General features: G+C 67.5%; 52 protein-coding genes, 2 tRNA genes, 1 other RNA gene and 1 riboswitch (1 of these 56 cut by a window edge). Of the genes, 33 read left to right on the forward strand and 22 right to left on the reverse strand.

Annotated elements, in window-relative coordinates; translation table 11 throughout:
* The first annotated feature begins 245 nt into the window (after nt 1-245).
* The 3 genes from AC3WRN_RS09500 (at nt 246) to AC3WRN_RS09510 (ending at nt 4,293) form a co-directional block, all read left to right on the forward strand.
* A tRNA-Ser gene (locus AC3WRN_RS09500) sits at nt 246-335 on the forward strand.
* A gap of 403 nt (nt 336-738) precedes the next feature.
* Nucleotides 739-1,299 carry a BrnT family toxin gene (locus tag AC3WRN_RS09505; protein ID WP_492622786.1) on the forward strand — a complete coding sequence of 187 codons (561 nt, stop codon included), beginning with the start codon at nt 739-741 and terminating at the stop codon, nt 1,297-1,299.
* 330 nt (nt 1,300-1,629) lie between these two features.
* Complete coding sequence (locus tag AC3WRN_RS09510) at nt 1,630-4,293, forward strand: TonB-dependent receptor plug domain-containing protein (protein ID WP_492622787.1); 2,664 nt, start codon at nt 1,630-1,632, stop codon at nt 4,291-4,293.
* 179 nt (nt 4,294-4,472) lie between these two features.
* Here AC3WRN_RS09510 and AC3WRN_RS09515 read toward each other — a convergent pair whose 3' ends face one another.
* From AC3WRN_RS09515 to AC3WRN_RS09530, 4 genes are all read right to left on the reverse strand, one after another.
* On the reverse strand, nt 4,473-4,991 hold the full coding sequence (locus AC3WRN_RS09515) for a potassium channel family protein (protein ID WP_492622788.1): 519 nt from the start codon (nt 4,989-4,991) through the stop codon (nt 4,473-4,475).
* Nucleotides 4,992-5,242: 251 nt separating this feature from the next.
* Nucleotides 5,243-5,575, reverse strand: coding sequence for an MliC family protein (locus AC3WRN_RS09520; protein ID WP_492622789.1), 333 nt, complete (start codon nt 5,573-5,575; stop codon nt 5,243-5,245).
* A gap of 114 nt (nt 5,576-5,689) precedes the next feature.
* Nucleotides 5,690-6,889 carry a cation:proton antiporter gene (locus AC3WRN_RS09525; RefSeq protein WP_492622790.1) on the reverse strand — a complete coding sequence of 400 codons (1,200 nt, stop codon included), beginning with the start codon at nt 6,887-6,889 and terminating at the stop codon, nt 5,690-5,692.
* A 77-nt stretch (nt 6,890-6,966) separates the two neighbouring features.
* Nucleotides 6,967-8,361 (reverse strand): MFS transporter, encoded by a 1,395-nt coding sequence (locus tag AC3WRN_RS09530; RefSeq protein ID WP_492622791.1) that lies wholly within the window; start codon nt 8,359-8,361, stop codon nt 6,967-6,969.
* 251 nt (nt 8,362-8,612) lie between these two features.
* Between AC3WRN_RS09530 and rnk the strand changes: the two genes are divergently transcribed.
* Nucleotides 8,613-9,020, forward strand: a complete 408-nt coding sequence (rnk, locus tag AC3WRN_RS09535; RefSeq protein ID WP_492622792.1) for a nucleoside diphosphate kinase regulator — start codon at nt 8,613-8,615, stop codon at nt 9,018-9,020.
* A gap of 4 nt (nt 9,021-9,024) precedes the next feature.
* On the opposite strand, the gene AC3WRN_RS09540 is transcribed toward rnk, so the two are convergent.
* Nucleotides 9,025-9,651: a phosphatase PAP2 family protein gene (locus AC3WRN_RS09540; RefSeq protein WP_068094837.1), complete on the reverse strand. Its 627-nt coding sequence runs from the start codon at nt 9,649-9,651 to the stop codon at nt 9,025-9,027.
* 123 nt (nt 9,652-9,774) lie between these two features.
* Here AC3WRN_RS09540 and ligA point away from each other — a divergent pair, with 123 nt between their 5' ends.
* The 3 genes from ligA to gloA2 are packed head-to-tail and all read left to right on the forward strand — an operon-like array spanning nt 9,775 to nt 13,578.
* Nucleotides 9,775-12,201, forward strand: a complete 2,427-nt coding sequence (ligA, locus tag AC3WRN_RS09545; RefSeq protein WP_492622793.1) for an NAD-dependent DNA ligase LigA — start codon at nt 9,775-9,777, stop codon at nt 12,199-12,201.
* Entirely contained in the window at nt 12,201-13,157 is a 957-nt protein-coding gene (gene epmA, locus AC3WRN_RS09550) for an EF-P lysine aminoacylase EpmA (protein ID WP_492622794.1), read from the forward strand. The genes ligA and epmA overlap by 1 nt, the downstream gene beginning before the upstream one ends.
* A 1-nt stretch (nt 13,158) precedes the next feature.
* A complete protein-coding gene (gloA2, locus tag AC3WRN_RS09555; RefSeq protein WP_492622795.1) occupies nt 13,159-13,578 on the forward strand; it encodes an SMU1112c/YaeR family gloxylase I-like metalloprotein in 420 nt (139 codons plus the stop codon).
* Nucleotides 13,579-13,620: 42 nt separating this feature from the next.
* On the opposite strand, the gene aqpZ is transcribed toward gloA2, so the two are convergent.
* Nucleotides 13,621-14,322: an aquaporin Z gene (gene aqpZ / locus AC3WRN_RS09560; protein ID WP_492622796.1), complete on the reverse strand. Its 702-nt coding sequence runs from the start codon at nt 14,320-14,322 to the stop codon at nt 13,621-13,623.
* A 187-nt stretch (nt 14,323-14,509) separates the two neighbouring features.
* Between aqpZ and AC3WRN_RS09565 the strand changes: the two genes are divergently transcribed.
* Nucleotides 14,510-15,817 (forward strand): MFS transporter, encoded by a 1,308-nt coding sequence (locus tag AC3WRN_RS09565; protein WP_068090444.1) that lies wholly within the window; start codon nt 14,510-14,512, stop codon nt 15,815-15,817.
* Here the strand turns inward: AC3WRN_RS09565 and AC3WRN_RS09570 are convergent.
* Nucleotides 15,814-16,500 carry a DUF2461 domain-containing protein gene (locus AC3WRN_RS09570; protein ID WP_492622797.1) on the reverse strand — a complete coding sequence of 229 codons (687 nt, stop codon included), beginning with the start codon at nt 16,498-16,500 and terminating at the stop codon, nt 15,814-15,816. The genes AC3WRN_RS09565 and AC3WRN_RS09570 overlap by 4 nt on opposite strands.
* An 80-nt stretch (nt 16,501-16,580) precedes the next feature.
* Nucleotides 16,581-18,035, reverse strand: coding sequence for an exodeoxyribonuclease I (gene sbcB / locus AC3WRN_RS09575; protein WP_068090442.1), 1,455 nt, complete (start codon nt 18,033-18,035; stop codon nt 16,581-16,583).
* Nucleotides 18,036-18,092: 57 nt separating this feature from the next.
* On the opposite strand from sbcB, the gene orn reads away from it, so the two are divergent.
* The 4 genes from orn (at nt 18,093) to AC3WRN_RS09595 (ending at nt 22,038) form a co-directional block, all read left to right on the forward strand.
* Nucleotides 18,093-18,659 (forward strand): oligoribonuclease, encoded by a 567-nt coding sequence (orn, locus tag AC3WRN_RS09580; RefSeq protein ID WP_068090440.1) that lies wholly within the window; start codon nt 18,093-18,095, stop codon nt 18,657-18,659.
* Nucleotides 18,660-18,686: 27 nt separating this feature from the next.
* Nucleotides 18,687-19,601, forward strand: coding sequence for a dihydropteroate synthase (gene folP / locus AC3WRN_RS09585; protein ID WP_492622798.1), 915 nt, complete (start codon nt 18,687-18,689; stop codon nt 19,599-19,601).
* 49 nt (nt 19,602-19,650) lie between these two features.
* Complete coding sequence (gene glmM / locus AC3WRN_RS09590) at nt 19,651-21,003, forward strand: phosphoglucosamine mutase (protein ID WP_492622799.1); 1,353 nt, start codon at nt 19,651-19,653, stop codon at nt 21,001-21,003.
* A gap of 99 nt (nt 21,004-21,102) precedes the next feature.
* A complete protein-coding gene (locus AC3WRN_RS09595; protein ID WP_068090433.1) occupies nt 21,103-22,038 on the forward strand; it encodes an isopenicillin N synthase family dioxygenase in 936 nt (311 codons plus the stop codon).
* 4 nt (nt 22,039-22,042) lie between these two features.
* Here the strand turns inward: AC3WRN_RS09595 and AC3WRN_RS09600 are convergent, their stop codons facing one another.
* Together AC3WRN_RS09600 and AC3WRN_RS09605 are read right to left on the reverse strand one after the other, a co-directional pair.
* The gene (locus tag AC3WRN_RS09600; RefSeq protein ID WP_068090431.1) at nt 22,043-22,714 is read right to left on the reverse strand and encodes a DUF6445 family protein; all 672 of its coding nucleotides are present in this window, start codon (nt 22,712-22,714) and stop codon (nt 22,043-22,045) included.
* Nucleotides 22,715-22,773: 59 nt separating this feature from the next.
* A complete protein-coding gene (locus tag AC3WRN_RS09605; protein ID WP_492622800.1) occupies nt 22,774-23,577 on the reverse strand; it encodes an SDR family NAD(P)-dependent oxidoreductase in 804 nt (267 codons plus the stop codon).
* 125 nt (nt 23,578-23,702) lie between these two features.
* On the opposite strand from AC3WRN_RS09605, the gene tpiA reads away from it, so the two are divergent.
* The 5 genes from tpiA (at nt 23,703) to AC3WRN_RS09630 (ending at nt 26,312) form a co-directional block, all read left to right on the forward strand.
* Entirely contained in the window at nt 23,703-24,470 is a 768-nt protein-coding gene (gene tpiA, locus AC3WRN_RS09610; protein ID WP_492622801.1) for a triose-phosphate isomerase, read from the forward strand.
* A 7-nt stretch (nt 24,471-24,477) separates the two neighbouring features.
* Nucleotides 24,478-24,930: a preprotein translocase subunit SecG gene (gene secG, locus AC3WRN_RS09615; RefSeq protein ID WP_492622802.1), complete on the forward strand. Its 453-nt coding sequence runs from the start codon at nt 24,478-24,480 to the stop codon at nt 24,928-24,930.
* An 11-nt stretch (nt 24,931-24,941) separates the two neighbouring features.
* Nucleotides 24,942-25,026, forward strand: a tRNA-Leu gene (locus AC3WRN_RS09620).
* Nucleotides 25,027-25,242: 216 nt separating this feature from the next.
* Complete coding sequence (locus tag AC3WRN_RS09625; protein WP_492622803.1) at nt 25,243-25,479, forward strand: hypothetical protein; 237 nt, start codon at nt 25,243-25,245, stop codon at nt 25,477-25,479.
* A 179-nt stretch (nt 25,480-25,658) separates the two neighbouring features.
* Nucleotides 25,659-26,312, forward strand: coding sequence for a response regulator (locus AC3WRN_RS09630; protein WP_492622804.1), 654 nt, complete (start codon nt 25,659-25,661; stop codon nt 26,310-26,312).
* Between the two features lie 95 nt (nt 26,313-26,407).
* Here AC3WRN_RS09630 and AC3WRN_RS09635 read toward each other — a convergent pair whose 3' ends face one another.
* Nucleotides 26,408-29,557, reverse strand: a complete 3,150-nt coding sequence (locus tag AC3WRN_RS09635) for an Rne/Rng family ribonuclease (RefSeq protein WP_492622805.1) — start codon at nt 29,555-29,557, stop codon at nt 26,408-26,410.
* Nucleotides 29,558-29,892: 335 nt separating this feature from the next.
* On the opposite strand from AC3WRN_RS09635, the gene AC3WRN_RS09640 reads away from it, so the two are divergent.
* On the forward strand, nt 29,893-30,891 hold the full coding sequence (locus AC3WRN_RS09640; protein WP_492622806.1) for an RluA family pseudouridine synthase: 999 nt from the start codon (nt 29,893-29,895) through the stop codon (nt 30,889-30,891).
* Here the strand turns inward: AC3WRN_RS09640 and AC3WRN_RS09645 are convergent, their stop codons facing one another.
* Complete coding sequence (locus tag AC3WRN_RS09645) at nt 30,892-31,236, reverse strand: 4a-hydroxytetrahydrobiopterin dehydratase (protein ID WP_068090415.1); 345 nt, start codon at nt 31,234-31,236, stop codon at nt 30,892-30,894.
* A gap of 152 nt (nt 31,237-31,388) precedes the next feature.
* Here AC3WRN_RS09645 and AC3WRN_RS09650 point away from each other — a divergent pair, with 152 nt between their 5' ends.
* On the forward strand, nt 31,389-31,997 hold the full coding sequence (locus tag AC3WRN_RS09650; protein WP_492622807.1) for an NfuA family Fe-S biogenesis protein: 609 nt from the start codon (nt 31,389-31,391) through the stop codon (nt 31,995-31,997).
* A gap of 61 nt (nt 31,998-32,058) precedes the next feature.
* Here AC3WRN_RS09650 and AC3WRN_RS09655 read toward each other — a convergent pair whose 3' ends face one another.
* Together AC3WRN_RS09655 and AC3WRN_RS09660 are read right to left on the reverse strand one after the other, a co-directional pair.
* Entirely contained in the window at nt 32,059-32,412 is a 354-nt protein-coding gene (locus tag AC3WRN_RS09655) for a c-type cytochrome (protein ID WP_068090411.1), read from the reverse strand.
* A gap of 19 nt (nt 32,413-32,431) precedes the next feature.
* Nucleotides 32,432-32,755, reverse strand: coding sequence for a c-type cytochrome (locus tag AC3WRN_RS09660; protein WP_068090462.1), 324 nt, complete (start codon nt 32,753-32,755; stop codon nt 32,432-32,434).
* A 201-nt stretch (nt 32,756-32,956) separates the two neighbouring features.
* Between AC3WRN_RS09660 and ssrA the strand changes: the two genes are divergently transcribed.
* Nucleotides 32,957-33,310: a transfer-messenger RNA gene (gene ssrA, locus AC3WRN_RS09665) on the forward strand.
* A 56-nt stretch (nt 33,311-33,366) separates the two neighbouring features.
* On the opposite strand, the gene smpB is transcribed toward ssrA, so the two are convergent.
* On the reverse strand, nt 33,367-33,858 hold the full coding sequence (gene smpB, locus AC3WRN_RS09670) for an SsrA-binding protein SmpB (RefSeq protein WP_068090409.1): 492 nt from the start codon (nt 33,856-33,858) through the stop codon (nt 33,367-33,369).
* A gap of 265 nt (nt 33,859-34,123) precedes the next feature.
* Here smpB and AC3WRN_RS09675 point away from each other — a divergent pair, with 265 nt between their 5' ends.
* Nucleotides 34,124-34,555 (forward strand): type II toxin-antitoxin system RatA family toxin, encoded by a 432-nt coding sequence (locus tag AC3WRN_RS09675; RefSeq protein WP_492622808.1) that lies wholly within the window; start codon nt 34,124-34,126, stop codon nt 34,553-34,555.
* The gene (locus AC3WRN_RS09680) at nt 34,548-34,826 is read left to right on the forward strand and encodes an RnfH family protein (protein ID WP_068090406.1); all 279 of its coding nucleotides are present in this window, start codon (nt 34,548-34,550) and stop codon (nt 34,824-34,826) included. The genes AC3WRN_RS09675 and AC3WRN_RS09680 overlap by 8 nt, the downstream gene beginning before the upstream one ends.
* Nucleotides 34,827-34,857: 31 nt before the next feature.
* Here AC3WRN_RS09680 and AC3WRN_RS09685 read toward each other — a convergent pair whose 3' ends face one another.
* Nucleotides 34,858-35,316: an outer membrane protein assembly factor BamE gene (locus tag AC3WRN_RS09685; protein ID WP_068090405.1), complete on the reverse strand. Its 459-nt coding sequence runs from the start codon at nt 35,314-35,316 to the stop codon at nt 34,858-34,860.
* A 77-nt stretch (nt 35,317-35,393) separates the two neighbouring features.
* Between AC3WRN_RS09685 and fur the strand changes: the two genes are divergently transcribed.
* Nucleotides 35,394-35,816 carry a ferric iron uptake transcriptional regulator gene (fur, locus tag AC3WRN_RS09690; RefSeq protein ID WP_068090404.1) on the forward strand — a complete coding sequence of 141 codons (423 nt, stop codon included), beginning with the start codon at nt 35,394-35,396 and terminating at the stop codon, nt 35,814-35,816.
* Between the two features lie 324 nt (nt 35,817-36,140).
* On the opposite strand, the gene AC3WRN_RS09695 is transcribed toward fur, so the two are convergent.
* Nucleotides 36,141-37,736, reverse strand: coding sequence for an MASE1 domain-containing sensor histidine kinase (locus tag AC3WRN_RS09695; RefSeq protein ID WP_492622866.1), 1,596 nt, complete (start codon nt 37,734-37,736; stop codon nt 36,141-36,143).
* A gap of 95 nt (nt 37,737-37,831) precedes the next feature.
* On the opposite strand from AC3WRN_RS09695, the gene AC3WRN_RS09700 reads away from it, so the two are divergent.
* Nucleotides 37,832-38,467 carry a response regulator transcription factor gene (locus AC3WRN_RS09700; RefSeq protein ID WP_068090403.1) on the forward strand — a complete coding sequence of 212 codons (636 nt, stop codon included), beginning with the start codon at nt 37,832-37,834 and terminating at the stop codon, nt 38,465-38,467.
* 23 nt (nt 38,468-38,490) lie between these two features.
* Here the strand turns inward: AC3WRN_RS09700 and recN are convergent, their stop codons facing one another.
* Nucleotides 38,491-40,164, reverse strand: a complete 1,674-nt coding sequence (recN, locus tag AC3WRN_RS09705; RefSeq protein WP_492622809.1) for a DNA repair protein RecN — start codon at nt 40,162-40,164, stop codon at nt 38,491-38,493.
* Between the two features lie 128 nt (nt 40,165-40,292).
* Between recN and hrcA the strand changes: the two genes are divergently transcribed.
* From hrcA to AC3WRN_RS09735, 6 genes are all read left to right on the forward strand, one after another.
* Nucleotides 40,293-41,363 (forward strand): heat-inducible transcriptional repressor HrcA, encoded by a 1,071-nt coding sequence (hrcA, locus tag AC3WRN_RS09710; protein ID WP_492622810.1) that lies wholly within the window; start codon nt 40,293-40,295, stop codon nt 41,361-41,363.
* Nucleotides 41,364-41,443: 80 nt separating this feature from the next.
* Complete coding sequence (grpE, locus tag AC3WRN_RS09715) at nt 41,444-41,974, forward strand: nucleotide exchange factor GrpE (protein WP_492622811.1); 531 nt, start codon at nt 41,444-41,446, stop codon at nt 41,972-41,974.
* Between the two features lie 133 nt (nt 41,975-42,107).
* On the forward strand, nt 42,108-44,024 hold the full coding sequence (gene dnaK / locus AC3WRN_RS09720) for a molecular chaperone DnaK (protein WP_492622812.1): 1,917 nt from the start codon (nt 42,108-42,110) through the stop codon (nt 44,022-44,024).
* A gap of 109 nt (nt 44,025-44,133) precedes the next feature.
* Complete coding sequence (dnaJ, locus tag AC3WRN_RS09725) at nt 44,134-45,261, forward strand: molecular chaperone DnaJ (RefSeq protein WP_492622813.1); 1,128 nt, start codon at nt 44,134-44,136, stop codon at nt 45,259-45,261.
* 57 nt (nt 45,262-45,318) lie between these two features.
* The gene (gene dapB / locus AC3WRN_RS09730; RefSeq protein ID WP_492622814.1) at nt 45,319-46,119 is read left to right on the forward strand and encodes a 4-hydroxy-tetrahydrodipicolinate reductase; all 801 of its coding nucleotides are present in this window, start codon (nt 45,319-45,321) and stop codon (nt 46,117-46,119) included.
* Between the two features lie 55 nt (nt 46,120-46,174).
* A riboswitch (yybP-ykoY riboswitch) is annotated at nt 46,175-46,366 on the forward strand.
* Nucleotides 46,367-46,390: 24 nt separating this feature from the next.
* Complete coding sequence (locus AC3WRN_RS09735; RefSeq protein WP_492622815.1) at nt 46,391-47,395, forward strand: sodium:calcium antiporter; 1,005 nt, start codon at nt 46,391-46,393, stop codon at nt 47,393-47,395.
* Nucleotides 47,396-47,437: 42 nt separating this feature from the next.
* On the opposite strand, the gene AC3WRN_RS09740 is transcribed toward AC3WRN_RS09735, so the two are convergent.
* Entirely contained in the window at nt 47,438-48,133 is a 696-nt protein-coding gene (locus AC3WRN_RS09740; RefSeq protein ID WP_492622816.1) for a 2OG-Fe(II) oxygenase, read from the reverse strand.
* A gap of 213 nt (nt 48,134-48,346) precedes the next feature.
* On the opposite strand from AC3WRN_RS09740, the gene carA reads away from it, so the two are divergent.
* From carA to greA, 3 genes are read left to right on the forward strand one after another with little or no spacing between them, the layout of a single operon-like run.
* Nucleotides 48,347-49,474 (forward strand): glutamine-hydrolyzing carbamoyl-phosphate synthase small subunit, encoded by a 1,128-nt coding sequence (gene carA / locus AC3WRN_RS09745; protein ID WP_492622817.1) that lies wholly within the window; start codon nt 48,347-48,349, stop codon nt 49,472-49,474.
* Between the two features lies 1 nt (nt 49,475).
* The gene (gene carB, locus AC3WRN_RS09750; protein ID WP_068090387.1) at nt 49,476-52,703 is read left to right on the forward strand and encodes a carbamoyl-phosphate synthase large subunit; all 3,228 of its coding nucleotides are present in this window, start codon (nt 49,476-49,478) and stop codon (nt 52,701-52,703) included.
* Nucleotides 52,700-53,176: a transcription elongation factor GreA gene (greA, locus tag AC3WRN_RS09755; RefSeq protein ID WP_492622818.1), complete on the forward strand. Its 477-nt coding sequence runs from the start codon at nt 52,700-52,702 to the stop codon at nt 53,174-53,176. The genes carB and greA overlap by 4 nt, the downstream gene beginning before the upstream one ends.
* Nucleotides 53,177-53,278: 102 nt before the next feature.
* On the opposite strand, the gene ykgO is transcribed toward greA, so the two are convergent.
* The 3 genes from ykgO to AC3WRN_RS09770 all read right to left on the reverse strand — a co-directional run.
* Nucleotides 53,279-53,404 (reverse strand): type B 50S ribosomal protein L36, encoded by a 126-nt coding sequence (gene ykgO, locus AC3WRN_RS09760; RefSeq protein WP_007508267.1) that lies wholly within the window; start codon nt 53,402-53,404, stop codon nt 53,279-53,281.
* Nucleotides 53,405-53,468: 64 nt separating this feature from the next.
* Nucleotides 53,469-54,380 carry a LysR substrate-binding domain-containing protein gene (locus AC3WRN_RS09765; protein WP_068090380.1) on the reverse strand — a complete coding sequence of 304 codons (912 nt, stop codon included), beginning with the start codon at nt 54,378-54,380 and terminating at the stop codon, nt 53,469-53,471.
* Between the two features lie 548 nt (nt 54,381-54,928).
* A protein-coding gene (locus AC3WRN_RS09770; protein WP_492622819.1) for an oxidoreductase crosses the window boundary here: on the reverse strand, nt 54,929-55,123 show its 3' portion. 1,824 nt of this gene lie beyond the right edge of the window; 195 of the gene's 2,019 nt are visible here — the last part of the coding sequence; its start codon lies beyond the right edge, outside the window; the stop codon is at nt 54,929-54,931.

Genomic DNA, 55,123 nt, shown 5'->3' on the forward strand with positions numbered 1-55,123 from the left:
GGGGTGAAGGGCAGGATGCCCGGAACAAAACTGCCGTAGTGGCGCGCGACGCGCGCCTTGCCGCAGACGAAAGTTTATGGAGAGATGGCCGAGCGGTTTAAGGCAGCAGGAGCTTGACGCGTAGGCAGGATGCCGAAGCGGACAGCGGCGCAGCCGCTGGCCCCGAAGGGGTGAAGGGCAGGATGCCCGGAACAAAACTGCCGTAGTGGCGCGCGACGCGCGCCTTGCCGCAGACGAAAGTTTACGGAGAGATGGCCGAGTGGTTTAAGGCAGCAGTCTTGAAAACTGCCGTAGGTGCAAGCCTACCGTGGGTTCGAATCCCACTCTCTCCGCCAGAAAAGCAAAACGCCCCCGTGTGGGGCGTTTTGCTTTTCTGATGGTGATGACGGGGATGAGAACTCACCGGTTCGACGAATTCGTCGGGAGCGAATTCGGACAGCCGTAGGCTGGCCCCGTAACGCGTAGCGCGAAGGGGTGAGGCTCGGGATGAGCCGGACAATCCCACTCACCACGCCTCCGCACCCCGAAAAGTGGCTCTGAGGTGGCCCGGTTTTTTCGGACACGTTAATTAAGCACTCATGGCCTCGTCATCGACACTGGCCGTCGTGCGTGTGCCGCATGGATCGGTACCGGGCGTGGGCGAGGCAGTGCCGAGTGCGCCATTGCCTCCGACGCGACTTTGACAGCCGCGTTTGATGTAACTACATTTCGTAGCTACGGAACCTGGAATCCACGGATATGGACTTCGAGTGGGACGACGCCAAGGCGGCTTCAAACCTGCACAAGCATGGCGTCGCCTTTGAAGATGCGGCCCACGTGTTTCTGGATGGTGGGCGTGTCGACATGGTCGATGAGCGCGAGGACTACGGCGAGGTCCGATGGTTGACGATGGGTCGGGCGGGACCGGCGCTGCTGGTCGTTGCCTATGCCTTGCGCGGTGCCGATGAAGACGTCATCCGCATCATTTCGGCCCGCAAGGCCAATGCCAGCGAGCGTACTACTGTGAAAATGAAGCTTGATCCCAAGCATCCCAAGCCGTTGGCCGCCGCTCAGCGCAAGCGTCTGCAGGCGGTGGCAGACAAGCCGGATGCTGACATCGACTACAGCGATATTCCCGCGGTGTCGGCCGAGTTCTGGGCGAAGCACCGCCTGGCGCGAATCGAGCCGAAGGCACAGGTGACCTTGCGCATTGACCAGGACGTGCTCGATTACTTCAAGGAAGGCGGCAAGGGTTACCAGACACGGATCAACGACGTGTTGCGCAGCTTCGTGGTTGCGCACACACATGGTCAGCGTTGAGTGCCACCAGCTATCCGAGCCAGAGCCGCTTGCCCCCAGCCCAAGAACGGGGCCAAGCCCACTTCCATGCCTCCAACGTCCCAACTCCCGTCCCGCCAGCCAAGTCGCAAATACGTACGAAGAGACTGGCGCCGGCATGCCCAGGGTGCCAGCGGAGCGGGGCGCGACGTGGCGTCATGCTTCGTCACAGTGCCGGTGACGAGTACGGCGAAGCCGTCGCCAGATGGGTGGCTCCACGCTCGCAACTTCTTGACGGACCTTTTCCGGCAGTTCGGGCAGGAGTAGGTTGCGGCGCTGGGGCCAATGGGGCCAATTCGAGGGGGAGTGCAGATGCCCAACCAAACAGGTGTCAATGTGGTGCTTATGCGTGCGGTGCGCACGGCGCTTGCCGCCGCAGCGCTGGTGGCGTGGTCGGCGCAGGCGCAGGATCCGGGGGCGGCGGACAGTGGGCAGGCCACGGCCAGCCAGGCGGCCAAGGCGCAGGGACGGAATGACACGGCGAAGAAGAAATCGACCACCAACCTGCAGGAGGTGGTGGTAACCGGCACGCACCGGGCCGGCTTGTCGCCGACCGAATCGCTGTCGCCGATCGACGCCTTCAGCGGCAGCCAGATCGCGAACCAGCCATCGGCAGACCTGACCGACACGTTGACCAATATCGTGCCGTCGCTGACCACCCAGCGCTTTCCCATCGCCGACGGCACGGCGTTCGTGCGGCCGGTGTCGTTGCGCAACCTGTCGCCCGACCAGACCCTGGTGCTGGTCGACGGCGTGCGCTTCCATCGTTCGGCGCTGGTCAACCTGCAGATCGATCCGCTCGGCACCTTCAACCAGGGCGCGCAGGCGGTCGATTTCTCGGTGTTCCCGTCCAACGCGGTCGAGCGCGTCGAGGTGCTGCGCGACGGCGCCTCGGTGCTGTACGGATCGGATGCGATCGCCGGCGTGGTCAACGTCATCCTGAAGAAGGCCCCCAAGGGTGTGACGGTCAGCGCGGAATGGGGCAAGTACGGCAAGGGCGACGGCGACCTGCGGCGCTACGACGCCGACGCCGGGTTCCCGCTCGGGGCTGACGGCTTCGTGCACGTGAGCGCCGAGCGCGAGACCACCGATCCCACTTCACGCGGCATTCCACAGCACAACGCGGCGCTCGTCGCGGCGGCGGTGGGTGCGAACCTGGTGCCGTACGACGGCCTCGGCCAGCGCTGGGGCGATCCGCAGACCAAGTCGAACAAGCTCTTCGTCAACGCGGGCCTGCCGCTGGCGGGCGACGTGCAGCTGTACGGCTACGGCAATTTCATGGACAAGAAGGTCCTGTCCAGCTTCTTCTACCGCAACCCGGTATTGCCGGCGCAGTACGGCATCGCCGGCCGTTCGACGCTGGTCAGCTACGCCAGCGGCACCCTGACGCCGGCGAACGCGCCGCAGTCGCTGGTGGACAGCATCGTCGCCGGCGGCGGCAGCCCGGCGAACTATCTCACGGCCGCCGCCACGAGTCCGAGCGGCTGGGTGCTGCTCAACCCGATCTACAAGCAGTTTCCCGGCGGCTACAGCCCGATGTTCGGCGCCGACATCGCCGACCATCAGCTGGTCGGCGGCGTGCGCGGCGGCGGGCAGAGCAACTTCCAGTGGGATGCGCACTACCGCACCGGCAGCAACGAGGTCGACTACCGGCTGCAGGGTTCGATCAACCCGAGCCTGGGCAGCCTTTCGCCCACCAGCTTCCGCCCCGGCAAGCTGACCCAGCGCGAGCAGGGCGCCGGTGCGGATTTCGTCCGCTCGTTCGACAACTCGCCGCTCACGCTGGCCTTCGGTGCGCAGTGGCGCCAGGAAACCTACATCATCCATCAGGGCGATGCCGGTTCGATCCAGGTAGGGCCGACCGCGTCGGTGTTCGGCGTGGGTTCGGACGCCTTCCAGGGCTTTCCGACCAGCGCGGCCGGGCGGTTCACGCAGAACAGCGAATCCGCCTACTTCGACGCCGAGACGAACCTCACCGACAAGTGGTCGGGCGCCGCGGCAGTGCGCTACGAGCATGCGAACGGCTACGGTTCCAAGGTGGTCTACAAGCTTTCCAGCCGCTACGCGATCACCGACACGTTCGCCTTGCGCGGCACCTACAACACCGGCTTCCGCACGCCGACCCCGGGCCAGGCCAACACGCTGAACGTCACCACCACGGCGAATGCCCAGGGCGGCCTGATCCCCAGCGGCACCTATCCGGTGAACAACCCGGTGGCGCGTGCGCTCGGCTCGGCACCGCTGAGGACCGAGACGTCCAAGAGCCTGTCCGTCGGTGCCGTGTGGACGCCGACCGACAACGTCACCACCACCCTGGACTACTACCGGATCAGGATCGACAACCGCATCGGCCTGGTCAGCAAGACCATTACCCAGGCCACCGTCGACCAGCTCACCGCCGGCGGCTACCCGAACGCGCCACTGCTGCTCGGCAGCGACGCCAGCTATTTCGGCAACGCGTATGGCTCCCATGTCCACGGCATCGACTTCGTGCTCGACACGCGGCACCAGCTGGGTGACGGCAAGCTCAACATCGACTTCCGCTACAACCGCAACACGCAGAGCGTGGTCAAGGTGAAGCCGGACACGCTCAACAACGATTTCGTGTACGACCTCGAACACCAGGTGCCCAAGAGCCGGGCAGTGCTCAGTTTCGACTATGGGCTGAACCGGTTCGACGCCATCGCGCGGATCAACCGTTACGGCGGCTGGAGCACCACGGTCGGCCTGTTCGGCAGCAACAATCCGCCGACCGACGCGGATCATTACAGCGGCAAGACGCTGCTCGACCTGGAGGCGCGCTACAAAATCAACGACGTCTTCTCGGTGGCCGTCGGCGGCAACAACGTCTTCGACACCTACCCGGGCAAGGAGCGGAACCCCACGCTGCGGTTTCTTGGCGTCAAGTACGCGCTCACCTCGCCGTTCGGTTTCAACGGCGCCTTCTGGTACGCGCGCGTGACGGCCAGCTTCTGACCGGCCGTGGCCTGCAAGGCCATCTCCCCGGGCGCGCCCGGGGAGATGGCGGCCGGTGGACCTTGCGCGAGCCACCCGGCGCGGCTTGCCCGTCGGTCAGAAACATGGGCGATTTCTTCCCCGTCGAGCCGTCGCCGAAGTAGAACCACCTGCCTCCATTCCAGGACTTGGCAGTGCGCTCAATCGGCCTTGTTACCCGGCGGATAGATGCCAGCCAGCCGCGCGATCAGAATCGCGACGAACAGCGATCCGACGATCTGCTCCACCGTGCAGATACCGCGCGCCTGCCTGCCGAGTGGCGCCAGATCGCCGAATCCGGTGCTGGTGAGCACGGTGAAGCTGAAATAGACGAAATCGAAGAAACCAGGTGCCGTCGGCTGGCCGCCCAGCGTGAACGAGCCCGGATGGTAGGTGTCGATCAACGCATACAGGAACACCCAGAAGACGCCTATCAGCAAATACATGGAGGCGGCGCCGAACAGCTTGTCGGCGGTCATCACCTCACGCTGGAACACGTAGCCCATCAGGTAGCCAATCGCGGTGGCATACAACGCAACGGCAAACCACCGCGACGTGACCAGCGCGTGCGGATCGCCGAATCGCAGCGCGATCCATTGATAGACGAGTGCCGGGCCGGCGAGCACCAGCGCCAGGACAAACGAAAGTGTCGTGCGGCCGACCGAGGCGACCCTCGCCACGACCAGGAATGCATTCGCACTGGCGATGGCGATGCGCGACCCAGCGGCGTCGGTTCGATGAACGACACCGCGGCAATGAAGGACATCAGCATCAGGAACAGATAGAAGCAGCGCTGATAAAAGATGTCCCCCAACGCCCGGCCTACGCCTCTGATCAACATGGCTGCTCCGCATGAAAGTTCGTGATGACCGGATCAAGGCTGCTTGCACGCCTGCGGCCCATGGCCTTGGGGGAAGACGCATCCGGCTCCTCACCGCGCATGGCAGGCCACGCCGGCGGCCGACGCGTAGCTTTCCCCCGGCTGCAGCGGCGCGAGCAGGGCCTCGTGCATGCCTCTGGTCCACCACTGCAAGCCGTCACCCGCGTAGCGTGCACCGCTGGCGGAGACGGCCACGTGCAGATGATGGGTCTGCCGGTCGAGCGTGAGTACCGCAGTGTCCGTATCGGGATAGCTGGCCTGCACCGTGCGGCCGTCGTCGCAGGCATAGCGCGACGTGTTCGCGGCGGCGGGAGCCGGTGGCAGCGATGCGTGGCAGGCGGCCAGAAGCAACGCGGGAGCGATCAGCAGGAGGCGTCGGGTCATCTGCGGAAGCCCGTGGTCGAGTCGCCGACAGCATGGCAGTGAGCGGATTGTCTGCGCAATGGAACGCCTGTGCGCATGCTGCGTTCGGGTTGGCAAGGCCCATGCCAGCGAGTGTCAGCGCCGCACGTCGGGAACCTCGACCTGGCCGCCGCTGCGCTTCAGCAGCCACGCCAGCACCGGCGGCGTCACCATCGCGGTGAGCAGCGACATCGCCACGATGATCGCGTAGATGCGGTTGTCGAACACGCCGGCGGCCAGGCCGAGAGTGGCGACCACGATGCCCACCTCGCCGCGCGGCACCATGCCGAAGCCGATGATGGTGGCGCTGCGCCGGCCCAGCGACAGCGAGCCCAACCAGCCGCCGATGAACTTGGAGACGACCGCGATCGCGGTGACCACGGCGAGCATCCACAGCGCCTCGCCGCTGGCCAGCTCGCGCAGGTCGACCTTGCTGCCGGTGACCACGAAGAAGAACGGGGTGAGCAGGGCCAGCAGCGGCTGGGTCTGTTTTTCCAGGGTGTGCTGCTGGCGGGTTTCCGAGGCGATCATGCCGGCGAGGAACGCGCCGATGATAGCGGCCAGGCCGAACCGGGTGGACAGCCAGGCCAGCCCCAGGCACAGCGCCAGCACGATCATCAGCGGCGAATGCGGGCCCAGCGGCTTGTCCAGCCAGGCGGAGTTCCAGCGCATCACCCGCGCGCCGCCCCAGCCGATTACCGCGATGAAGCCGACCGCGCCGGCCAGCACCACCAGCAAGTGCGAGGCGTCGACGCTGCCGCCGCCCTGCAGCGATACCACGATGCCGAGCAGCAGCATGGCGAGGACGTCGTCGATCACCGCGGCGCCCAGGATCACCTTGCTCTCGATGCGCTGCAGTGCGTTCAGCTCCTGCAGCACGCGGGCGGTGATGCCGGCCGAGGTGGCCACGAAGGCGGCCGCCACGAACAGCGAGCGGCTCCAGTCGAAGCCGCTGCCGTGGGCCCACATGCTGCCCATGCCGAACGGCACCAGCACGCCGACCACGCCCACCGCGAACGCCACCTTGCCGACCTTCTTCAGGTCCCCCAGCCGCGTTTCCAGGCCCACCGCGAACAGCAGCAGGATCACGCCGATCTCGGCCAGCACGTCGAGCGGGGTGCCGGCGACGACCTGCCCGGGCGCGATCCAGCCCAGCAGGGAAGGGCCGATCGCGCAGCCGGCGGCGATCTCGCCGACCACGCCGGGCAGCTTCAGCCGCTGCGCGATCTCGCTGCCGACCTGGGCAGCGACGAAGACGACGAACAGGGTGAACAGGATGTCGCTGGCGTGGTGCATGCGTCGCGGGTCCGGGCTTGCGGCAAGGACTGCATGCTACACGCAGGCGTCCGCGCCCGCGCCGAGGGCGCGGGCAGTCAGGGCGGCGGCGCGACACCGGCGGGGGCGGCATGGTCGGGCCGCAGCCTGCCGAACACGCGGCTGGCCGCGGCGGTGATCAGCGCCAACAGCAGTACCGTCCAGCGGAACGCCGCCACGTAGTCCTCGTGCGCGTGGCCCTGCAGCAGCGCCTGCATCAGCAGCGTGGACAGCGCGATGCCGAAGCTCATCGCCAGGTACTGCGCGGTCGAGGCCATCGAGGAAACCATCGAGGCATGCTGGATGTCCACGTCGACGTAGATCAGCGTGTTCATGGTGGTGTACTGCAGGCCCGAGAACGCGCCGTAGGCGAAGGTCAGCGCGGTGATCACCCACACTGGCGAACCGGGTCCGAGCAGGGCGAACAGGGCCAGCAGCACGGCCACGGCCAGCGTGTTGCCGAGCAGCAGGCGGCGGTAGCCGTAGTGGACCAGCGCCCGGTGCACCACCCACTTGGCCGTGATTGAGCCCAGCGCCTGCGGCACCATCATCAGGCCGGCCATCAGCGGCGACCAGCCGCAGCCGATCTGCAGGAACAGCATCAGCAGCAGGAACATGCCGGAGATGCCGAGCCGGGTGAAGATGCCGCCGGCCAGCGACACCCACACGCTGCGCACCTTGAGCAGGCCGAGGTCCGCCACCGGGTGTTCGGTGCGCCGGCTGTGCCAGACATAGAGCGCGCCGAGCAGCACGGCCGCCAGCGTGTACAGGCCCATGCCCGACCACGGCACCGGGCTGCCGCCGGCCAGTTCCGAGGCGGTCAGCAGCAGGGCGGAGGCGGCGGCGAACAGCAGGAAGCCGGACAGGTCGAAGCGGTTGGCATGGTCGAGCCGGTAGTCGGGCATGTCGCGCTGGTTCATCCACACGCCGGCGATCGCCACCGGCACGTTGATCAGGAAGATCAGCCGCCACGAGGTGAACTCCACGATCGCGCCGCCCAGCAGCGGCCCCAGCACCGAGCCGAGCAGGCCGAACGTGGCCACCGTGCTCATCGCGCGCACGAACTCGCGCTTGTCGATGCTGCGCACCAGCACGTAGCGGCCCACCGGCATCAGCGAGGCGCCGCCGATGCCCTGCAGCACGCGGGCGGCGACCAGTTGCGGCAGCGTCTGCGCGATGCCGCACAGCAACGAGCCCAGGCCGAACACCACGATCGCCGCACCGAACACCCGGCGCGTGCCGAAACGGTCGCACAGCCACGGGCTGGCGGGGATCAGGATCGCCAGGGTCAGCACGTAGCTGGTCAGCGCGGTGCGCATGCCCAGCGGGGTCTCCTTCAGTGCCTCGGCCATCGCCGGCACCGCGGTGTTGACCACGGTGGAATCCAGCGCCTGCATGAAGAACGCGGCGGCGACCAGCCACAGCAGGCCGCGGTAACGCTCGCGCGAGGACATGTCGGAACCCGCCACGGGCGCGGCGGAGGCGGAGGCGGCTTCGGGAAGCACTGAGGCTTGGACAGGCATTGTCGGTTATGATACCGGCGCAAAGGCTTGATTTTCGGCGGCAGTATCCGCAGAGTTGGCCTTGTTTCATCCGCCGGTCATACCCATTTCGGGTGTCGCGGCCATCGACAACCACACGCCGGGGCGACTTCGTTCCGGCGTGTGCTTTTGTGCGGCAGGAGCCGCGAGTACCAGGAAAAGCCATGAGCAAGCCAACGATCACTGTTTCCCGCATCGACATGGAGCGCATCGAAGCGCTGCTGGAGCGTCTGCCGGCCGCCGATGCCGCCAAACTCGATGCGCTGCGCGCGGAACTGGATCGTGCCGACGTGGCCGAGCCGGCGGCGATGCCGGCGCATATCGTGACGATGAACTCCATCGTCACCTTCCAGGACGAGAGCAACGGCGAGCAGCTGACCCTCACCCTGGTCTACCCCGCGGCCGCGGGCGCGCCGGGCACCGTGTCCATCCTGGCGCCGGTGGGCAGCGCCTTGCTCGGGCTGGCGCGCGGCCAGCAGATCGACTGGCCCACGCCGGATGGCCGCAAGCGCCGCCTGAAGGTGCTGGAAATCGCCTACCAGCCGGAGGCGGCAGGGCACTACCACCGCTGAGCCGTCAGGGCTTGAAGTGGTGCACGAACCCCACCTGGAAACCGCCCGGCAGCCAGCTCACGATCAGCGGTGACTGGCGGTGCGCGGCCCACAGGCCGACCCCGGCGCCGATCGCCGCGCCGGCCAGCACGTCGCTCTGCCAGTGGCCACGGGTCTTGACCCGGGCCACGGCATCGTAGGCCGGCAGCAGGGCCAGCGCATAGACGGCCGGATGGTCGTTGCCATAGGCCACGATGAACGGCGTCACCGCGGCCGTGATGGCGGTCACCTCGCCGCTGGGAAAGCTTTGCGCGTGCCAGCCGCGGAAGAAGCGGTCGGGGTTGTCGGTCTGCGAGGGGCGTTCGCGCTGGAAGGTGTGTTTCAGCACCTCGGCGCCGGCGCTGGAGATCACCATGGCGTCGACCGAGCGCCAGAACGTGTTGCCGAGCTTGTCCTCGCTGCCGAACGCCAGGGCACCGATGCCGACGGTGGCAATCGTGCCGTACATCAGCGCGTTCTGGTTGCCGCGCTTCCAGATGCCGCTGTTGTCGTAGTGCACCCGATGGTCGATGCCGAGGGGGCCGCCAGCCGCAGCGGTGCCGGAAGCGGCCATGGCGGCCAGGAATGCCAGGGATGCCAGATATCGGTTCATGCGCCTGATCATATCCTCGCCTCAGCCCTGCCGAGGGACGCTATACCCGCCAGCTTTCGGTTCCCTTACTGCGCGACCGGCATCCGCGGCTGTCGCTAAACTGGGCGCAGCCAGGAGATCTGCATGACCGGACACCCAACTCCCGCCGAGGCCGTCGCCCGCGCCGCCGACCTGCGCGGACGGATCGAGCAGGCCAATTACCGCTACCACGTGCTCGACGACCCGGAGATCACCGACGCCGAGTACGACCGGCTGATGCGCGAGCTGGAGGCGCTGGAGGCCGAATACCCCGTGCTGGCCACGCCCGATTCGCCCACCCGCAAGGTCGGCGCGCGGGCGCAGGGCGGCTTTGCCGAGGTGCGCCATGCGATCCCGATGCTGTCGCTGGGCAATGCGTTCGAGCAGGACGGCGACACCGACCGCGAGCGCTTCCGCGAGGTGGCCGAGTTCGAGCGGCGCATCGAGCAGACGCTGGGGCGGCGCGAGCCGGTGTTTTCCGCGGAGCCCAAGCTGGACGGCCTGGCGATCAGCCTGCGCTACGAGCACGGCGTGTTCGTGCAGGGCGCGACTCGCGGCGACGGCGAGACCGGCGAGGACGTGACCGCCAACCTGCGCACGGTGCGGGCGATCCCATTGCGCTTGCGCAATGGGAAAAATCAGGATGAATCGCTGAAGCTGCGCGGCAAGGGCTGGCCCGACGTGCTGGAAGTGCGCGGCGAGGTGATCATGCTGCACAAGGATTTCGAGGCGTTCAACGAGTACGCCCGCAAGCACGGCGAGAAGCCGCTGGCGAACCCGCGCAACGGCGCGGCCGGTTCGCTGCGCCAGCTCGACCCGGCGGTCACCGCCAGGCGGCGCCTGAGTTTCTTCGCCTACGCGATCGGCGTGGTCGAGGGCGGCGAGCTGCCGCCGACCCATTCGGCCACGCTGCGGCAGCTGCGCGAGTGGGGCTTCCCGGTGTCGCCGGAGGTGGATACGGCGCGCGGCTTCGACGGGCTCATCGCCTACTACCGGCGCATCGGCGCGAAGCGCGATAGCCTGCCGTACGACATCGACGGCGTGGTCTACAAGCTCGACGACTACGCCGGCCAGCGCGAGATGGGCTTCGTCTCGCGCGCACCGCGCTGGGCCATCGCGCACAAGTTCCCCGCGCAGGAGCAGACCACCACGGTCGAGGCGATCGAGATCCAGATCGGCCGCACCGGCGCCGCCACCCCGGTGGCGCGGCTGGCGCCGGTGCAGGTGGCCGGCGTCACCGTCACCAACGCGACCCTGCACAACGCCGACCAGGTGGCGCGGCTGGACGTGCGCGTGGGCGACAGCGTGATCGTGCGCCGCGCCGGCGACGTGATCCCGGAGGTGGTGCGCGTGATGCCCGAACTGCGGCCGCCGCATACACGCCCCTGGCACATGCCCACCCACTGCCCGGTGTGCGGCTCCGCGCTGCTGCGCGAGGAGGGTGCCGCCGCGTGGCGCTGCTCGGGCGGGCTGGTCTGTGCCGCGCAGCGTAAGGAGGCGCTGATCCACTTCGCCTCGCGTCGCGCGATGGACATCGAGGGGCTGGGCGAGCGCTTTGCCGAGGCACTGGTGGAACTCGATATCGTGCACTCGCCGGCCGACCTGTACGGCCTGGGCGTGGACGATTTCGTCGACATGAAGCGCCGCATCGACGAGCGCGACGGGACCACGCCGGAGACGGTGAAGGCCGGCAAGGTGGCGACCAAGTGGGCGGAAAACCTGGTGGCCGGGATCGAGGCCAGCAAGCACACCACGCTGGCGCGCTTCCTGTATGCGCTGGGTATCATGCACATCGGCGAAAGCACGGCGAAGACGCTGGCGGCCTGGCTGGGCCGGCTGGAGTTCGTGCGCAGCATGCCGGCCGCCGTGCTGCGCGTGCTGCCGGACATCGGCGGCGAAGTGGCCACCTCGACCGCCGGCTTCTTCGCGCAGGCGGGCAACGAGCGGGTGGTCGACGCGCTGCTCGAAGCCGGCATCACGTTCAGCGACGAGGGCGCGCCGTCGCCGAAGCTGCGTGAACGCCTGGATCTCGGCGTGTTGCTGGGCATGGCCGATATCAGCAAGCTCGGCCCGAAGAGCTGCACGCTGCTGGCGCAGCATTTCTCCACGCTCGACCGCCTGCTGGCCGGCGGACCGGCGCACTGGGTCATCGCCGGCGTGCCGCAGGCGGCGGCGACCAGCCTGGAAAGCCACCTTGCCGATCCGGCCGCCCTGGCCGGACTGCGCGAGGCCGAGGCCGCGATGCAGCGCCTGCTCAAGGCGATCCCGCACGCGGCCAGGGCCGCAGCTGCTCCGCTGGAAGGGCAGACCTTCGTGCTCACCGGCACGCTGGCCTCGCTCAGCCGCGACGAGGCGAAGGAGCGGCTCGAAGCGCTGGGTGCCAAGGTCTCCGGCTCGGTGTCGAAGAAGACCAGCGCGGTGGTCGCCGGCGAAGCGGCCGGCTCCAAGCTGGACAAGGCGCAGGAACTGGGTGTGCCGGTGTGGGACGAGGCGCAGTTGCTCGCCCTGCTCGGCAGGCACGAGGCGGGCTGATGGGCGCCGAACCACTCGCCGCCCTGCGCCTGCGTGCGCGGCTGTACGCGCTGGTGCGTGCGTATTTCGCCAGGCACCAGGTGCTGGAGGTGGAGACGCCGATCCTGTCGGCGGCCGGCAATACCGAGCCGAACATCGAGAGCTTCAGCACGCGCTTCAGCGGCCACATCGACGCCGGTGCGCGCGAGCGCTGGCTGCGCACCTCGCCGGAGTATCCGCTGAAGCGGCTGCTTGCCGCTGGCGTGGGCGACTGCTACGAGCTGGGCCGGGTGTTCCGCAACGGCGAGGCGGGCGGGCGGCACAACCCCGAGTTCACCATGCTGGAGTGGTACCGGGTCGGCTGGGACCATCGCCGGCTGATGCAGGAAACCATCGATCTGGTCGAAGCCGCGCTGGCGATGGTGGGGCGGCGCGCCGAGGTGGTGGTGACGAGTTACCGGCAACTGTTCCTGGACGAACTGGGCATCGACCCGGCACATGCCCCGGTCGACGATCTGCGTGTCCTGCTGGCCGGGTCCGGCATCGCCCCGGAGGGCCTCGGCCACGACGACTGGCTGGACCTGCTGATCACGCACAGGCTGCAGCCGGCGTTTCCGCGCGACCGCATCACGGTGATCCACGACTACCCGGCCAGCCAGTGCGCGCTGGCGAGGATCCGCCCCGGCGAGCCGCCGCTGGCCGAGCGCTTCGAGCTGTACCTGGGCCGCTACGAACTGGCCAACGGCTACCACGAGTTGAACGATGCCGCCGAGCAGCGCGCACGCTTCGAGCGCGACAATGCGGTGCGCCGCGCGCGCGGCCGGCGCGAGGTTCCACTCGACGAGCGCCTGCTCGGCGTGCTCGACGCCATGCCCGGCTGCGCCGGCGTGGCGCTGGGCATGGAGCGCCTGCTGATGTGCCTGGCCGATACCGACGCGATCGCCGACGTGCTGGCTTTTCCCTTTGCGGAGGCGTGAGATGGCCTTGCCGAACCCGTTGTTGCCGGCGATCCACCACGTGGCGCTGATCTGCTCCGACTACGCGCGCTCGAAGGCGTTCTACAGCGAGACGCTGGGCCTGCGCATCGTGCACGAGGCCTATCGGCGCGAGCGTGATTCCTGGAAGCTGGATCTGGAAGTCAGCCCCGGCGTGCAGCTGGAACTGTTTTCGTTCCCGGCGCCGCCGCCGCGCCCGTCGCGGCCGGAGGCGCAGGGGCTGCGCCATCTGGCGTTTGCGGTGCCGGAAGTGGAGGCGACGATCGCGGAACTGCAGCGTCGCGGCGTGACCTGCGAGCCGGTGCGCGTCGACGAATACACCGGCCGGCGCTTCACGTTCTTCGCCGACCCGGACGGCTTGCCGATCGAGCTGTACGAGCACGGCGCGCGCTCCGGCGCCTGAAGCTGTCCCCGCCGGGCGGCGGGGACAGTGCGCTGCCGGATGTCAGTCCCTGCTTTCCAGCAGGTAGCGGTAGATCAGCCCGCCGAGGGCGCCGCCGACCAGCGGTACCAGCCAGAACACCCACAACTGGTCGATCGCCCAGCCACCGTGGAACAGCGCCACGCCGGTGGAGCGGGCCGGGTTGACCGAGGTGTTGGTGATCGGGATGCAGACCAGGTGGATCAGGGTCAGCGACAGGCCGATCGCGATGCCGGCGAAACCGGCCGGCGCGTGCTTGTCGGTGGCGCCCTGGATCACGATCACGAAGAACGCGGTGAGCACCAGCTCGGCCACGATCGCCGCGTGCAGCGAGTAGTGGTCGGGCGAGTGCTCGCCGTAGCCGTTGGAGGCGAAGCTGACGGCGTTCATGTCGAAACCGGGCTTGCCGCTGGCGATGATGTAGAGCACGGCAGCGGCGGCGATCGCGCCGAGCACCTGGATCACCACGTACGGCACCACGTCCTTCGCCGGAAAGCGGCCGCCGGCACACAGGCCCACGGTGACCGCCGGGTTGAAATGCCCGCCCGAGATGTGGCCGACCGCATACACCATGGTCAGCACGGTGAGGCCGAAGGCCAGCGCCACCCCGGCGAAGCCGATGCCCAGCTCCGGGAACGCCGCCGCGAAGATCGCGCTGCCGCAACCACCAAACACCAGCCAGAACGTGCCGAAGAATTCGGCACCGAGACGCTTGCTCATGCTCATCGTGGAAACTCCTGCTGCGAAGGGAAGGAGATACCTGGCGTGTCCATGCGCATGCCGAGGCAACGCATGGCGCGCCAAGTCAAGCACACCCGGGGTGCCGTCCCCCATGCCGGATGCCGCCGTTGCCGCGAACGCGGGGCGATCTGCGGTAAGGTGGCACGCCTTCCACCGCCGGGACCGTCCGTTGATGAATGCGTCGTCCGTAGTCGACCGGGACCGCCTGCGAGGGCGTGACGTGAAGACCTTGCTGCTGTCGGCGCTGGGTGGCGCGCTGGAGTTCTACGATTTCGTGGTGTTCGTGTTCTTCGCGATCCCGTTGAGCCACCTGTTCTTCCCGCCCGGCACGGTGCCGTGGCTGGCCCAGCTGCAGGTGTTCGGCATCTTCGCCGCCGGCTACCTGGCGCGGCCGCTGGGCGGCATCGTGATGGCGCACTACGGCGACACGCTGGGGCGCAAGCGGATGTTCACGCTCAGCGTGTTCCTGATGGCGGTGCCCACCCTGGCCATCGGCCTGCTGCCGGTGTACGCGCAGGTGGGCATGCTGGCGCCGCTGCTGTTGCTGCTGCTGCGCGTGGTGCAGGGCATTGCGGTGGGCGGCGAAGTGCCGGGCGCGTGGGTGTTCGTGGCCGAGCACGTGCCGCCGAAGCGGATCGGCTTTGCCTGCGCCAGCCTCACTTCGGGACTCACCGTGGGTATCCTGATCGGCTCGCTGGTGGCCGCGGCGATTAACGGCCGGATGAGTCCGGCCGAGGTGCTGGACCATGGCTGGCGGCTGCCGTTCCTGGTCGGCGGCGTGTTCGGTTTCTTCGCGGTGTGGCTGCGCCGCTGGCTCAGCGAGACGCCGGTGTTCGAGGCGATGCATGCGCGCAAGGAGCTGGCCGCGGGCTTGCCGCTGCGGCAGGTGTTCGAGCGGCACCTGCCCGGCGTGCTGCTGTCGATGCTGGTGACCTGGATGCTTACCGCGGCGATCGTGGTGCTGATCCTGATGACGCCGACGCTGGCGCAGTCGGTGTTCCATGTGGCGCCGGCGCGCGCGTTCCTCGGCAACAGCGTGGCTTCGTTCGCGCTGGCGCTGGGTTGCCTCTTCTACGGCTGGCTGGCCGACCGCGTCGGCCATGCACGCGCCCTGCTGGCCGGTGCGATCGGCCTGCTGGTGTGCGGCTATGCGCTGTACCTGGACCTGCAGGCCGGTGCGGCCCATTTCGTCGCGTGGTACGCACTGGCCGGTTTCGCCGTGGGCGTGGTCGGCGTGGTGCCGGCGCTGATGGTGGTGGCGTTTCCCCCGGCGGTGCGTTTCTCCGGCCTGTCGTTCTCGTACAACATCGCCTATGCGCTGTTCGGTGGGCTCACGCCGCCGCTGATCGGCCTGCTGGTGAAGCAGTTTGGGCCGCTCGCGCCGGCCCACTACGTGGCGTTCACCGCCATGATCGGAATCGCCGTGGCGGCCACGCTGCTGGCCGCGCGGCGCAGCAGCGTCACGATGGCTCTGGTCTAGAACTCCAGTTCCTGTGCCGCGCACAGGTAGTCGACCAGCGGTGCGACCTGCCTGAACGCGGCCACCGTCCACGGCAGCAGTTCGTCGGAACAGGCCAGGGTTTCGCTGAGTTTGGTGGTGGCGATGAAGTCCTTGCGCTTGAGGTCCTCGATCAGTTCATGCGCGGGGTCGTAGCCGCGCGGCGGACGGGTCAGCGACTCGCCGCCCAGCTGCAGGTGCTCGCGGAACGTCTTGCTCTGCGTAGCCCGCTTCCACGCGGCCGGGTTGTCGACCAGGAACTCGCGGATGTGCTTCAGCGCCTCCGGTTCCGGGTGCCACATGCCACCGCCGGCGAAGCACTCGCCGGGTTCGATGTGCAGGTAGAACCCCGGTGCCTGGATCTCGTGCCGGCGCTGGTGGAAGAAGCGCGAGCCCTGCCACGACTTGTAAGGCAGCTTGTTGTTGGAGTAGCGGGTGTCGCGATAGATGCGGTACAGCGAGCCGCCGTTCTTGCGCGGGTCGGCGCGGTAATGCGGGCTGATCTTCGCCAGCGGCGCCTGCAGGTCGGTGATCAGCCGCAGGAACGGTTCGCGCACGTGCCGCTCGTAGTCGTCCTTGTGCGCGTGGAACCATTCGCGGTTGTTGTTGCGCCCGACGGCGCGCAGGAAGCGGAAGGTGGCGGGGGTGAAATAGCTCTGGGGCATGGCGGTTCGTCAAAAAGTTCGGTAGAGCGGGCAGTGCCCGCCGGATTTTCGGCATGCTGCGGAGGCGGGCGGTGCCCGCCCTACGTGGCGGGATTGTCGTCAATGCTGGCGGCGAGCTGTTCGCCCCAGGCCTGCAACTGGTCGAGCAGGACCAGTTTGTCACGCGCCAGCGGATCGCGACGCAATTCGTCGAGGCGGGCGAAGTAGTCGTCGAGGGTGAGCCCGGTCAGCGGCGTGTGCCGGGTGAGGCGGGTCCGGCGGAAATTTTCCCAGCGTGCGTGTTCACCGGCATCCAGCGTCTCGGGCCAGTTGCGCGCGCGGTAGCGGAACAGCAGCTCCGGATAGCGCGGGTCGCGGAACGGGAGCGCGCGGGTGCCCAGTTCGTTCGGCGGCGTGGCGCGCACCTGGGCCAGCAGGCGCTTGTCGGCATCGGGCAGGAAACCGCCGCCGTACAAGGCCAGTTCGGGGTCCTCCGGCGGCGGCAGTTCGGCCGCACGCTGGAACACGCGGCGCAGCTTTTCGGCGAGCCCGTCGACGGCATGCAGCACGTCGCGGTGGGCTTGGCAGCGGGCCAGGTCCAGTTGCAGGCGTTCCAGGTCCACGCCCTGCAGCACCGACAGCGGCGCCAACGCCGGCGCGTGGTTCGCGCGCACGGTGCGCAGCGGGATGCGTTCGACGTCCTCGGGCAGGTCGGCGCGCGCGGTGAAGATGCGGTCGGCGATCTCGTCTTCGTCCAGTTCCAGCCACGTGGCGGGGTCGGTGGCGAGGTCGTACACGATCACCTCGCCGGGGCGGCTCGGGTGCGGCGCCAGCGGTGCGATCACGGCCAGGCAGTGCCGGCTGGCCGGGTAGCGCGAGGAGACGTGCACCAGTGGCGTCATGTTCACCACGTCGAGCAGCTCGAACACCTTCTGCTTGCGGCGCAGGCCGTAGTACCAGTCCCACAGCCGCGGCTGGCGCACGCGGATCAGCCGGGCCAGCTCGATCAGCGCATGGACGTCCGACAACGCGTCGTGGGCACGCTCCTGGGTGAGCTGGTTGGCGCTGGCCAGGTGCTCCAGCCTGAAGCTGGGCGAGCCGTCCTCGCGGGTGGGCCAGACGATGCCTTCGGGCCGCAGCGCCTGGCACATGCGCACCAGGTCGATCAGGTCCCAGCGCGAGTTGCCGTTTTCCCACTCGCGGCCGTAGGGCTCGTAGAAGTTGCGGTACAGCATCTGGCGGGTGAATTCGTCGTCGAAGCGCAGCGAGTTGTAGCCCACGCCGCAAGTGCCCGGCGCAGCCAGTTGTTCATGCACGCGCGCGGCGAATTCGGCCTCGCCGAACCCTTCGCGCTCGGCCTGCTGCGGGGTGATCCCGGTGATCAGGCAGGCATCGGGGTGGGGCGGCATCTCCAGCGGCGGCTTGCCGTAGAGCATCACCGGCTCGCCGACGATTTCCAGTTCCAGGGTGGTGCGGATGCCGGCGAACTGCAGCGGGCGGTCGCGCCGCGGATCGGCGCCGGAAGTCTCGTAGTCGTGCCAGAAGAAGGTCTGCATGGGCCGGATCATCGCATGCGGGCAAGGCTGATAAACTCCGTCGCACAAGGAGAGCCCATGAGCCATGCCCACGAAGACAACCTGATCTGGATCGATCTGGAGATGACCGGCCTTGACACCGACAACGACTCGATCCTGGAGATCGCCACGATTGTCACCGACAAGGAGTTGAACGTGCTGGCCGAAGGGCCGGTGTCCGCGATACGCCACGAGATCGACCGGCTGGAATCGATGGACAGCTGGAACTCCAACCAGCATCACAAGTCGGGGTTGTGGCGACAGGTGCTGATCTCGGAGACCGACCACGCGATGGCCGAGCAGGCCACCGTGGATTTCCTGCGCGAGTGGGTGCCGCCGGGCAAGTCGCCGATGTGCGGCAATTCGATCTGCCAGGACCGCCGCTTCCTGCACCGGCAGATGCCGCGGCTGGAGCGCTACTTCCACTACCGCAACCTGGACGTCTCCACGCTCAAGGAACTGGCCCGGCGCTGGGCGCCGGAGATCGCCAAGAGCGTCGGCAAGGAATCGGCGCATACCGCGCTGTCGGACATCCGCGACTCGATCGCCGAACTGCGCCATTATCGCCGCTACATGGGCGAGCTGGGCGGCAAGGTCGAGGTCTGAGCGCCGCTTCCGGATATTGATGAGGCCATGAGCATGTCGAACGATCTGTTTTCGCCGGTGCTGGATTGCGCCGGGCGCCCGTTGCTGCTCGACCGCGCGCGGGTGGTCGGCATCCTCAACGTCACTCCCGATTCGTTCTCCGACGGCGGCACGCACGACAGCGTGGAAGCGGCCGTGGCGCACGGCCTGCGCCTGGCGGAGGAGGGTGCCGACATGATCGACGTCGGCGGCGAGTCGACCCGCCCCGGCGCGGCCGACGTGCCGGCCGAGGAGGAACTGCGCCGGGTGCTGCCGGTGATCGAGCAACTGGTCGCGCGCACCGCGCTGCCGATCGCGATCGACACCTCCAAGCCGCAGGTGATGCGCGCGGCGGTGGCCGCCGGCGCCGGCATGATCAACGACGTGTACGCGCTGCGCCGCGACGGCGCGATGGAGGCCGCGGCCGAGCTGGGCGTACCGGTGTGCCTGATGCACATGCAGGGCGAACCGCGCGGCATGCAGGCCGAGCCGTACTACGATGACGTGGTGGGCGAGGTGCACCGGTTCCTCACCGACCGGTTGTTCGCCTGCGAACTGGCCGGGATCGACCGGCGCAAGGTGATGGTCGACCCGGGCTTCGGCTTCGGCAAGACGCTGCAGCACAACCTGGCGTTGTTGTGCGCGCTGGAGCGCTTCGCCGACCTGGGCAGCGGCGCGTACATCGGGCTGTCGCGCAAGACGATGATCGGCGAGATGACCGGCAGGACGGTGCCGGCCGAGCGCGCCGCCGGTTCGGTGGCGGCGGCGCTGATCGCCGTGCAGCGCGGCGCGCGCATGGTGCGCGTGCACGACGTGGCCGCCACCGTCGATGCGCTGGCGGTGTGGCAGGCGGTGCATGCGGTCGATGCCATGCCGCGGCGTGCCGACAGGCCGGCCATGCCGCGCTGGCCGGACGACGACTGAGCGGCAGCTCCCTCTTTCCTCCCACCCCTTCATCGCCACCAGGCAGCCCATGACTCAACGCAAGTATTTCGGCACCGACGGCATTCGCGGACTCGTCGGCCAATGGCCGATCAGCGCGGATTTCATGCTGAAGCTGGGGCGCGCCGTCGGCAGCGTGCTGGCGCGTGACGGCACCAAGCGGCCGAACGTGCTGATCGGCAAGGACACCCGCATCTCGGGCTACATGTTCGAGTCCGCGCTGGAGGCGGGCCTGGTCGCGGCCGGCGCCGACGTGGGCCTGCTCGGCCCGATGCCGACGCCGGCGGTGGCCTACCTGACCCGCTCGATGCGCGCGCAGACCGGCATCGTGATCAGCGCCTCGCACAACCCGCATCACGACAACGGCATCAAGTTCTTCTCCGCCGACGGCGAGAAGCTGTCCGACCAGGTCGAGCTGGCGATCGAGCGGGAGGTCGACGCCGCGTTCGTCACGGTGCCGTCCGATCGGCTCGGCAAGGCGCGCCGGATCGACGATGCGGTGGCCCGTTACGCGGAGTACTGCAAGTCCACGGTGGCCAAGGATTTCAGCCTGCACGGACTCCGGCTGGTGCTGGACTGCGCCCATGGCGCGACCTACCAGGTGGCGCCGAAGGTGTTTGCCGAGCTGGGCGCCGAGGTGGTGGCGATCGGCGACAAGCCGGACGGCTTCAACATCAACCGCGAGGTCGGCTCGACCCATCCGCAGGCCCTGCAGCAGTCCGTGCTGGCGCATGGCGCCGACATCGGCATTGCGTTCGACGGCGACGGCGACCGCGTGCAGCTGGTCGACCGGAACGGCGTGCTCGCCGACGGCGACGACATTCTCTACATGCTGGCGCGCAGCTGGCATGCGCAGGGAAGGCTACGGGGGCCGGTGGTCGGCACCCTGATGAGCAACTACGGCCTGCAGCTGGCGCTGGCTGGGCTCGACGTGCCGCTGATCCGCGCCAACGTGGGTGACCGCTACGTGCTGCAGCAGCTGAAGGAACACGGTGGCGTGCTCGGCGGCGAGACCTCCGGCCACATCCTGTGCCTGGACCGCGCCACCACCGGCGACGGCATCATCGCCGCGCTGGCCGTGCTGGAAGCGCTGGTGCGATCCGGCGAGGATCTCGCGACGGCGCGGCAGGGTTTGAAGAAATTGCCCCAGGTGATGTTGAACGTGCGTGCGGCCGGTGCCCGCGAGGCGCTGGCCAGCGACCAGGTGCGGCAGGCACTGGCCGAAGTGGAACAGGCCCTGCACGGCCGCGGCCGGGTAGTGCTGCGGGCCTCCGGCACCGAGCCGCTGGTGCGTGTCACCATCGAGGGAGCCGATGCGGCGGAAGTGCAGCAGTTGGCAGAAAGGCTCGCCGGGACGGTAAAATCCGCCGCCGAACGCTCGTGAACCTGTAGCTGTACCGGGTCGCCATGGAATGGCCCGACGTGCCCCGCCTCCTGCGGTGGCGGATGAACCGACCGCACGCCAACCTGGTGACTACAGCCCATGAAGAATGTTCCCACCCTCGACATCCGCCGCTACGACACCGACCGCGACGCCTTCGTCGCCGAGATCGGCGCGGCCTATCGCGAATTCGGCTTCTGCTGCATCAGCGGCCACGGCATTGCACGCGAGCTGATCGACGGCTCGTACGACGTGTTCCGGCGCTTCTTCGCGCTGCCCACCGACACCAAGATGAAGTACCACGTCGCCGGTGCCGGCGGTGCACGCGGCTACACCCCGTTCAAGGTGGAGACCGCCAAGGACAGCCAGTACGCCGACCTCAAGGAGTTCTGGCACATCGGTCGCGAGATTCCGCGCGATTCGAAATTCGCCGGCGTGATGCCGCCGAACATCTGGCCGGTCGAGGTGACGGACTTCAAGCAATACGGCTACGGCCTGTACGAGGCGCTGGACCAGCTCGGCACCCGCGTGCTGCGCGCGCTGGCCCTGCACATCGGCGAGCCGGAGAACTTCTTCGAGGACAAGACCGACGTCGGCAACTCGATCCTGCGGCCGATCCACTATCCGCCGATCACGGAAGAGAACATCCCGAACGTGCGTGCCGGCGCACACGAGGACATCAATTTCATCACCCTGCTGGTCGGCGCCAGCGCGGAAGGTCTGGAAGTGCTCACCCGCGAGGGCGAGTGGCTGCCGATCACCACCGAGGGCGACGCGATCGTGGTGAATATCGGCGACATGCTGCAGAGGCTGTCCAACCACGTGTTTCCGTCCACCACGCACCGCGTGGTCAACCCGAAGAACGAGAACGCGCGCAAGCCGCGCTATTCCGTGCCGTTCTTCCTGCACCCGAACCCGGACGTGGTGCTGGACCCGCTGGATTCGTGCATCACGCCGGACAATCCGCGCCGCTACGACACCTCGATCACCTCGCACGAGTACCTGCTGCAACGCCTGCGCGAGATCAAGCTGATCTGAGGTTTCACGCCATCCAGAAGAACACGGCGGTCATGCGTTTGGCTGCCGTTTCCAGGCCCCAGTACGCGCTGGCGCTGTGGATCAGGTTGGCCTTGTAGACCAGCAGGCGGTTGTAGCGGTGCGCCACGCGCACGTCCTCGACGAAGGCGTCGGGTTGCACGAAGCGGTTGCCCAGCGCTTCGGCCAGGTTGCGATGCGGCGGCAGCGCGATGTTGCCGCCGAGCCGGCCGCCGGGCATGCGCTGGCGGAAGAAGCTGGTGCCGCACCGTTCGGGCACGCCGGGGTTGAGGTACAGCACGGCGGCGTAGCGGCACAGGTCCGACGAGTCGGTATGCGGTTTGACCGTGCCTTCGGCCGCGCCGACCACCTGCACGCAGTTGTGGTTGAGCCGGGTGCCGGCTTCGGGCTGCTCGACCCACAGCTTCTTCGCGCCGGTGAGCCGGCACACCCTCACGTTCAGCGCGGCCAGCTCGTCGCCCAGCAGGGCGGACGTGGCGCGCATGCCCGGCCAGACCTCGCCGGTATGCGGATAGCCCATCTCCCAATCGGTCTTCGCCAGGCAGCGGGTGCGCACTTCGTCGGCGTTCGGCAGCACGTCGTCCACCACCCAGTAGTCACGGCTCTCCACGGGCTTGCGGTAGGGCAGCGGATGCATCTGGGTCGGGAACAGGGACATGTGTGGAGGCTGTGGCCGGATCGTGGCAACGATTGTGGAGGCGGCAGGGTCGGCTAGGCCTAGGTGTTCCGGTAGCGCTTCGATTCACGCGCCGAAAGCCACAGGGCCAGCCGGTCTGGCAGCAGATGCACCAGCGTCTTGATGGTGCGGTTGACCCGGCCCGGAATGTATACGGCATCGCCGCGCTCGACCGCCGCGAGTCCCTGGCGCACCACTTCTTCCGCACTCAGCCACATGAAGCCGGGCAGCCGGTTCATCTTGTCGCGCGTGCCGGTGATGTCGTGGAATTCCGACCAGGTGAAGCCCGGACACAGCGCGCAGACATTCACGCCGGCCGCGCGGTTCTCCAAGGCCAGCGACTGAGAGAACTTGATCAGGTAGGCCTTGCTGGCGGCGTACAGGGTATGCCCGGCCGGCCCGGGAACGTGACCGGCCAGCGAGGCGACGTTGATGATGCGGCCGTGGCCACGCTGGCGCATGCCGGGCAGCAGCCGCCAGGCCAGTTCGGTCGGCGCGGTCAGCAGCACCTGCAGGAAGTCCGCGTGGGTCGTCCAGTCGTTGGCGACGAAGGTGCCGGGCACGCCGTAGCCGGCGTTGTTGACCAGCCAATCCACCTGCAGGCTGCGCCGGTCCAGCTCGTCGCACAGTGCTCGCGGCGTGGCCGGGTCGGCCAAGTCGCGCGGCAGCACGATGGCCTGGGCGGCGTGTTGTTCACGGAGTTCGGCGGCCAGGGCTTCCAGCCGATCGGCGCGACGTGCGGTCAGCACTAGGTCGTGGCCAAGTGCGGCGAGTTGTCGGGCAAACGCGGCGCCGATGCCGGACGAGGCGCCGGTGACCAGGCTAAGCGGACGGGAGGCAGTCATGCGGAGTTCCTGCGGACGAGCCGCCATTCTTGACCGCGCCGGCGAACCGACGCCAGTGGTCCGCCGGTTTGCCCATCGGGGAGGCCCTCGGTAAGCTTGCCGTTTGACCGCAGCGGAAGCAGCCCATGCGCAAGAAGCTCGTCGCCGGCAACTGGAAAATGCACGGCAGCCGTTCGATGGCCAAATCCCTGGTGGACGACATCGCCGCCGGCATGCCGGACGGCATCGACGTGGCCGTGTTTCCGCCGTTTCCCTATGTGGCCGAGCTGGCCTGGCAGCATGCCGGCTCCCGTGTGGGCATCGGCGCGCAGGACGTCAGCGAGCACGAGGGGCAAGGCGCGTATACCGGCGAAGTCTCCGCCGCCATGCTCGCCGATGTCGGCGCGCAGTGGGTGCTGGTCGGCCATTCCGAACGTCGCCAGTACCACGGCGAGGGCGACGAGCTGGTGGCACGCAAGTTCGCCGCGGCCCGTGCCGGTGGCCTGACCCCGATCCTGTGCGTGGGCGAGACACTGGCGCAGCGCCAGTCCGGCGAGACCGAAGCGGTCGTCGCGCGACAGCTGCAGGCCGTGCTGGCACTCAACGGCGCGGCCAGCTTCGACACGGCGGTAATCGCCTACGAACCGGTCTGGGCCATCGGTACCGGCCATACCGCCAGCCCGGAACAGGCGCAGCAGGTGCACGCCTTCATTCGTAGCCAACTGGAAAAAGAAGATGTTATGATTGCCCGTCTGACCCGACTGCTTTACGGCGGCAGCGTCAAGGCGGCCAATGCCGCGGAATTGTTCGCGCAGGCGGACGTGGATGGAGGGCTGATCGGCGGGGCCTCCCTGGCCGCATCCGACTTCCTTGGAATCTGCGCCGCGGCGCATCAGGCGCCACAGGCTCGATAGAAACCTTATGTTCGTCATTTTCAGCGTGTTCTACATCCTGATTGCAGCGGCGATGATCGTGCTGATCCTGCTGCAGAACGGCGCGGGTGCCGATGCCGGTTCCGGCTTCGGCGGCGGCGCGTCGGCCACGGTGTTCGGCGCGCGTGGCTCGGCCACGTTCCTGACCCGCGCCACCGGCGTCCTGGCCGGCCTGTTTTTCCTGCTCAGCCTCGGCATGGGCATCTATCTGCACGGCAATGGCGCGCCGCACACCAATGCGGAAGATCTGGGTGTGATGGCCGCGCTGGCCGACAAGCATCCCGCCGCCGGCAAGCCGGCTCCGGCCGCACCGGCGACCGGCTCGGAAGTCCCGGCCGCAACCAACAACGCCGTCCCGGCCGCACAGCCGGCGGCAACCCCCGCTCCGACCCAGGGTCAGGGCGAGGTGCCGGCAGCCCCTGCGCCGCCGGCCAAGCACTGAGCAACACACCTGCCCAGGTGGCGGAACTGGTAGACGCACTACCTTGAGGTGGTAGCGCCGCAAGGCGTAGGGGTTCGAGTCCCCTCTTGGGCACCACATGCGTGGCTTCGGTGAATTCCACCGAAGTTGCAGGAAACGGGAGAACCGCCTTCGGGCGGTTTTTTCGTTTTCGTGTTTCGATGAATGGAGGCAGCGGGTCGTACCCACACCACGCGGTGATTTCCCCACACAAGCTGTAGGCATGGGACGACATATCGGTCATTTCCGCATGTGGCACCTTTGGCTGATTGATGGGAAGAGGAAATAGCTGCCATGGTGACTATTTCGCTGAAGCAATCGGCCGCAGGCGACTGGAGCATCTGCCGTTGCCACGTCAAGCTGTTCGGTGACCTGCAGCTGGGACCGGCGATCACGCTGGCCAGGGAAGTGGCTCGCGATGAATATCGGCGCATGGGGCACCAGGTTTGCGTCGAGATGCCCGGGCCGGTTGCCGCGATCGTGCTGGCGCGCTACGCCGGCCGGCCGGCGGACGGCACGCTGGCGGCTTGAATCTCGCGCGGATTGGCCCGTTGCATCGCGTCGGGATGCGGAAGCTGGCGGTGGTTGCAAGCCGTCGGCGACGTTGCATGCGGCCAGCCGCATCGTCTGGCGCACGGAAGTGCCGAATGGCTTGCAATGGAGCTCCGTGCGGCCTAATTTCATGCAGCCCAACCAGGGAGGGCGTCATAGTGATCAACGTGGTTCTGGTGGACGATCACGAGCTGGTTCGCACCGGCTTCCGGATGATCCTGCAGCAACAGACCGACATCAATGTCGCCGGCGAGGCGGGCAGTGCCGAAGAGGGCCTGCACCTGATCCGTACGCTGGCGCCGGACATCGCGCTGGTGGATGTGCACATGCCCGGCATGAGCGGGATCGAGCTTACCGAGCGCGTGTGCCGATCGAAGATGTCCACGCACATCGTCATCGTGACGGTGGTCGACGATGCGCGGTTCCCCAAGCGGCTGCTCGACGCCGGCGCGCTCGGCTACCTGACCAAGGGCTGCAGTGCCGGCGAGCTGGTTTCGGCAGTGCGCCAGGTGGCCGGTGGGCGGCGTTATCTCGCTCCGGCGGTGGCCCAGCAACTGGCGCTGGCCACGCTCGACGGCAGTGCCTCGCCGTTCGATGTGCTGTCCAGCCGCGAGCTGGAGGTGGCGATGATGCTGGTGCGCGGCAAACCGCTGACGATCATCGGCGAGCAACTCAGCCTCAGCCCGAAGACCGTGTCCACCTACAAGCAGCGGCTGATGGAAAAGCTGCAGGTGGATCACGTGCTCAGCCTCGCGCACCTGATGACCGTGCACGGATTGATCGATACGCCGAACCATCACGTCGGCAACTGAGCCCGGACGGTGTGGCAGGCGGGAGGCACCGCCAGAAGCTAAAAAAAAACCGGACGCGAGTCCGGTTTTTTTCGCCTGGGCAGTGCGGCGACGAATCAGCCGAGCGAATCGTTCTTCTGCACGCCGGATTCGTCCTGCGGCGGCACGGACGCACGCTTGTCTTCCTCGTCACTCGTCGCTGCCGGTGTTGCCGCCCTGGCCAGCAGGTCGCCCTGCCTGGGCAACGGGACGACCGGGCCGGCATCGACTGGCTGGTCGGGCGCACCTGCGGCGTAAGCTGTCGTCGCGATACCCGCGGGGTGGCCAACCTGGTGGCCCGCCGGCACCGCTGGAGTGGTCGCCGTCGGTTCCGCCGTCGCCGCAGTTGCGGGTTCTGTCGACGTTGGCTGCACCGCGACCGTCACCGCGTGTTGCTGCGCCGCCGCGGGAGCCGGTCGGTCGAGCGTGATGGCGGGCGCCTCAGTCACGATGGCGACTGCCGGCGTGGTGGATGCGATCGTGGTCGTCGCCACGGCCTCGCCCGCGCGGGTCGCCGTTGCCGGTCCGGTCGGCAACGCATCGGAAGATGCCGGTACCGACGTGGCAGCAGGGTGAATCGTGATCGTATCCTGCCCGGCGTCCGCCGCCGGGGATTGCGCCTGGTCGGGGATCGGCGGCAGGACGGGCAGGTTGAATGCCGTTGCGACGGCTGCCGCGGACGTGGCGATTGCCGGCGGCTGGCCGTCGATCGTGGCGGCGGGCTTGTCGGCTGCGGGCTGGCTGATCGGAGCGGCCGTGTGGCTGCCGTTTGCCGAGGCTGTCAGTGGTGCCGGTTCACGTGGCGATTTTTCGGGAGCGGCCGGAGTGGCTGCTGCCGGCGCCTCGGCGGATTCCTCGTCGCGATCCTCGTCGTCGAGCGCCTGGGCCTGCACGCTGTCGGGCTGCGCATCGCTCGCAGCGCCTTCGTCGTGACGGCGACGGCGGCGGCCGCCGCGACGGCCGCGCCGACGGCGCGACTGGCCGCCGTCGGCGTCCATCGCCTGCTCGGCGGATTCCGGCGCCGTCGACGTAACCGGCGGCGTGAGCAGCAACTCGGTTTCCTTGGCGGCGTCATCCAGAGGCGCGGCGGCCGGGTGTTCGTCATTGGCGGCTACGCGTGGCTGTCGTTCGGCCTTGGGCTGCGGTGGCGGATTCGGCTTGCGCTCGGTACGCGCCGGGCTGTTTTCGCCGACGGGCCTGGGCTGGCGCTCCGCCTTGCCGGCTTGTGCCGGAGCCTGCTGTGACGGGCGTGGTGATGCTTCGTTGCTGCGCTGGCGGTTGCCGCGCGGCTGTTGCTGGGCAGTTGCCGGTTTCGGCGATGCCGGCTGCTGCGCCGTATCGCGGCGTGGCTGGCGCGACGATGAGGCGTTCGCGCCACTGGCGTTGCGGTTGCCGCGCTCGTCGCGACGGTTGCGTTGGCCAGTGTCGTTGCCGGCATCGGCGCGTTTCGCCGCCGGAGTCGGGGCCGGCGACGCCGCTTCGGCGCTGCGGAACCAGCCCAGCAGGCGCGAAATGATGCCCCCGGTGGGCGCACTGTGGGCCGCCGCCGGGATGGCTGCGGGCTGGCGGCGCGTGGCGGGCTGCGCAGGGGCAACCGGGGCAGCGACGATTTCCTCGCGCACCGGGGCGGGGCTGGCCGGCACGATGCCGCTCACCGCGGGCTGTTCGCCACTGCCCAGGGCCTGGCCCATCTTCGGCAGTTCGGCGGGTTCCACCGCAGTGAGGCGCTCGTAGCTGGGTTTGCTGTGCTCGCCCATGTCCGCTTCGCGGATGCGCTGGATCTCGATGTGCGGGGTTTCCAGCTTCTCGTCGGCGACGATCACCACGTGCGCCCTGTGGCGCAGTTCGATCTCGACCACGCTGGCGCGCTTCTCGTTGAGCAGGAAGTTGGCGACGCTGGTGGGCGCCTGCACCAGCACCTGGCCGGTGTTGTCCTTCATCGCGTGTTCTTCGACCAGGCGCAGGGTCGACAGCGACAGCGATTCCACGCCGCGGATATGGCCGTGGCCCTCGCAGCGCGGGCAGACGATCTGGGTGGCTTCGCCCAGGCTGGGGCGCAGACGCTGGCGCGACATCTCCAGCAGGCCGAAGCGCGAGATGCGGCCGATCTGCACGCGGGCGCGATCCTGCTTCAGCGCTTCCTTCAGGCGGTCTTCCACTTCGCGCTGGTGCTTGGGGCTGTCCATGTCGATGAAGTCGATCACGATCAGGCCGCCGGCATCGCGAATGCGGCACTGCCGGGCGATTTCCACCGCCGCCTCGCAGTTGGTGTTGAACGCGGTCTCCTCGATGTCGCTGCCCTTGGTGGCCTTGGAGGAGTTGATGTCGATCGCGGTGAGCGCTTCGGTCTGGTCGATCACGATCGAGCCGCCGGACGGCAGCCTCACCTGGCGGTCGAACGCGCTCTCGATCTGCGTCTCGATCTGGTAGCGGGTGAACAGCGGGGTGTCGTCCTTGTACAGCTTGAGCTTGCGCAGGGCGTTCGGCATCACCTGCTGCATGAAGTCGCGGGCGTCGTTGTACAGCGATTCCTCGTCGATCAGGATTTCGCCGATGTCGCTGCGCAGGTAGTCGCGCAGCGCGCGGATGAACAGCTTGGATTCCTGGTAGATCAGGAACGGCGCCTTCTGCTTGCCGGCCGCCTCGGAAATCGACTTCCACAGCTGCAGCAGGTAGTCCAGGTCCCACTGCAGTTCTTCGGCGTCGCGGCCGAGGCCGGCGGTGCGCACGATCAGGCCGACGTCATCCGGCACGGTGACGTGGTCAAGGGCTTCCTTCAGCGCCTGCCGGTCCTCGCCCTCGATCCGGCGCGAGACGCCGCCGGCTTTCGGGTTGTTCGGCATCAGCACCATGTAGCGGCCGGCCAGGCTGATGAACGTGGTCAGGGCGGCGCCCTTGTTGCCGCGCTCTTCCTTCTCCACCTGGACGACGACTTCCTGACCTTCCTTGATCAGTTCGCGGATGTTCGCCTTGTGCGGGTCCAGGCCCGGGGTGAAATACTCGCGGGAGATTTCCTTCAGCGGCAGGAAGCCGTGGCGCTCGGCGCCGTACTCGACGAAGCAGGCTTCGAGTGAAGCCTCAACCCGAGTGATTCGACCCTTGTAAATATTGGACTTTTTCTGTTCCCGCGAAGGGATTTCGATGTCCAGGTCGTACAGGTTCTGGCCATCGACAATGGCCACGCGCAACTCTTCACGCTGAGTCGCGTTGATCAACATGCGTTTCATGGTGGTAATCCTCGGCTTGGCCGCGCGTCGCGTGCCGCGGTGGCGCCGCAGTGGCGGCCTGCCGGGGATCGCGCCGCTGCGGTTAAGCGGCAATAAAACGGCACCGTTTCCGGCGTCGGGATGATTCGGTCAGCTACGCCTGCCGCCCCGATGCCTCGATCGCATCGGACAAACAGCAGCCCGAACCGTTACGATGAAAGGGAGTCGCGACTGGCCGCCCGAAGGCAACCGGAGCAATCCTCGCCGACGTTACGGGCGGGCACTCGACCCGATCCAGACTTCGGCGGGCAGAATGTGGCGCCCGCCAAGTATCCTATTTCATCAGGTTTTTTTCAATGCAGACGGCAACTTCCCATGACGCACCTCACGGTGTACGTCAAGTCGAGATCGGCCCGGAGCGGGACGGCCAGCGGATCGACAACGCGCTGGTGAACCTGCTCAAGGGCGTGCCCAAGAGCATGATTTATCGGCTTTTGCGTACCGGCCAGGTGCGCGTGAACGGCAAGCGGGCCAAGCCGGATACCCGTCTCGTCGAGGGTGATACCCTGCGTATTCCGCCCGTGCGGATGGCGGAACGGCCGGAGCGGGAAGGGCCGCCGACCGGCCAGGTGGCGGAGGTGGCCGACGCGGTCATTTTCGAGGACAAGCATTTCCTGGTGATCGATAAGCCGGCCGGCGTGGCCAGCCATGGCGGCAGCGGGGTCAGCCATGGCGCGATCGAACTGTTGCGTGCGGCCCGTCCGCAGGAGCACCTGGAACTGGTGCACCGGCTGGACCGCGACACCAGCGGCGTGCTGGTGTTCGCCCGTACGCGGGCGGGTCTGACTGGGCTGCAGGCGGCGATCCGCGCCGGCGAAGTCACCAAGCAGTACCTGTGCCTGATGCTCGGCCACCCTTCCAAGGCGAAGTTCGACGTCAACGCGCCGTTGCTGAAATCGGTGATGCAGGGCGGCGAGCGGATGGTACGGGTGTCCGACAACGGCAAGCCGTCGCTGACGTTTTTCCGCGAGATGGAGCAGTACCCCAGCGCCCGCCTGATGCAGGCCACGCTGGGTACCGGCCGCACCCACCAGATCCGCGTGCATGCGGCGCATATCGGCCATCCGCTGGCCGGCGACCCGAAATACGGCGATCGGGAGATGAACAAACGCTACCGCGAGATGGGCCTGAGCCGGATGTTCCTGCACGCCTCGCACATGAGTTTCGACCTGGACGGGCGTTCCTACAGCTTTTCCGCGCCGCTGCCCGACGACCTCAAGGATTTCCTCGATGTGCTGGCAGTGAAAGGCAAACGGCTAGTATGGATGCAGGAGAAGTCGCGCACCGACTTCTGATCAGCGCGCCAGCAGGGCTTCGACCCGTGCCGCGCAAATGAAGTCGTTCAGCGACAGGCCGCCCACGTCGTGGGTCGACCAGAGCACCTGGCAGTGGCCGTAGCCGGCCTCGAGATCCGGATGGTGATCCTCCTGGTTGGCCATGAAGCCCACCGCGTTGATGAAGCCTAGCGTGTGGCGGAAGTCGGCGAAGCGGAAATCCTTGGCGATCGCCGCGCCATTACCGCGCAGTTGCCAGCCTGGCGGCAGCTGCAGCAGCAGTTCGGCCACCTGTGCGGCATCCAGCGCGTGTTCCTTGCCCTTGCGCGGCTGGCAATGCCGGTTGGCCAGGTCGTTGGCGTTCATGGGAGCTCCCTGTGGGCTGAAAGTCGGATGCGAAGCGTCGAAGTTGCGCGTGAAAAAGTCAAAGCGCGCATCGTTTTCAAAACAGGACTAAAATGGTGCTGATTCAACGGCGAGGTTCGCCGGCACCCGTCAATGGCGAGAGTGGAGCAGGCATGATCGAGATTTCCGAGCGCGCGCAGCAGCATTTCCTGCGGCTTCTTTCCCAGCAGGGCATCGACGGGCTGGGCATTCGCCTGCGGGTGACCTCGCCGGGGACGCCGGCGGCCAACTGCGAGCTGGAGTTCTGCGAGCAGGAGGATCTTGCCGGCGGGGAATGGACGATCGAATGCGCCGGCTTCGATTTCCATGTCGATGGCGACAGCGCCAGCTGGCTGGACCAGGCCAGCATCGACTTCGAACCCAATGCCACCGGCGGCCAGCTGAATATCCGTGCGCCGAAAATCAAGGGCGACGTGCCCGGCGTCGAAGCCGGGCTGATCGAGCGCGTGCGCTACGTGCTGGAAGCGGAAATCAATCCGAAGCTGGCCTCGCACGGCGGCCGGGTCAGCCTGCTGGAGATCGATGCCGACGGCGCGGTGCTGCTGCAGTTCGGCGGCGGCTGCCACGGCTGCGGCATGGTCGACGTGACGCTGAAGCAGGGCGTGGAGAAGACCTTGCGCGAACGGGTGCCCGAGATCACCGCGGTGCGCGACGCCACCGACCATTCCGGTGGCAAGAAGCCGTACTACAGCAAGACCGAAGGCAAGTCGGCGATCGCCTAGCGGCGTGAAAAACCAAGGCCCGCGGGAGCGGGCCTTGGCGAGCGTACGGTTTGCGACGGACTTATTTGCTGCCGCTGACGTGGCCCTTCAGCGTGTCGAGCTTGCTCGGCAGGCTGGAGAAGTACGCGGAAACGTCCTCGATGTCCTGGTCGGACAAGGTGGCCACCATGCCCTTCATGATCGGGTTGTCGCGCTGGCCGTCCTTGTACTCGTGCAGCACGCGCTGCAGGTAGAGGTTGTACTGGCCGGCGAGGCGCGGATACTGCGGATCGACCGAGTTGCCGTCGGTGCCGTGGCAGGCGAAGCAGGTGGCGGCCTTCTGCTTGCCGTTCTCGATATTGCCGTTGGCCAGCAGCGAGGTGGAGGCGAGCGCCAGCGCGACGCCGAATGAAAGCAGGGTAAGCACACGTTTCATGCGGGGAATCCTTGACAACTTACTTGGCGAGGCTGGAGAGATAGGCGGCGATGTTCTGGATGTCCGTGTCGGACAGGCTCTGCGCCTGCGCATCCATGGTCGGGTGCTTGCGGTCGCCACTCTGGTAGCCGTGCAGCGCATTGACGATGTAGAGCTCGTTCTGGCCGGCGATCTTCGGCACCGGGTACTGCGGGTAGGCGTTGGTGTAACCGGGCACGCCGTGGCAACCGGCGCAGGTGTAGATCAGTGCACGTCCGGCGGCCTTGTCGCCTTCGGCGTGGGCGCTGGTGGCGGCGAAGAGGGCTGTGGCCACGGTCAGGCCGAGCAATGGCAATCGAGTCATCGAGATCATTCCCACGAGTGCGACGGATACGGGAGCACGCAAGTCACCAAGTATAGACGTTGCGTTTACGCCCTAACAACACATCGGCTTGATGTTGGTCAATGTTTGCACAGCGCGCATTCGATAGGGCCGCCTTCAGCATGCGGCATTGCCGTTGCGATCCGCGCCCCCATATACTGGCGCAGTCAGATCGTTTTCCCCGGGGGTGTCCTGGCTTCGACGGGGGTAGTGAGATGACCTGGTGCATGCCGAGGGGGCAGCTTTCCTCGTTAATCCAGCAGCAAACTCATAGTTGCCAACGACGACAACTACGCTCTGGCCGCTTAAGGCCTAGCCCCGAACCCACTTGTGCTCGTGCTCGTCGGTGTAGGGTCATTATCACGGGATCGCCGAAGACTGCCGCCTGGCGGTACTAGGTCAAATCAATCAGGCTGGTTCCGCGGTGCGCCTCGCCCATCGTGCTTGTCGCGGAACGAGATCGAACGATGAGCTAAGCATGTAGATCCGGGCGTTGAACGCCTTCGGACGCGGGTTCGACTCCCGCCACCTCCACCAACACAGAACCCCCGAGCGATCGGGGGTTTTTTTTCAGGACTGGTGGCCGCAGCGGATCAGGTTGCGCGGTTGTGCGAGCGCATCGTGCGCTGTTTCTCGATCTGCCAGTCGCGCTGCTTCTCGGTGTCGCGCTTGTCGTGTTCCTGCTTGCCGCGGGCGAGCCCGATCTCGACCTTCACCTTGTTGCCCTTCCAGTACATCGCGGTGGGCACCAGGGTGTAGCCCTTGCGCTCGACCGCGCCGACCAGCTGGTCGATCTCCTTGCGATGCAGCAGCAGTTTGCGGGTGCGCCGGTCCTCGGCGATGACGTGGGTGGATGCGCTGATCAGCGGCGGGATCGAGGCGCCGACCAGGAAGATCTCGTTCTTCAGGACGATTGCGTAGCTGTCGCCGAAGTTGATCCGGCCCGCGCGCAGCGCCTTCAGCTCCCAACCCTGCAGCGCGATGCCGGCCTCGAAGCGCTGGTCGATGTGGTACTCGAAACGCGCGCGCTTGTTGAGCGCGATGGTGCCGCTGCCCTTGTTGTCCTTGTCCTTTGCCTTGGCCATGTCCGCTAAACTTCGCGGCACTGGGCGGCCACTTTGCCTGCCAGCCCCAATGGGACGGCGCTTATTTTATGAGTGCATCCATGGATGGATGCTTCTTGATCTTCGCATTCAGGGACGAATGCAGGAACCACTGCGTGCATCCACGGATGGATGCTTTTCGATCTTCGCATTCATGGACGAATGCAGAAACCACCGAGTGCATCCATGGATGGATGCTTTTTGATCCTTGCATTCATGGACAGATGCTGGAACCACCGAGGTCGCCGTGATCGAAATTCGTCGCAGTGCACTGGTGAAGCATTCGCCGGCGCAGATGTTCGACCTGGTCAATGATGTGGAAGCATACCCAAAGCGCTTCTCCTGGTGCGTCGGTGCCGCGGTCCTCGATCGCCGGGACAACGTGCTGGTGGCGCGGCTGGATCTCAAGTTTGCCGGGTTCCACCAGAGTTTCACCACGCGCAACACGGTCGACCCGCCGCGGCGCCTGCAGATGGATCTGGTCGACGGCCCGTTCCGCAGCCTGGAGGGCGTGTGGGATTTCATCGCGCTGGGCGATGCCGGCTGCAAGGTCGCGTTCGCGCTGGATTTCGATTACGCCGGCCGGCTCGGCGGTGGTGCCTTGAAGCTGGGTTTCCAGGGGCTGGCCGGGCGCATGGTGGACGATTTCTGCCGCGAGGCCGAGCGCATCCATGGCTGAGCGCACGATCCGCGTCGAGGTGGTCTACGCCGGGACCGGGCGCCCGGTCGTACGCCAGATCGAACTGGCAGAAGGCAGCACGGTGATGCAGGCGATCGACGCCGCGGGTTTGGCCGCGGTGGTTCCGGGCGGGGCGATCGACCCGTCACGCCTGGGCATCTTCGCGCGCAAGGTGCCGCCGGACCGGATCGTGCGGCAGGGCGATCGGATCGAGGTCTACCGCCCGCTCATGCTCGATCCGATGGAAGCGCGCCGCCGCCGCGCCCGCTGAACGTCGCGGCGGCGCCGCATCCGGTGTCCGATCAGTGGCCGTCCTGGCTGCCCTGACCGAAGCCGCCGTCGTTCTTCTTGTCGTCCGGGGACGTGCTCTTGTCGCCCTTGGTCTCGGTGGCCGGGTAGCCGGCGCTGTACTTCTTGCTGTCCTTGACCAGCTGCTGGGCATCCTGCGCGAAGAAATCGCCTTCGGTGTGCACCAGCGTGTCGTTGTTGAAGGTCAGCGTGAACGTGCGCACTTTGATGGGGCCGCCGCGGTGGGACTGGGTGGAGACGTAATCCCAGCGGCTCTGCTCGAACGGCGTGCTGACCGAGGGGGTGCCCATCAGCACCAGCACCTGATGCTTGGTCATGCCGGGCTTGAGCTGATCCACCGTTTTCTTGTCGAGCAGGTTGCCTTGCTGCACATCGGGCGTGTAGACGAGGTGACAGCCGGTGATGGAGAGCGCCAGCACGGCGAAAACCAGCAGGGTGATCAGCTTTTGCATGCGTGTTGCGTCCGGATCGTGAAGGTGTCGGATGATACACTACCGGCCTGAAAACGCCGTGTGCGGGGAGTGGATCTATGGAACAGGAAACCAAAGAGCTGCGCCGGGTCGGTCTCAAGGTGACCCATCCGCGGATGCGCATCCTGCAGATCTTCGACGAGGAGGAGGGACATCACCTCACCGCCGAGGATGTCTACAAGAAGCTGCTTGCCCACCAGGAAGACATCGGCCTGGCGACGGTGTACCGCGTGCTGATCCAGTTCGAGGCGGCAGGCATCGTCGTCAAGCACAACTTCGAAGGCGGCCAGGCCGTCTATGAACTCGATCGCGGCAAGCACCACGACCACATGATCGATGTGGACAGCGGGAAAGTGATCGAGTTCGTCAGTGAGGAGATCGAGCGCCTGCAGCACGAGATCGCCGCACGGCACGGTTATGTGATCGAGGATCACAGCCTGGTGCTGTACGTCCGGCCGAAGCACCGTCAGCGCAAGAGCTGAGCCGCGCATCGTCCGGCATGGCGGTGCGCACCGGGTGGCGCGCATGAAATAAGGTTCTTCGCGGAAGTCCGGGGAACGGGCATAAAAAAGCCGCGGGGAGGACTCCTGTCCGCCCGCGGCTTGCTCCCCTACCTGTCGGTCGGCATAGGCGAATGGCTCGCGTATGCCCGTGTTCCTCGCCAGGTAGCGGCGAAACGGCGTCCTGCCGTTTTTCAGGGGCCCCGTCCCCACGGAGACCCTGATCCACCATCTTGCGATGGTGGCTCCCCCACATCGATAGGCCATCCTAACGAGCCCTTCACTTTTCCGGTATCGGAAAAATTCCTAGGGTTGCCGATGACCTTCCGGTCGGCTGTTGCTGCGCAGCAAAATCCGCAAGTGCACACCGGCAGGCGAGGGGCGCAGGCGGAACTGGCCGCCGAGCGAGGTGACCCGGTCGCGCATCCCCTGCAGGCCGCGCCCCCCGCGGGGTAGCCGGCTAGGCAGGCCGGTACCGTCATCGCGCAGGTCGAGCATGGCCACCGCAATGCCCTGGCGCTCGCCGATCCGCAGGCGCAGCCGGAACTCGCTGGCCTTGGCGTGCTTGACGGCATTGGTCGCGCTTTCCTGGGCCAGTCGGTAGATCGCGGTGCGGGTGTCGTCGTCGAGCAGGCGCGGGTCGCCGTGCAATTCGGTGCGATAGACCATGCCGGCGGCGCTCAGCAGATCGCGGATCGGGCCTTCGTCGAGCGCGCGCAGCAGCCCGAACTCGTCCAGTACGGCGGGGCGCAGGTCGTCCAGCAGGCGGTGCAGGGCGCGCCGCATGTGGGCCAGGATGGCATTGATCGAGGTGCTGATGTCTTCCATGCCGGCCTGGTACAGGCGGGCCTGGGCCAGTTTCACGTGGGTCTGGATCGCGGTGATGTTCTGCCCCAGTTCGTCATGCAGCTCCGCCGCCAGGTGCCGGCGCTGGTTCTCATCCGCCTGCAGGTTGCCGCGGGCGGCATCGCGCAGCTGATGGGCGAGTTGGTCGAGCCGGCGGTTGACCGCGCCAAGGTAGACGTTCTGCTCGGCGACCCGTTCACTGCTTCGGCGCAGGGCGTCGGTGGCGGAGCCGAGCATCAGCGCACCGGTTCCCGCCACGGCCAGGAACAGGTAGGCCGCGGCCGTCGATGGCGCGTGGCCCAGGTGCTGGTCGGCCAGGGTCATGCCGAGGCTGGTGATGAGCATGGCCAGGCTGGCGCCGCGCCAGCCGTGACGGAACGCGAAGAACAGCACCGGCGCGAGCGACAGCACCCGGGCAAATTGCGGTTGTGGCGCGGCCCGTTCGGACAGCACCAGCAGGATCACCATCGACGGCAGCATCACCAGCACGCCGTCCACGAGCAGGCCGGCCAGGGCCCGTTGTTCCACCCGGGTGCGCAGCAACATGATCATCAGCGGGACGACCAGCAGGATGCCCAGGTAATGGCTGAGCAGTTCCTCGCCGAGTACACGTACCATCAGGTCCGGCGAACCCGGCGTGCTGACCAGGGCCAGCAGGGCGGCGTCGACGACGGTGGTCGCCGTCACCACCAGCACCGCCGAAAGCAGCAGCCGGGTCACGTCCTGCGGAGTGTGCAGGCTGGCGTGCAGGTCGAGCCGCCGCAACGGCCATAGCGCGGCGGCCATCACCAGCGGCTCGGGCAGCTCGCCGAGGGCGAAGCCGGCCCAGCCCTGGGGCAGCCCATGGGCCAGGCTGATGCCGGCGGTTGCGGTCAGTTCCGCACCAAGCAGCCAGCCCCAGCAGCGCACCGGGGTGAGCAGCAGGGCGCCGAAGCGCAGGCCGTAGGGCAACATCCAGTAAGGCTGCACGGTCGGCCACAGCAGCAGCCACAGCAGCAGGTAGCCGACGGCGAGCAGGGGACCGGAATCGGGCAGGCGGAGGGGGTTCAGGCGCATGCGCGGATGGTACATGCGCGATCCGCCGGGGTGTCCGCTTTCCGTGTCGGCGGGGATGTCGGGCGCGGAACGGAATCCCTGTGTAAAGTAGCGGGATGTACAGCATTGTTCTGGTCGACGACCATGCCATCGTCCGCGAGGGCTTCAAGCGGCTGATCGAGATGGAGGCGGACCTCGACGTGGTGGCCGAGTGCCGCAGCGCCGATGACGCGGTGGAAGCGGTCAACCACTGGCGCCCCGATCTCGTGGCGCTGGATCTGTCCCTGCCCGACGGCAGCGGGTTGCCGCTGATCGAGCACCTGCTCAGCGTGCATGCGCAGACGCACGTGGTGGTGTTGAGCATGCACGACGGCGAGCCGTACGTGTCCGAGGCGCTGCGCCGCGGCGCCAGCGGCTACGTGACCAAGGGCGTGGCGCCGGAAGAACTGGTGGCCGGCCTGCGCGCGGTGATGCAGGGCGAGTGTTTCCTCAGCTCCGACCTGCGCCAGCGCCGCGCCGAGCGGCCGAATGCGGCGCTGGATCCGATCAACCGGCTGACGGCGCGCGAGCGCGAGGTGTTCCTGCTGCTGGCCGGCGGCCGCACGCCGAAGCAGGTGGCGGCGGAGCTGGGCATCGGCCAGAAAACCGTGTACATCCACCGCGCCAGCCTGATGGGCAAGCTGGCCGCAGGTTCGGAACTGGACCTGTACCGGATGGCGAGCGAGCGCGGGATGCTGGCGTCGGCGGGCTGATCGGGCCGGGCGGTTCGCCGCACTCAGGCGGTCTGCGCCCGATCCAGCATCTGTTTCGCGTGCGCCCGCGTCTCGCGGGTGATCTCCACGCCGCCCAGCATGCGGGCCAGCTCGTCGCGGCGACCGCCGGCATCGAGCCGTTCGATCCGCGTGCGGGTGGAATCGCCGTCGCTGTGCTTGCTGACCTTGAGATGCGCGTGGCCCTGCGCCGCCACCTGCGGCAGGTGGGTGACACACAGCACCTGGCGCCTGGCGCCCAGCGCCCGCAGCTTCTGGCCGACCACTTCGGCGACCGCGCCGCCGATGCCGGTGTCGACCTCGTCGAAGATCATGCAGCCGACGGTGTCCTTGCCCAGGGTGGCCACCTCGATCGCCAGGCTGATGCGCGCCAGTTCGCCGCCGGAGGCCACCTTGCGCAGCGGCCGCGGCGGTTGGCCCGGGTTGGCGCTGACCAGCAGCTCGCAGCGTTCGCGGCCCTGCGGGTCCGGCTCGTCGCCGCCGGCCGCCTCCAGTTCGATGCGCAGCACGCCGCCGGCCATGCCCAGCTCGGCCATCAGCGCGCTCACCTCTTCGCCGAGCCGGGCAGCGGCGTCGGCGCGGGCCTCGCTCAGCTGCGTCGCCGCGGCCGTGTAATCGTGCTGCAGGCGCTGGCGCTGCGCAGCGAGCTTTTCCAGCGCATCGCCGGCACCTTCGAGTTCGCCCAGTTCGAGGCGCAGGGCGTCGAGCCGGTCGTGCAGTTCAGCCAGAGGCAGCCGGTGCCGGCGCGAGAGTTCGTGCAGGCGCGCCAGGTGCTGGTCCACTTCCGCATAGCGCTCCGGGTCGAGATCGACATCCTGCGCATAGCGCACCAGGCCGTCGGCGGCTTCGCCGAGTTCGATGCCGGCGTTGTCGAGCAACTCCAGCAGCGGGGCCAGCTTGCCGTCGATCGCCGCGAGCTTGCCCAGTTCGGCGTGGGCGCGGCCGAGTGCACGGCGCAGCGCGAATTCGCTGTCGCCGTCGAGCCGCTCGACCACGCCGGCCGTGCCCTCGGCCAGCCGGCCGGCGTTGGCGAGGCGCTTGTGGCTGGCCTCCAGTTCGTCCAGTTCGGCCGGCGGCAGCGCCCATTGCTCCAGCTCGCCGAGCTCGTGGCGCAGCATCTCGATGCGCCGGTCGCGATCGTCGCCGCCGCTGAGCTTGCGCATGCGCGCGCCGAGCTCGCGCCACTGCGCGGCGCTGTCGCGCACCCGCGCCAGCAAATCGTCGTGGCCGGCGTAGGCATCCAGCAGGGCCAGCTGGTGCGGGCGCGACAGCAGCGCCTGGTGCTCGTGCTGGCCGTGGATCTCGACCAGCAGGGCGGCCAGTTCGCCCAGCTGGCGGGCGTTGGCGGGGCGACCGTTGATCCAGGCCTTGGAACTGCCTTCGGCACGGATCACCCGGCGCAGCTGGCAGCCGCCGTCCTCGTCCAGTTCCTCGCGCCGCAGCCACTGGCGCGCTTCCGGCAGTTCGGCCAGGTCGAATTCGGCGGCCAGCTCGGCGCGGTCGCTGCCGGCACGCACCATGCCGCTGTCGGCGCGGGCGCCAGCCAGCAGCATCAGCGCGTCGACCAGCAGCGACTTGCCGGCGCCGGTTTCGCCGCTGACCACGGTCAGGCCGGGGCCGAACGCGACCTCGGCGGCTTCGACAACGGCAAAATGGCGGACGTAGAGCGAAGTGAGCATGGGCAGGCGGATGGTGGGATGACCGGATTGTAGCGGGAGCCCGTGGCCGTGCACGCAGGGCACGTTCCACTTGCAAGCCGCGCGCGCAGACCTTATTTCTGTCGGGTCTCAAGGATCGCTACAGACGCATGATCAATCCGCATGGCCACGACCTCGACGCCCGCGCCCGCCGCCTGTTGCGCACGCTGATCGCCCAGTACCTGGTCGATGGCGAGCCGGTCGGCTCGCGTACGCTGTCGCGTTCGTCCGGCCTGGACGTCAGCCCGGCCACGATCCGCAACATCATGGCCGACCTCGAGGACGCCGGCCTGGTCGCCTCGCCGCACACTTCGGCGGGACGGGTGCCCACGCCGCGCGGCCTGCGCCTGTTCGTCGACAGCCTGATCGAGCTGCAGCCGCTGCCGCGTGCGGAGATGGCCCGCCTGCAGCGCGAGCTGCCGCCGGGGCCGACCACCACGCGCGATCTGCTCGGCAACGTGTCGACCCTGCTGTCGGCGATGACCCATTTCGCCGGCGTGGTCACGGTGCCGCGCCAGGCCGATTTCCCGCTGCGGCACATCGACTTCGTGGCGCTGCCGGATGCGCGAGTGCTGGTGATCCTTGTGTTCAGCGACAACCAGGTGCAGAACCGCATCGTGCAGCTGGCCCGGCCGCTGGACGGCCGCGAGCTGGAGCAGGCGGCGAACTATCTGAACAGCCACTTTGCCGGCCTGCGCGTGGACGACATCCGCGCCGGCCTGCTGGCCGAGGTGCGCAAGACCGGCAGCGAGCTGAACCGGCTGCTGGCCAGCACGGTGGAGCTGGCCACGGCCTCGTTCGCGCCGCCGGCCAGTGGCCCGAGCGGCCCGGACGTGCTGGTCAGCGGGCAGACCAACCTGATGGGCTACTCCGAGCTGGCCGACCTGCAGCGCCTGCGCGAACTGTTCGAGGCGTTCCAGCAGAAGAACGAGCTGCTGCAGCTGATGGAAGTCTGCGCCCGGGCGCCGGGCGTGCGGCTGTTCATCGGCGAGGAATCCGGCTTCACCGCGCTCGACGGCTGCAGCGTGGTCACCGCCAGCTACGGCGTGCAGGGACGCGTGCTCGGCGCGGTCGGCGTGATCGGCCCGACACGGATGGCCTACGAGCGGGTGATCCCGGTGGTGCAGGCCACCGCCGGATTGCTCAGCGACGCCTTGAATCGCGCCGCCACGACCCTATAACCGCAGCGGGAGGCGGTTTTTTGGCAAATCTGGACGGTCGGACTCGCTGCCGGCCATGAACTTTCCTTTTGGAGTGATGCATGCAGAACAACGATCCGCAGTCGCCGGGCGAGGCGCCGGTCCGGGGCCAGCCCGCCGAGTCGACCATCGAGATGGAGAACCTGCAGGCGCGCGTGGCCGAGCTGGAGGCGAGCAATGCCGAGTTGCGCGAGACCGTGCTGCGCGAAAAGGCCGAGCTGGAGAACCAGCGCCGCCGCCTGCATCGGGACCTGGAGCAGGCCCGTCGCTTCGCCAACGAGAAGCTGCTGGGCGAACTGCTGCCGGTGTACGACGGGCTGGAAAGCGGACTGGCCATCGAGGGCGGCGACGTGGCCTCGATCCGCGAGGGCCTCGGCCTCACCCTGAAAGCGTTGCTCAAGGTAGCCGAGAGCCATGGCATGTCCCAGGTCGATCCGCTGGGCCAGCCGCTGGATCCGGAGCGCCATCATGCCGTGAGCATGGTCGAGGCGCCGGGCCAGGCGCCGGGCACCGTGGTCAACGTGCTGCAGAAGGGCTACGTATTGAACGACCGCCTGCTGCGCCCCGCGCTGGTCGCGGTGGCCAAGGACTGAACACCGAACAGCGCGCCGGTTGCCGCGCAGGAAATCGCACAAGGGGCATTGCCGGCATTGAATCGTCCGGGCAGACCCCCATCTGGAAACCATCGCGGCCGCGGGGGCCGCAAGAAAAATTCGGAGAGCACACATGGGCAAGATCATCGGCATCGACCTGGGCACCACCAATTCCTGCGTGGCGATCATGGACGGCAGCACCACCAAGGTCATCGAGAACTCGGAAGGCGACCGCACCACGCCCTCCATCGTCGCCTTCACCAAGGACGGCGAGGTGCTGGTGGGTGCCTCCGCCAAGCGCCAGAGCGTGACCAACCCGAAGAACACCTTCTACGCGGTGAAGCGCCTGATCGGCCGCAAGTTCACCGACTCCGAGGTGCAGAAAGACCTGCACATCGTGCCCTACGGCGTGATCGCCCACGACAACGGCGACGCCTGGGTGCAGACCTCCGACGGCAAGAAGATGGCGCCGCAGGAGATCTCCGCCAAGGTGCTGATGAAGATGAAGAAGACCGCCGAGGATTATCTCGGCGAGACGATCACCGAAGCGGTGATCACGGTGCCGGCCTATTTCAACGACAGCCAGCGCCAGGCCACCAAGGACGCCGGCCGCATCGCCGGCCTCGAGGTGAAGCGCATCATCAACGAGCCGACCGCGGCCGCGCTGGCCTACGGCCTGGACAAGAAGGGCGGCGACCGCAAGATCGTGGTGTACGACCTCGGCGGCGGCACCTTCGACGTGTCGATCATCGAGATCGCGGAAGTCGACGGCGAGAAGCAGTTCGAGGTGCTGGCCACCAACGGCGACACCTTCCTCGGCGGCGAGGACTTCGACATGCGCGTCATCGACTACCTGGTCGAGGAGTTCCAGAAGGAGCAGGGCATCGACCTGCGCAAGGATCCGCTCGCGCTGCAGCGCCTGAAGGACGCCGCCGAGCGCGCCAAGATCGAGCTGTCCTCGAACCACCAGACCGACGTGAACCTGCCGTACGTGACGGCCGACGCGTCCGGCCCGAAGCACCTCAACATCAAGCTGACCCGGGCCAAGCTCGAGGCGCTGGTGGAGGACCTGATCAAGCGCACCATCGAGCCGTGCCGCACCGCGCTCAACGACGCCGGCCTGCGCGTGGCCGACATCAACGACGTGATCCTGGTCGGCGGCCAGACCCGCATGCCGAAGGTGCAGGAGGCGGTAAAGGACTTCTTCGGCAAGGAGCCGCGCAAGGACGTCAACCCCGACGAGGCCGTCGCCGTGGGCGCGGCGATCCAGGGCGGCGTGCTGGGCGGTTCGGTCAAGGACGTGCTGCTGCTCGACGTCACCCCGCTGTCGCTGGGCATCGAGACGATGGGCGGCGTGATGACCAAGCTGATCGAGAAGAACACCACGGTGCCGACCAAGGCCTCGCAGACCTTCTCCACCGCCGACGACAACCAGACCGCGGTGACCGTGCACGTGCTGCAGGGCGAGCGCGAGCGCGCCAGCGCGAACAAGTCGCTGGGCAAGTTCGACCTGCAGGGCATCGAGCCGGCGCCGCGCGGCATGCCGCAGATCGAGGTCACCTTCGACATCGACGCGAACGGCATCCTGCACGTGTCGGCCAAGGACAAGAAGACCGGCAAGGAACAGAAGATCGAGATCAAGGCCGGTTCGGGCCTGTCCGAGGAAGAGATCGCGCGGATGGTCGCCGACGCCGAGGCGAACAAGGAAGAGGACAAGAAGTTCCACGAACTGGTCGCCACCCGCAACAAGGCCGACCAGCTGGTGCACGCCACCCGCAGCGCGCTGAAGGAGCACGGCGGCAAGGTGCCGGCCGATCAGCTCAGCAGCATCGAGGGCGCGCTGTCCGACCTGGAGAAGGTCAAGGACGGCGAGGACAAGGCGGCGATCGAGGCCAAGGTCGGCAAGCTGGAGCAGGTGGCGCAGGCGCTGTACGCGGCCGCGCAGGGCGGCCCGGCCGATGCCGGCGCGCAGTCCGCACCGGGCGGTTCGGCCCAGCCGGACGACGTGGTCGACGCCGAGTTCACCGAAGTGAAGGACAACAAGCAATAATCGGCACCGTCTTCGGTATGGCCGACTGACCAGCCCGCGCCAGGCATCCTCCCGGCGCGGGCTGTTTTGCTGATCGGGACAAGGTGTGGCAAGCAGTGTGGATGCATGAATGAGCAAGCGTGACTACTACGAGGTGCTGGGTGTCGAACGCAGCGTCAGCGAGGTCGAACTGAAGAAATCCTTCCGTCGGCTGGCGATGAAATACCATCCGGACCGCTGCCCGGACGATCCCACCGCGCAGGAGAAATTCAAGGAGGCCAAGGAGGCCTACGAGGTGCTGTCCGACGCTTCGAGGCGCGCGATGTACGACCAGCACGGCCATGCCGCCTTCGAGCACGGCATGGGTGGTCGTGGCGGCGCCGGCTTCGGCGATGTCGGCGACATCTTCGGCGACATCTTCGGCGATATTTTCGGCAGGGGCGGCGGCGGGCGCGGGCGTCCGCGGCGCGGCGCCGACCTGCGCTATGTGATGGAGCTGGACCTGGAGGAGGCCGTGTTCGGCGTCAGCCGGCAGATCGAGGTGCCGGCCCAGGTCAACTGCCATCATTGCAACGGCAGCGGCTCGGAGGACGGCAAGGTCAGCAAGTGCAAGACCTGCAACGGCCACGGCCAGGTGCGCATGCAGAACGGCATCTTCTCGATCCAGCAGGCCTGCCCGCACTGCGGCGGCAGTGGCCAGGCGATCGAGAAGCCGTGCAGGAAATGCCATGGCGAAGGCCGTCTCGAGGAAACCCGCACGCTGTCGGTGCAGATCCCCGAGGGCGTCGACAACGGCGACCGCATCCGCCTGACCGGGCAGGGCGAGGCCGGCCCAGCCGGCACGCCGGCCGGCGACCTGTACGTGGAAGTGCGCGTACGCGAGCACGCGATCTTCCAGCGCGACGGCAACGACCTGTATTGCGAGCTGCCGATCCGTTTCTCGCAGGCTGCGCTCGGCGCCGAATTGCCGGTGCCGACGCTGGAAGGCGAGGTGCCGATCAGCATTCCGCCCGAAACGCAGACCGGCACCCAGTTCCGCCTGCGCGGCCGCGGCGTGAAATCGGTGCGCAGCAGTCGCCACGGCGACCTGATCTGCCGCGTGGTGGTGGAGACACCGGTACGCCTGACCAGGCTACAGCGCGAGCTGCTCGCGTCGCTGGAGGCCACCTTCGACGGCAACGACGCCGGCAAGCACACGCCGCGTGCCAAGGGCTGGGTCGACGGCGTGAAGAAGTTCTGGTCGAAAGTCACCACGTGAGACCGCGGGCACACGCGCTAGCATGTGCCGACCGACGTTTTTGACTGGAGCGCGCCGATGATCCGCCCCCTACGCCTTGCCATCAGCGGCGCTTCCGGCCGCATGGGCCATGCGCTGTTGGCGTTGCTCGACGACGACGCACGCTTCGGGCTGGTGCACGCGGTGGTGGCGCCGGGTTCGGTCCACGACGGCCGGCCCGTGTTTGCCGGCGTCGCGGATTCGCTGCGTTATGCGCACGACTGGAGCCAGGCGCCTCAAGTTGACGTGATCATCGACTTCAGCGGCCCGGCCGGCTTGGCGCTGGCGCTCGACCGCTGCCTGGCGCACGGCATCGCCCTGGTCAGCGGCACCACCGGCATCGATGCGTCGCTGGAGGCGAGGCTCGCCGACGCCGGCAAGCACATCGCGATCCTGCGTGCCGCCAATTTCAGCCTCGGCGTGGCGGTGCTGACGCGCTTGCTGCGCGAGGCGTCGGCGGCCTTGCCGGCGTGGGACCTGGAGATCGTCGAGGCGCACCACGGCCGCAAGCAGGACGCACCCTCAGGCACCGCGCTGGCACTCGGTCGCGCTGCCGCCGAGGCGCGCCAGACCACGCTGGAGACCGCCGCGGTGTACTGCCGCGAGGGCCGGACCGGCGAGCGGATCGGGGGCAACATCGGTTTCGCGGTGGTGCGCGGCGGCGACATCGTCGGCGAACACACCGCCATGCTGATCGGGCAGGGCGAGCGGCTGGAACTGGCCCACCGCGCCACCGACCGCTCGATCTTTGCACGCGGCGCCCTGCAGGCGGCGCACTGGCTGGCCGGCCGCAGCGCCGGGCACTGGCAGCTCGAGGACGTGATCGCCGGGCCGCGCTGAAACGCGCCGCTGGCTCGCCGGCCTTGTCACGCCCGGCGGCGGCCACTACCATCGGCGACCTGTCATTGGGGAGTAGCCAGCCTCGTCCCCAGAGGCGTCCGCATCAACAGACTTGGCCGCCATGTTTCCGGCGCCATGGTGCGGACAGCAGCCGCCACCACCAGGTGGCGCCTTGCCCGGCGAGACCTTTGGCCAGCGACATGTTCACCCGGCCGGGCGAGCGGTGTCGTTGCGCCATCGGTTCATCCGTTCGCCCGGCCCCGTGCAATCCATGCTGCTCACTTTCTGCCTGTTCCTTGGTTCGGCCGGCGCGATCTATCTCGCCTGCGAATACTTCGTCAACGGCGTCGAATGGTTCGGCCACAAGCTGAGGCTCGGCGCGACCGCCACCGGCACCGTGCTGGCGGCCTTCGGCACCGCCTTGCCCGAAAGCGCAGTGACCTTCGTCGCGGTGATCTTCGGCAAGACACCGGAGGCGCGCGACATCGGCGTGGGCGCCGCGATGGGCGGGCCGCTGGTGCTGGCCACGATCGCCTACGCAGTGGTGGGCGTGGCACTGTGGTGCAACCGTGGCCGCCTGAAACGTACCGACCGGCTGGTGCGGGTCGACCACCAGCGGCTGGCCCACGACCAGGCCTGGTTCCTGGCGATCTTTGCGGTCAAGGTCGGCCTGGGCCTGGTGGCGTTCGCGATCAAGCCGCTGCTGGGCGTACTGTTCCTGCTGGCCTACACGCTGTACGTGTGGCGCGAGGTGCGCAGCGACGACAGTGCGCCGGACGATGAAACGCTGGATCCGCTGAAGTTCCGCCTGGGCGATGCCGACCCGGCCCTGCGCTGGGTAGTGGCGCAGACGGTGGGGGCGCTGGTGGTGATCGCGGCCGCCTCGCGGGTGTTCGTCAGCCAGTTGGAGGCGATCGGCGTGGCGTTCTCGCTGCCGCCGCACCTGGTCGCGTTGTTGCTGAGTCCGGTGGCGACGGAATTGCCGGAAACGCTCAACGCGCTGATCTGGGTGCGCCAGGGCAAGGAGCGCCTGGCCTTGGCCAACATCTCGGGCGCGATGATGATCCAGGCCACGATCCCCAGCGCGTTGGCGATCTTCGCTACGCCATGGCTGTTCGATGCGCCGCTGATCGCGGCCGGTATGCTGACCGCGATCGCCATCGGCTATCTGTGGTGGCTGTTCCATCGCGGCCGCGTCGATGCGCGCTGGCTGCTGCCGGTCGGGCTGCTGTACGGCGTGTTTGCCGCATTCGTGGCGTGGCACTTCGCTCACTGAAGCCTTGTGCGCGCCGGCCATGCTGCTGGCGCGCACAAGGCTTCAGTCGGGGTGCGAGGCGTTGCGGTCGCGGCCGGCGCCGAACCGGGTGTCCAGCTTGCCGAACAGTTTCTTGAACGCGCGCGAGAATTTGCCGCGCTTCGTCTTGCGCAGCTTTTCCTCCTCGCTGGTGAGCCACGCCACCTGGATCACCCGCCGCTCGCCCTCGTAGGGCAGGTGGCCGTGGAAGGAGTTCTCGCAGCGCTTGAACACGGCGAACTCGCCGTACAGCGGGATCAGCTCCGGCGCCGCGATGCTGTCGATGTCGTCGATCCGGTGCAGGAACCGCAGGCAACCGTCGCTGGTGTCCGGCCATCGCGTGTTCAGGTAGATCAGCGCGGTGGCCACCTTGGACCGGCTGTCGGTATGGATGGTGCCATGCCGCTTGTTCAGCAGGCGGCACAGCGTCACCAGCGTCGGGTATTGGCCGAGGTCGTCGATGCCCAGCCGTTGCCCGATGGCGTGTGCAAACGCCGGCGAGGTCATGTTCTCGATCAGTGCATTGATGCTCGGTCCGCAGTCGTCCGGGTCGTACGGGAAGAAGCCGGCGCTGGTATAGCGGGGGAAATCGCGTTCCAGTTCGTCGCGCACCTCGTCCGGAAGCTGGCCGTGGGCCATCATGAACGGGAAGGGCTGGCGCTGAACCATGGTGTCCGGGCGATCGAGGCGTGCGGGATCGAGCAGAACGGCAGCACTCATGGGACATCGGACTCCAGCGAAAAGTGGCTTAGTGTAGCGCTGGCCGATCGACCCGGAAGAGCGGAACGTCGCGGGATTCATGTTCCGTGAGGTGGACAGAAACGGCATTGCCGCATACAATTTCCACCCGCCCAGATCCTTTCCTTCCCAAGCTCCACAAGCCGGCAATCGTGCGGCTTGCGGACTTTGCTGCATCCAAAAGGCGGTTACCGTATGCCTCAACCTGCCCTGCTGGCCCTCGAAGACGGCAGCGTGTTCCATGGTCACGCCGTCGGCGCCACCGGCGAAACCGTCGGCGAGGTGGTCTTCAACACCGCGATGACCGGCTACCAGGAGATCCTCACCGATCCTTCGTACAGCCGGCAGATCGTCACCCTGACTTACCCGCACATCGGCAACACCGGCATCAACGCCGAGGATGCCGAGTCCACGGCCGTGCACGCCGCCGGCCTGATCGTGCGCGACGTGCCGCGCCGGGCCAGTAACTGGCGCAGCAGCGAAAGCCTGCCCGACTACCTGAAGCGCCACGGCATCGTCGCCATCGCCGGCATCGACACCCGTCGGCTCACCCGCATCCTGCGCGACAAGGGCGCACTGGCCGGCTGCATCGCGGCAGGCGAGCAGGTGGACGCCGAGGTTGCGCTGGCCAGGGCACGCGCGTTCCCCGGCCTCAACGGCATGGATCTGGCCAAGGTGGTCAGCACCACCAGGCCCTACCGCTGGACGGAAGGCAGCTACGACCTGGATCGCACCGCCTTCAACCAGCCGTCCAAACGCTTCAAGGTGGTGGCCTACGATTTCGGCACCAAGCTCAACATCCTGCGCCTGCTGGCCGAACAGGGCTGCGACATCACCGTGGTGCCGGCACAGACGCCCGCTGCCGAAGTGCTCGCCATGAAACCCGACGGCGTGTTCCTGTCCAACGGTCCGGGCGATCCGGCGGCGTGCGACTACGCCATCGAGGCCACGAAGCAGCTCATCGACGCGAAGATCCCGCTGTTCGGCATCTGCCTCGGCCACCAGCTGATGGGCCTGGCGCTGGGCGGCAGGACACTGAAGATGAAGTTCGGCCACCACGGCGCGAACCATCCGGTGAAGGACCTGGACGACGGCCGCGTGCTGATCACCAGCCAGAACCACGGTTTCGCGGTGGACCCGGCCACGCTGCCGGCGAACGTGCGCGTCACCCATACCTCGCTGTTCGACGGCTCGCTGCAGGGCTTCGCGCTCACCGACCGCCCGGCGTTCTGCTTCCAGGGCCACCCTGAAGCATCCCCCGGCCCCCACGACATCGGTTACTTGTTCGACCGGTTTGCCAAGCTGATGCAGGAGGCCCGCTGAGATGGCCAAGCGTACCGATATCAAGAGCATCCTCATCATCGGCGCCGGCCCGATCGTGATCGGCCAGGCCTGCGAGTTCGACTACTCCGGCGCGCAGGCCTGCAAGGCGCTGAAGGAAGAGGGCTACCGGGTGATCCTGGTGAACTCCAACCCCGCCACGATCATGACCGATCCGGAGACCGCCGATGCGGTCTACATCGAGCCGATCAACTGGCAGACGGTGGAGCGCATCATCGCCAAGGAGCGTCCCGACGCGGTGCTGCCCACCATGGGCGGCCAGACCGGCCTCAACTGCGCGCTCGACCTGGCCGACCACGGCGTGCTGGAGAAGTACGGCGTCGAGCTGATCGGCGCCAAGCGCGACGCCATCCGCATGGCCGAGGACCGCGAACTGTTCCGCGTGGCGATGGCCGAGATCGGGCTGGAGTGCCCCAAGGCCGCGGTCGCCAAGTCGTTCGAGCAGGCGGTGGAGATCCAGGCCAAGGTGGGTTTCCCGACCATCATCCGCCCCAGCTTCACGCTCGGCGGCTCGGGCGGCGGCATCGCCTACAACGTCGAGGAGTTCGAGGAGATCGTCAAACGCGGCCTCGACCTTTCGCCGGTGCACGAGGTGCTGGTCGAGGAGTCGGTGCTGGGCTGGAAGGAATTCGAGATGGAGGTGGTCCGCGACACCGCGGACAACTGCATCATCGTCTGCTCGATCGAGAATCTCGATCCGATGGGCGTGCACACCGGCGACTCGATCACCGTGGCGCCGGCACAGACGCTCACCGACAAGGAATACCAGCGCCTGCGCGATGCCTCGATCGCCGTGCTGCGCAAGATCGGCGTGGACACCGGCGGCTCCAACGTGCAATTCGGCATCAACGCCGAAAACGGCCGCGTGGTGGTGATCGAGATGAACCCGCGCGTGTCGCGTTCGTCGGCGCTGGCCTCGAAGGCCACCGGCTTCCCGATCGCCAAGATCGCCGCGAAGCTGGCCGTCGGCTACACGCTGGACGAACTGAAGAACGACATCACCGGCGGCCTCACCCCGGCCTCGTTCGAGCCGACCATCGATTACGTGGTCACCAAGATCCCGCGCTTCGCCTTCGAGAAGTTTCCGGCCGCCGACGCGCGCCTCACCACCCAGATGAAGTCGGTGGGCGAGGTGATGGCGATCGGCCGCAGCTTCCACGAGTCGCTGCAGAAGGCGCTGCGCGGGCTGGAGATCGGCAAGACCGGCCTCAACCCGACCGGGCTGGACATCAGCACCGAGGCGGGCCTGGCCACGCTCAAGCGCGAGCTGCGCGAGCCGCGGCCGGATCGCGTGTTCCACCTCGCCGACGCGTTCCGCGCGGGGCTCACGCTGGAGGAGGTGTACAGCCTCAGCCGCGTCGACCCCTGGTTCCTCGCCGCATTCGAGGACATCGTGCTGACCGAGAAGGAGGTGCAGGCGCAGGGCGTCACCGCACTCGACGCCTCGCGCATGCGCGAGCTCAAGCGCATGGGCTTCGCCGACGCGCGCATCGCCGAACTGACCGGTTCCGGCGAAGCCGCCATGCGCCACCTGCGCCGCACGCTGGGCGTGCGCCCGGTATACAAGCGCGTGGATTCCTGTGCGGCCGAGTTCGCCACCACCACCGCCTACATGTACTCGACCTACGAGGAAGAGTGCGAGGCGAACCCGACCGATCGCGACAAGATCATCGTGCTCGGCGGCGGCCCCAACCGCATCGGCCAGGGCATCGAGTTCGACTACTGCTGCGTGCACGCCGCGCTGGCGCTGCGCGAGGACGGGTTCGAGACCATCATGGTCAACTGCAACCCGGAAACCGTCTCCACCGACTACGACACCTCCGACCGGCTGTACTTCGAGCCGCTGACGCTGGAGGACGTGCTGGAGATCGTCGACCTGGAGAAGCCCAAGGGCGTGATCGTGCAGTACGGCGGGCAGACCCCGCTGAAGCTGGCGCGCGCGCTGGAAGCGGCCGGCGCGCCGATCATCGGCACCTCGCCCGATTCCATCGACCTGGCCGAGGACCGCGAGCGCTTCCAGCAGATGATCGTGAAGCTGGGGCTGCGCCAGCCGCCGAACCGCACCGCGCGCAACGCCGACGAGGCGCTGGCGCTGGCGCGCGAGATCGGCTATCCGCTGGTGGTGCGTCCCAGCTACGTGCTGGGCGGCCGCGCGATGGAGGTGGTCTACGACGATGCCGACCTCTCGCGCTACATCCGCGAGGCGGTGCAGGTATCCAACGATTCGCCGGTGCTGCTCGACCGCTTCCTCGACCACGCGGTGGAGGTGGACGTGGACATCATCGCCGACGCCGGCGGCAACGTGCTGATCGGCGGCATCATGGAGCACATCGAGGAGGCCGGCGTGCATTCGGGCGACTCGTCCTGCTCGCTGCCGCCGTATTCGCTGAGCGCCGAGGTGCAGGACGAGATGCGCAGCCAGGTCGCCGCGATGGCGAGGGAGCTGAAGGTCATCGGCCTGATGAACACCCAGTTCGCGATCCAGGGCGACACCGTGTTCATCCTCGAGGTGAATCCGCGCGCCTCGCGCACCGTGCCGTTCGTGTCCAAGGCCACCGGCGTGCCGCTGGCGAAGATCGCCGCGCGGGCGATGGCCGGCAAGTCGCTGGCCGAGCAGGGTGCCACCCGCGAGGTGATTCCGTCGTACTTCTCGGTGAAGGAGGCGATCTTCCCGTTCCTGAAATTCCAGAACGTCGACCCCATCCTCGGCCCGGAGATGCGCTCCACCGGCGAGGTGATGGGCGTGGGCCGCAGCTTCGGCGCCGCCTTCGCGCGCGGCCACGACGCCGCCGGCATCAAGACGCCGCCGCAGGGCAAGGTGTTCGTGTCGGTGCGCGACGCCGACAAGGATCGCCTGCTGCCGGTGGCGCAGGAAGTGCTGAAGCGCGGTTTCAGCCTCGTCGCCACGTCCGGCACGGCGGCGTACCTTGCCGCGCATGGCGTGGCCTGCGAGCGCATCAACAAGGTGATCGAGGGCCGTCCGCACATCGTCGACCTGATCAAGAACGGCGAGATCGTCTATATCGTCAACACGACCGAGGGCAAGCAGGCGATCGCGGATTCGTTCTCGATCCGGCGCGAGGCGCTGCAGCAGCGCGTCACCTATTCCACCACCGTCGCGGGTGCGCGCGCACTGGTCCACTCGCTGGATTTCCACGGCAGCGAGGACGTGCACAGCCTGCAGGAATTGCACAAGGAGCTCAGCGCATGAGTCGCGCCCCCATCACCAAGACCGGCGCCGAGCGCCTGCGCAGCGAACTCGAGCGCCTGAAGTCGGCGGACCGCCCGCGCATCATCGCGGCGATCGCCGAAGCCCGTGCGCACGGCGACCTGAAGGAGAATGCGGAATACCACGCCGCGCGCGAGCTGCAGAGCTTCACCGAGGGACGCATCGCCCAGTTGGAGGCCCTGCTGTCGACGGCCGAGGTGATCGACGTGGCCCAGCTCAGGCCGGGCGGCCGCGTGGTGTTCGGCGCCACAGTGGACCTGGAGGACGAGGATACCGGCGCGGCAGTGACCTATCAGATCGTCGGCGACCTGGAGGCGGACATCAAGCAGCGGCTGATTGCCGTGTCCTCGCCGATTGCCCGTGCGCTGATCGGCAAGAGCGCGGGCGACAGCTTCGAATTCACCGCACCGAACGGCGTCAAGCACTACGAGGTCGTCGACGTCCGTTATGAGTGAACAGTGCCGTGGCTTCCGGCGGCGTTGCCCGCCGGAGCGGATCGGCATCCATGAAAAAGGCCGCTTGCGCGGCCTTTTTTCGTGGCACCGTCGGGCGCTGGCTCAGCGCTGACGGGCCTTGAAACGCGGATTGCTCTTGCAGATCACGAATACCTTGCCGCGACGGCGCACAACCTTGCAGTCGCGATGCCGCGCCTTGGCGGACTTCAAAGAGTTAAGCACCTTCACGGCTAGCTCCTGACACTAAAAAAGAAAAATGTAAGCACGCAATTCTAACCGTTCCAATGACTTGTCACAAGCCCGGCGCGACGGCCGTTTCCGCCACGGTGGCCAGGAACTGCTGCAAGGCGGGGGAATGGTCGTCGGCACGGCAGGCCACGGCCAGCAGCAGGAAGGCATCGGGGTCTTCCAGTGGCGCGTAGCAGACGCCGGCCAGGCGCACCGCGCGCATGCTGGCCGGGACCAGGGCCAGTCCCAGACCGGCGGCAACCAGGGCCAGCAGGCCGTTGATCTGTTGCGCATGCTGGGTGATCTCCGGCCGGAAGCCGGCCCGGGTCGCCAGTTCCACCAGCCGGTCGTAGAGGGTGGCGGCGAGTTCGCGCGGTTGCGACACAAAGGCATTCCCGGCCGCCTCGACCAGGCGCAGGCTGCTGCGGCCGGCCAGGGGATGGCCCACGGGCAGGGCGAGCAGCAGCGGCTCACGATCGATCACGCTGAGCCGCAGGCCGCGAACGTCCTGGGCGTGGAGCGGTTCGTCGCGGACGAAGCCGACGTCGATCTGGCCGGCGAGCAGGGCGGCGAACTGCGGCTCGGTGTACATCTCGCTGAGTTGCAGGCGCACGTTGGGCGCGATCTGGCCGAAGCGCAGCAGGGCCTGCGGCATGGCCGGATGGAACGAGACCGAGACCGTATAGGCCAGCCGCAACTGGCCGCTGTAGCCGGCCGCCGCGGCCACCACCTGGCTGCGCGCCTCGTCGACCTTGGCCAGGATCTGCCGGGCCTGTTCCAGGAAGACCCGACCCGGCTCGGTCAGGGCCACGCTGCGTTTGGTACGTTCCAGCAGGCGTACGCCCAGGTCCTGTTCCAGCGACTGGATCTGCTGCGACAGCGGCGGCTGCGACAGGTGCAGCCGCAAGGCCGCCCGGGTAAAACTCAGCTCCTCGGCGACGGCGACGAAGTAGCGCAACTGGCGGAGATCAAACATATAGTGATTTTATATTAATAACGATCTAAATATATATTAGATACTTTATTGCGTCGATCATAAAATCACCCACGTCCCGCCACTTCCCCTCCCTCCCCCTAGTGGCGGCGGCCCTCGCCCCGCAGCGACGCTAGATACGACATCTGGTTCACCTCCCCCCTGAACCCATGTCGATGCGTCTTCCCTGCGGGGCGCTTTCTTCTTCGCGACCGATGCCGCTGCCCGATGGCAGCGGCATCGGCGTATTTGCTGCCGCAAGCTAGGGATGCCCTGATCTATCCAGCGCAGGCGTCACCGGCCCTGTCTGTTCGCAGATTCGTGGTGCGCTGACGAAGGCAGGCGTCCGCCTGTCGAGGAGGCGCGCCGCGGAGATGCGGACAGACAGAGCCGGCCCCATAGCTTGAAACACAATGATGGGGTGATATCCAGAAGGCCCGCAGGCGGCAGCGCGCGGCTTGCCAAGGCGGCCAGCCTTGCCTGCGCCACGCACTCCCACCTGCGAGCCTTCTGGATATCATGCCGCCTGCGCTGGATAGATCAGGGCATCCCTAGATCACGCTGGCCAATCGCGTGCCCTGGTCGATCGCACGCTTGGCGTCCAGCTCGGCGGCGACATCGGCACCGCCGATCACGTGCACCTTCATGCCGGCGGCGATCAGCTCGTCGGCCAGCCGGCGGTTCGGCTCCTGGCCGGCACAGACCACCACGTTGTCGACCGGCAGGAGCTGCGGCTTGCCGTCGAT

This window comes from Rhodanobacter sp. FW101-FHT13A11 (genome assembly GCF_058790335.1).

What these genes read in the sequence shown, in the direction of transcription:
- AC3WRN_RS09505 (WP_492622786.1), top strand. Translation starts at nt 739, where the DNA reads ATGGACTTCGAGTGGGACGACGCCAAGGCGGCTTCAAACCTGCACAAG.
- AC3WRN_RS09510 (WP_492622787.1), top strand. Translation starts at nt 1,630, where the DNA reads ATGCCCAACCAAACAGGTGTCAATGTGGTGCTTATGCGTGCGGTGCGC.
- AC3WRN_RS09520 (WP_492622789.1), bottom strand. Translation starts at nt 5,575, where the DNA reads ATGACCCGACGCCTCCTGCTGATCGCTCCCGCGTTGCTTCTGGCCGCC.
- AC3WRN_RS09525 (WP_492622790.1), bottom strand. Translation starts at nt 6,889, where the DNA reads ATGCACCACGCCAGCGACATCCTGTTCACCCTGTTCGTCGTCTTCGTC.
- AC3WRN_RS09530 (WP_492622791.1), bottom strand. Translation starts at nt 8,361, where the DNA reads ATGTCCTCGCGCGAGCGTTACCGCGGCCTGCTGTGGCTGGTCGCCGCC.
- rnk (WP_492622792.1), top strand. Translation starts at nt 8,613, where the DNA reads ATGAGCAAGCCAACGATCACTGTTTCCCGCATCGACATGGAGCGCATC.
- AC3WRN_RS09540 (WP_068094837.1), bottom strand. Translation starts at nt 9,651, where the DNA reads ATGAACCGATATCTGGCATCCCTGGCATTCCTGGCCGCCATGGCCGCT.
- ligA (WP_492622793.1), top strand. Translation starts at nt 9,775, where the DNA reads ATGACCGGACACCCAACTCCCGCCGAGGCCGTCGCCCGCGCCGCCGAC.
- epmA (WP_492622794.1), top strand. Translation starts at nt 12,201, where the DNA reads ATGGGCGCCGAACCACTCGCCGCCCTGCGCCTGCGTGCGCGGCTGTAC.
- gloA2 (WP_492622795.1), top strand. Translation starts at nt 13,159, where the DNA reads ATGGCCTTGCCGAACCCGTTGTTGCCGGCGATCCACCACGTGGCGCTG.
- aqpZ (WP_492622796.1), bottom strand. Translation starts at nt 14,322, where the DNA reads ATGAGCATGAGCAAGCGTCTCGGTGCCGAATTCTTCGGCACGTTCTGG.
- AC3WRN_RS09565 (WP_068090444.1), top strand. Translation starts at nt 14,510, where the DNA reads ATGAATGCGTCGTCCGTAGTCGACCGGGACCGCCTGCGAGGGCGTGAC.
- AC3WRN_RS09570 (WP_492622797.1), bottom strand. Translation starts at nt 16,500, where the DNA reads ATGCCCCAGAGCTATTTCACCCCCGCCACCTTCCGCTTCCTGCGCGCC.
- sbcB (WP_068090442.1), bottom strand. Translation starts at nt 18,035, where the DNA reads ATGCAGACCTTCTTCTGGCACGACTACGAGACTTCCGGCGCCGATCCG.
- orn (WP_068090440.1), top strand. Translation starts at nt 18,093, where the DNA reads ATGAGCCATGCCCACGAAGACAACCTGATCTGGATCGATCTGGAGATG.
- folP (WP_492622798.1), top strand. Translation starts at nt 18,687, where the DNA reads ATGAGCATGTCGAACGATCTGTTTTCGCCGGTGCTGGATTGCGCCGGG.
- glmM (WP_492622799.1), top strand. Translation starts at nt 19,651, where the DNA reads ATGACTCAACGCAAGTATTTCGGCACCGACGGCATTCGCGGACTCGTC.
- AC3WRN_RS09595 (WP_068090433.1), top strand. Translation starts at nt 21,103, where the DNA reads ATGAAGAATGTTCCCACCCTCGACATCCGCCGCTACGACACCGACCGC.
- AC3WRN_RS09600 (WP_068090431.1), bottom strand. Translation starts at nt 22,714, where the DNA reads ATGTCCCTGTTCCCGACCCAGATGCATCCGCTGCCCTACCGCAAGCCC.
- AC3WRN_RS09605 (WP_492622800.1), bottom strand. Translation starts at nt 23,577, where the DNA reads ATGACTGCCTCCCGTCCGCTTAGCCTGGTCACCGGCGCCTCGTCCGGC.
- tpiA (WP_492622801.1), top strand. Translation starts at nt 23,703, where the DNA reads ATGCGCAAGAAGCTCGTCGCCGGCAACTGGAAAATGCACGGCAGCCGT.
- secG (WP_492622802.1), top strand. Translation starts at nt 24,478, where the DNA reads ATGTTCGTCATTTTCAGCGTGTTCTACATCCTGATTGCAGCGGCGATG.
- AC3WRN_RS09625 (WP_492622803.1), top strand. Translation starts at nt 25,243, where the DNA reads ATGGTGACTATTTCGCTGAAGCAATCGGCCGCAGGCGACTGGAGCATC.
- AC3WRN_RS09635 (WP_492622805.1), bottom strand. Translation starts at nt 29,557, where the DNA reads ATGAAACGCATGTTGATCAACGCGACTCAGCGTGAAGAGTTGCGCGTG.
- AC3WRN_RS09640 (WP_492622806.1), top strand. Translation starts at nt 29,893, where the DNA reads ATGCAGACGGCAACTTCCCATGACGCACCTCACGGTGTACGTCAAGTC.
- AC3WRN_RS09645 (WP_068090415.1), bottom strand. Translation starts at nt 31,236, where the DNA reads ATGAACGCCAACGACCTGGCCAACCGGCATTGCCAGCCGCGCAAGGGC.
- AC3WRN_RS09650 (WP_492622807.1), top strand. Translation starts at nt 31,389, where the DNA reads ATGATCGAGATTTCCGAGCGCGCGCAGCAGCATTTCCTGCGGCTTCTT.
- AC3WRN_RS09655 (WP_068090411.1), bottom strand. Translation starts at nt 32,412, where the DNA reads ATGAAACGTGTGCTTACCCTGCTTTCATTCGGCGTCGCGCTGGCGCTC.
- AC3WRN_RS09660 (WP_068090462.1), bottom strand. Translation starts at nt 32,755, where the DNA reads ATGACTCGATTGCCATTGCTCGGCCTGACCGTGGCCACAGCCCTCTTC.
- smpB (WP_068090409.1), bottom strand. Translation starts at nt 33,858, where the DNA reads ATGGCCAAGGCAAAGGACAAGGACAACAAGGGCAGCGGCACCATCGCG.
- AC3WRN_RS09680 (WP_068090406.1), top strand. Translation starts at nt 34,548, where the DNA reads ATGGCTGAGCGCACGATCCGCGTCGAGGTGGTCTACGCCGGGACCGGG.
- AC3WRN_RS09685 (WP_068090405.1), bottom strand. Translation starts at nt 35,316, where the DNA reads ATGCAAAAGCTGATCACCCTGCTGGTTTTCGCCGTGCTGGCGCTCTCC.
- fur (WP_068090404.1), top strand. Translation starts at nt 35,394, where the DNA reads ATGGAACAGGAAACCAAAGAGCTGCGCCGGGTCGGTCTCAAGGTGACC.
- AC3WRN_RS09695 (WP_492622866.1), bottom strand. Translation starts at nt 37,736, where the DNA reads ATGCGCCTGAACCCCCTCCGCCTGCCCGATTCCGGTCCCCTGCTCGCC.
- AC3WRN_RS09700 (WP_068090403.1), top strand. Translation starts at nt 37,832, where the DNA reads ATGTACAGCATTGTTCTGGTCGACGACCATGCCATCGTCCGCGAGGGC.
- recN (WP_492622809.1), bottom strand. Translation starts at nt 40,164, where the DNA reads ATGCTCACTTCGCTCTACGTCCGCCATTTTGCCGTTGTCGAAGCCGCC.
- hrcA (WP_492622810.1), top strand. Translation starts at nt 40,293, where the DNA reads ATGATCAATCCGCATGGCCACGACCTCGACGCCCGCGCCCGCCGCCTG.
- grpE (WP_492622811.1), top strand. Translation starts at nt 41,444, where the DNA reads ATGCAGAACAACGATCCGCAGTCGCCGGGCGAGGCGCCGGTCCGGGGC.
- dnaK (WP_492622812.1), top strand. Translation starts at nt 42,108, where the DNA reads ATGGGCAAGATCATCGGCATCGACCTGGGCACCACCAATTCCTGCGTG.
- dnaJ (WP_492622813.1), top strand. Translation starts at nt 44,134, where the DNA reads ATGAGCAAGCGTGACTACTACGAGGTGCTGGGTGTCGAACGCAGCGTC.
- dapB (WP_492622814.1), top strand. Translation starts at nt 45,319, where the DNA reads ATGATCCGCCCCCTACGCCTTGCCATCAGCGGCGCTTCCGGCCGCATG.
- AC3WRN_RS09735 (WP_492622815.1), top strand. Translation starts at nt 46,391, where the DNA reads ATGCTGCTCACTTTCTGCCTGTTCCTTGGTTCGGCCGGCGCGATCTAT.
- AC3WRN_RS09740 (WP_492622816.1), bottom strand. Translation starts at nt 48,133, where the DNA reads ATGAGTGCTGCCGTTCTGCTCGATCCCGCACGCCTCGATCGCCCGGAC.
- carA (WP_492622817.1), top strand. Translation starts at nt 48,347, where the DNA reads ATGCCTCAACCTGCCCTGCTGGCCCTCGAAGACGGCAGCGTGTTCCAT.
- carB (WP_068090387.1), top strand. Translation starts at nt 49,476, where the DNA reads ATGGCCAAGCGTACCGATATCAAGAGCATCCTCATCATCGGCGCCGGC.
- greA (WP_492622818.1), top strand. Translation starts at nt 52,700, where the DNA reads ATGAGTCGCGCCCCCATCACCAAGACCGGCGCCGAGCGCCTGCGCAGC.
- AC3WRN_RS09765 (WP_068090380.1), bottom strand. Translation starts at nt 54,380, where the DNA reads ATGTTTGATCTCCGCCAGTTGCGCTACTTCGTCGCCGTCGCCGAGGAG.